51 protein-coding genes and 1 pseudogene (1 of these 52 only partly in view) are annotated in these 57,012 nt (G+C 71.4%); 25 read left to right on the top strand and 27 right to left on the bottom strand.

Annotation, left to right across the window (positions count from 1 at the left end; translation table 11 throughout):
- The 5 genes and pseudogenes from FNV62_RS10165 to FNV62_RS55595 form a co-directional block, all read right to left on the bottom strand.
- On the bottom strand, positions 1-1,259 hold the start of the coding sequence (locus FNV62_RS10165; protein WP_144315136.1) for a hypothetical protein. Its footprint begins 3,631 nt before the window's first position; only the first 1,259 of its 4,890 coding nucleotides appear in the window; it begins with the start codon at positions 1,257-1,259; its stop codon lies off the left edge, out of view.
- Entirely contained in the window at positions 1,256-2,137 is an 882-nt protein-coding gene (locus FNV62_RS10160) for a DUF4132 domain-containing protein (protein WP_143612724.1), read from the bottom strand. Before FNV62_RS10160 ends, FNV62_RS10165 begins: the two co-directional genes overlap by 4 nt.
- 106 nt (positions 2,138-2,243) lie before the next feature.
- Positions 2,244-4,271 carry a HEAT repeat domain-containing protein gene (locus tag FNV62_RS10155; protein ID WP_143612723.1) on the bottom strand — a complete coding sequence of 676 codons (2,028 nt, stop codon included), beginning with the start codon at positions 4,269-4,271 and terminating at the stop codon, positions 2,244-2,246.
- A 177-nt stretch (positions 4,272-4,448) separates the two neighbouring features.
- Positions 4,449-5,024, bottom strand: a complete 576-nt coding sequence (locus FNV62_RS10150; protein ID WP_054228841.1) for a TerD family protein — start codon at positions 5,022-5,024, stop codon at positions 4,449-4,451.
- A 123-nt stretch (positions 5,025-5,147) separates the two neighbouring features.
- Positions 5,148-5,434 (bottom strand): annotated as a pseudogene (locus tag FNV62_RS55595) (response regulator transcription factor); the annotation flags it as partial.
- A 59-nt stretch (positions 5,435-5,493) separates the two neighbouring features.
- Here FNV62_RS55595 and FNV62_RS10140 point away from each other — a divergent pair.
- The gene (locus FNV62_RS10140) at positions 5,494-5,637 is read left to right on the top strand and encodes a hypothetical protein (RefSeq protein WP_164331385.1); all 144 of its coding nucleotides are present in this window, start codon (positions 5,494-5,496) and stop codon (positions 5,635-5,637) included.
- Positions 5,638-5,801: 164 nt separating this feature from the next.
- Positions 5,802-6,080, top strand: coding sequence for a Sec-independent protein translocase subunit TatA (gene tatA, locus FNV62_RS10135; RefSeq protein ID WP_143600775.1), 279 nt, complete (start codon positions 5,802-5,804; stop codon positions 6,078-6,080).
- Positions 6,081-6,143: 63 nt separating this feature from the next.
- Here the strand turns inward: tatA and FNV62_RS10130 are convergent, their stop codons facing one another.
- Positions 6,144-7,202, bottom strand: coding sequence for a sporulation protein (locus tag FNV62_RS10130; protein WP_143612722.1), 1,059 nt, complete (start codon positions 7,200-7,202; stop codon positions 6,144-6,146).
- Positions 7,203-7,590: 388 nt separating this feature from the next.
- Complete coding sequence (locus FNV62_RS10125) at positions 7,591-9,474, bottom strand: phosphatidylglycerol lysyltransferase domain-containing protein (RefSeq protein WP_097283639.1); 1,884 nt, start codon at positions 9,472-9,474, stop codon at positions 7,591-7,593.
- A gap of 566 nt (positions 9,475-10,040) precedes the next feature.
- On the opposite strand from FNV62_RS10125, the gene efeU reads away from it, so the two are divergent.
- Both efeU and efeB read left to right on the top strand, forming a co-directional pair.
- The gene (gene efeU, locus FNV62_RS10120) at positions 10,041-12,524 is read left to right on the top strand and encodes an iron uptake transporter permease EfeU (protein ID WP_225900218.1); all 2,484 of its coding nucleotides are present in this window, start codon (positions 10,041-10,043) and stop codon (positions 12,522-12,524) included.
- A 181-nt stretch (positions 12,525-12,705) separates the two neighbouring features.
- Complete coding sequence (efeB, locus tag FNV62_RS10115) at positions 12,706-13,989, top strand: iron uptake transporter deferrochelatase/peroxidase subunit (protein WP_144315134.1); 1,284 nt, start codon at positions 12,706-12,708, stop codon at positions 13,987-13,989.
- Here the strand turns inward: efeB and FNV62_RS10110 are convergent.
- Positions 13,920-14,627: a hypothetical protein gene (locus tag FNV62_RS10110; RefSeq protein WP_144315132.1), complete on the bottom strand. Its 708-nt coding sequence runs from the start codon at positions 14,625-14,627 to the stop codon at positions 13,920-13,922. The two genes, efeB and FNV62_RS10110, sit on opposite strands and share 70 nt — an antisense overlap.
- Before the next feature lie 154 nt (positions 14,628-14,781).
- Positions 14,782-15,348, bottom strand: a complete 567-nt coding sequence (locus FNV62_RS10105) for a class I SAM-dependent methyltransferase (protein ID WP_060899192.1) — start codon at positions 15,346-15,348, stop codon at positions 14,782-14,784.
- Positions 15,349-15,480: 132 nt separating this feature from the next.
- Here FNV62_RS10105 and FNV62_RS10100 point away from each other — a divergent pair, with 132 nt between their 5' ends.
- From FNV62_RS10100 to FNV62_RS10085, 4 genes are all read left to right on the top strand, one after another.
- Positions 15,481-16,791, top strand: a complete 1,311-nt coding sequence (locus tag FNV62_RS10100; RefSeq protein WP_144315130.1) for a sensor histidine kinase — start codon at positions 15,481-15,483, stop codon at positions 16,789-16,791.
- Positions 16,788-17,504, top strand: a complete 717-nt coding sequence (locus tag FNV62_RS10095; protein ID WP_144315128.1) for a response regulator — start codon at positions 16,788-16,790, stop codon at positions 17,502-17,504. The genes FNV62_RS10100 and FNV62_RS10095 overlap by 4 nt, the downstream gene beginning before the upstream one ends.
- A gap of 206 nt (positions 17,505-17,710) precedes the next feature.
- Entirely contained in the window at positions 17,711-18,715 is a 1,005-nt protein-coding gene (locus FNV62_RS10090; protein WP_144315127.1) for an alpha/beta hydrolase, read from the top strand.
- Between the two features lie 106 nt (positions 18,716-18,821).
- Complete coding sequence (locus FNV62_RS10085) at positions 18,822-19,841, top strand: helix-turn-helix domain-containing protein (RefSeq protein ID WP_144315125.1); 1,020 nt, start codon at positions 18,822-18,824, stop codon at positions 19,839-19,841.
- 55 nt (positions 19,842-19,896) lie between these two features.
- On the opposite strand, the gene FNV62_RS10080 is transcribed toward FNV62_RS10085, so the two are convergent.
- A complete protein-coding gene (locus FNV62_RS10080) occupies positions 19,897-20,982 on the bottom strand; it encodes an NADH:flavin oxidoreductase/NADH oxidase (protein WP_144315123.1) in 1,086 nt (361 codons plus the stop codon).
- Positions 20,983-21,132: 150 nt separating this feature from the next.
- On the opposite strand from FNV62_RS10080, the gene FNV62_RS10075 reads away from it, so the two are divergent.
- The gene (locus FNV62_RS10075; RefSeq protein WP_060897354.1) at positions 21,133-21,507 is read left to right on the top strand and encodes an ArsR/SmtB family transcription factor; all 375 of its coding nucleotides are present in this window, start codon (positions 21,133-21,135) and stop codon (positions 21,505-21,507) included.
- A gap of 46 nt (positions 21,508-21,553) precedes the next feature.
- Here FNV62_RS10075 and FNV62_RS10070 read toward each other — a convergent pair whose 3' ends face one another.
- From FNV62_RS10070 to FNV62_RS10060, 3 genes are all read right to left on the bottom strand, one after another.
- Positions 21,554-22,921, bottom strand: coding sequence for a nucleobase:cation symporter-2 family protein (locus tag FNV62_RS10070; RefSeq protein ID WP_144315121.1), 1,368 nt, complete (start codon positions 22,919-22,921; stop codon positions 21,554-21,556).
- Between the two features lie 162 nt (positions 22,922-23,083).
- The gene (locus FNV62_RS10065; protein ID WP_143600758.1) at positions 23,084-24,442 is read right to left on the bottom strand and encodes an FAD-dependent oxidoreductase; all 1,359 of its coding nucleotides are present in this window, start codon (positions 24,440-24,442) and stop codon (positions 23,084-23,086) included.
- A gap of 187 nt (positions 24,443-24,629) precedes the next feature.
- Positions 24,630-25,313: a DUF305 domain-containing protein gene (locus tag FNV62_RS10060; RefSeq protein WP_382160902.1), complete on the bottom strand. Its 684-nt coding sequence runs from the start codon at positions 25,311-25,313 to the stop codon at positions 24,630-24,632.
- Between the two features lie 194 nt (positions 25,314-25,507).
- On the opposite strand from FNV62_RS10060, the gene FNV62_RS10055 reads away from it, so the two are divergent.
- A complete protein-coding gene (locus FNV62_RS10055) occupies positions 25,508-27,010 on the top strand; it encodes an LVIVD repeat-containing protein (protein ID WP_144315120.1) in 1,503 nt (500 codons plus the stop codon).
- Here the strand turns inward: FNV62_RS10055 and FNV62_RS10050 are convergent.
- The gene (locus tag FNV62_RS10050; protein ID WP_143654570.1) at positions 26,998-27,717 is read right to left on the bottom strand and encodes a TetR/AcrR family transcriptional regulator; all 720 of its coding nucleotides are present in this window, start codon (positions 27,715-27,717) and stop codon (positions 26,998-27,000) included. The genes FNV62_RS10055 and FNV62_RS10050 overlap by 13 nt on opposite strands.
- Positions 27,718-27,951: 234 nt before the next feature.
- Between FNV62_RS10050 and FNV62_RS10045 the strand changes: the two genes are divergently transcribed.
- The gene (locus FNV62_RS10045; protein WP_144315118.1) at positions 27,952-28,197 is read left to right on the top strand and encodes a DUF2630 family protein; all 246 of its coding nucleotides are present in this window, start codon (positions 27,952-27,954) and stop codon (positions 28,195-28,197) included.
- A 99-nt stretch (positions 28,198-28,296) separates the two neighbouring features.
- Here the strand turns inward: FNV62_RS10045 and FNV62_RS10040 are convergent, their stop codons facing one another.
- The 4 genes from FNV62_RS10040 to FNV62_RS10025 form a co-directional block, all read right to left on the bottom strand.
- On the bottom strand, positions 28,297-28,992 hold the full coding sequence (locus FNV62_RS10040) for an HAD family hydrolase (RefSeq protein ID WP_144315117.1): 696 nt from the start codon (positions 28,990-28,992) through the stop codon (positions 28,297-28,299).
- A 73-nt stretch (positions 28,993-29,065) separates the two neighbouring features.
- Positions 29,066-29,749: a phosphatase PAP2 family protein gene (locus FNV62_RS10035; protein WP_144315115.1), complete on the bottom strand. Its 684-nt coding sequence runs from the start codon at positions 29,747-29,749 to the stop codon at positions 29,066-29,068.
- A 67-nt stretch (positions 29,750-29,816) separates the two neighbouring features.
- Positions 29,817-30,752, bottom strand: a complete 936-nt coding sequence (locus FNV62_RS10030; protein ID WP_054228825.1) for a M56 family metallopeptidase — start codon at positions 30,750-30,752, stop codon at positions 29,817-29,819.
- A 98-nt stretch (positions 30,753-30,850) separates the two neighbouring features.
- Positions 30,851-31,420 (bottom strand): DUF5134 domain-containing protein, encoded by a 570-nt coding sequence (locus FNV62_RS10025; RefSeq protein ID WP_143612711.1) that lies wholly within the window; start codon positions 31,418-31,420, stop codon positions 30,851-30,853.
- Positions 31,421-31,629: 209 nt separating this feature from the next.
- Here FNV62_RS10025 and FNV62_RS10020 point away from each other — a divergent pair, with 209 nt between their 5' ends.
- The 3 genes from FNV62_RS10020 (at position 31,630) to FNV62_RS10010 (ending at position 37,036) form a co-directional block, all read left to right on the top strand.
- Entirely contained in the window at positions 31,630-33,318 is a 1,689-nt protein-coding gene (locus FNV62_RS10020; RefSeq protein WP_144315113.1) for an FUSC family protein, read from the top strand.
- 521 nt (positions 33,319-33,839) lie between these two features.
- Positions 33,840-34,331, top strand: coding sequence for a MarR family winged helix-turn-helix transcriptional regulator (locus FNV62_RS10015; protein ID WP_060902498.1), 492 nt, complete (start codon positions 33,840-33,842; stop codon positions 34,329-34,331).
- Positions 34,332-34,438: 107 nt separating this feature from the next.
- Positions 34,439-37,036 (top strand): cellulosome protein, encoded by a 2,598-nt coding sequence (locus FNV62_RS10010; protein ID WP_144315112.1) that lies wholly within the window; start codon positions 34,439-34,441, stop codon positions 37,034-37,036.
- A 19-nt stretch (positions 37,037-37,055) separates the two neighbouring features.
- Here the strand turns inward: FNV62_RS10010 and FNV62_RS10005 are convergent, their stop codons facing one another.
- Both FNV62_RS10005 and FNV62_RS10000 read right to left on the bottom strand, forming a co-directional pair.
- Positions 37,056-37,820, bottom strand: coding sequence for a VOC family protein (locus FNV62_RS10005; RefSeq protein ID WP_143600741.1), 765 nt, complete (start codon positions 37,818-37,820; stop codon positions 37,056-37,058).
- Positions 37,821-37,909: 89 nt separating this feature from the next.
- Positions 37,910-38,302 (bottom strand): VOC family protein, encoded by a 393-nt coding sequence (locus FNV62_RS10000; RefSeq protein ID WP_060902501.1) that lies wholly within the window; start codon positions 38,300-38,302, stop codon positions 37,910-37,912.
- 84 nt (positions 38,303-38,386) lie between these two features.
- Here FNV62_RS10000 and FNV62_RS09995 point away from each other — a divergent pair, with 84 nt between their 5' ends.
- Positions 38,387-38,941, top strand: coding sequence for a GNAT family N-acetyltransferase (locus FNV62_RS09995; protein ID WP_143600737.1), 555 nt, complete (start codon positions 38,387-38,389; stop codon positions 38,939-38,941).
- 3 nt (positions 38,942-38,944) lie between these two features.
- Here the strand turns inward: FNV62_RS09995 and FNV62_RS09990 are convergent, their stop codons facing one another.
- Positions 38,945-39,628, bottom strand: coding sequence for a glycerophosphodiester phosphodiesterase (locus FNV62_RS09990; protein WP_054228817.1), 684 nt, complete (start codon positions 39,626-39,628; stop codon positions 38,945-38,947).
- 426 nt (positions 39,629-40,054) lie between these two features.
- Here FNV62_RS09990 and FNV62_RS09985 point away from each other — a divergent pair, with 426 nt between their 5' ends.
- The 4 genes from FNV62_RS09985 (at position 40,055) to FNV62_RS09970 (ending at position 43,972) form a co-directional block, all read left to right on the top strand.
- The gene (locus tag FNV62_RS09985) at positions 40,055-41,452 is read left to right on the top strand and encodes a DUF6421 family protein (protein WP_144315110.1); all 1,398 of its coding nucleotides are present in this window, start codon (positions 40,055-40,057) and stop codon (positions 41,450-41,452) included.
- 35 nt (positions 41,453-41,487) lie between these two features.
- Positions 41,488-42,246 carry an SDR family oxidoreductase gene (locus FNV62_RS09980; RefSeq protein WP_097283618.1) on the top strand — a complete coding sequence of 253 codons (759 nt, stop codon included), beginning with the start codon at positions 41,488-41,490 and terminating at the stop codon, positions 42,244-42,246.
- Positions 42,243-43,316: a threonine aldolase family protein gene (locus tag FNV62_RS09975; RefSeq protein WP_144315108.1), complete on the top strand. Its 1,074-nt coding sequence runs from the start codon at positions 42,243-42,245 to the stop codon at positions 43,314-43,316. Before FNV62_RS09980 ends, FNV62_RS09975 begins: the two co-directional genes overlap by 4 nt.
- An 83-nt stretch (positions 43,317-43,399) precedes the next feature.
- Positions 43,400-43,972, top strand: a complete 573-nt coding sequence (locus FNV62_RS09970) for a transglutaminase domain-containing protein (RefSeq protein ID WP_143600731.1) — start codon at positions 43,400-43,402, stop codon at positions 43,970-43,972.
- 123 nt (positions 43,973-44,095) lie between these two features.
- Here FNV62_RS09970 and FNV62_RS09960 read toward each other — a convergent pair whose 3' ends face one another.
- Both FNV62_RS09960 and FNV62_RS09955 read right to left on the bottom strand, forming a co-directional pair.
- Positions 44,096-44,824, bottom strand: coding sequence for a lysophospholipid acyltransferase family protein (locus FNV62_RS09960; RefSeq protein ID WP_075025534.1), 729 nt, complete (start codon positions 44,822-44,824; stop codon positions 44,096-44,098).
- 185 nt (positions 44,825-45,009) lie between these two features.
- On the bottom strand, positions 45,010-45,426 hold the full coding sequence (locus tag FNV62_RS09955; RefSeq protein WP_143600729.1) for a DUF4395 domain-containing protein: 417 nt from the start codon (positions 45,424-45,426) through the stop codon (positions 45,010-45,012).
- Positions 45,427-45,501: 75 nt separating this feature from the next.
- On the opposite strand from FNV62_RS09955, the gene FNV62_RS09950 reads away from it, so the two are divergent.
- The 4 genes from FNV62_RS09950 to FNV62_RS09935 all read left to right on the top strand — a co-directional run bounded on the left by FNV62_RS09950 (position 45,502) and on the right by FNV62_RS09935 (position 48,696).
- Positions 45,502-45,915 (top strand): TlpA family protein disulfide reductase, encoded by a 414-nt coding sequence (locus FNV62_RS09950; RefSeq protein WP_075026039.1) that lies wholly within the window; start codon positions 45,502-45,504, stop codon positions 45,913-45,915.
- A 206-nt stretch (positions 45,916-46,121) separates the two neighbouring features.
- Positions 46,122-46,652 (top strand): flavin reductase family protein, encoded by a 531-nt coding sequence (locus tag FNV62_RS09945; RefSeq protein WP_143600727.1) that lies wholly within the window; start codon positions 46,122-46,124, stop codon positions 46,650-46,652.
- Positions 46,653-46,871: 219 nt separating this feature from the next.
- Positions 46,872-47,657, top strand: coding sequence for an electron transfer flavoprotein subunit beta/FixA family protein (locus tag FNV62_RS09940; RefSeq protein ID WP_054228809.1), 786 nt, complete (start codon positions 46,872-46,874; stop codon positions 47,655-47,657).
- A gap of 76 nt (positions 47,658-47,733) precedes the next feature.
- Positions 47,734-48,696: an electron transfer flavoprotein subunit alpha/FixB family protein gene (locus FNV62_RS09935; protein WP_144315106.1), complete on the top strand. Its 963-nt coding sequence runs from the start codon at positions 47,734-47,736 to the stop codon at positions 48,694-48,696.
- Positions 48,697-48,758: 62 nt separating this feature from the next.
- Here FNV62_RS09935 and FNV62_RS09930 read toward each other — a convergent pair whose 3' ends face one another.
- Positions 48,759-49,649 carry an endonuclease/exonuclease/phosphatase family protein gene (locus FNV62_RS09930; protein ID WP_097283614.1) on the bottom strand — a complete coding sequence of 297 codons (891 nt, stop codon included), beginning with the start codon at positions 49,647-49,649 and terminating at the stop codon, positions 48,759-48,761.
- A gap of 182 nt (positions 49,650-49,831) precedes the next feature.
- Here FNV62_RS09930 and FNV62_RS09925 point away from each other — a divergent pair, with 182 nt between their 5' ends.
- Complete coding sequence (locus FNV62_RS09925; protein WP_097283613.1) at positions 49,832-51,136, top strand: DUF6986 family protein; 1,305 nt, start codon at positions 49,832-49,834, stop codon at positions 51,134-51,136.
- Between the two features lie 70 nt (positions 51,137-51,206).
- On the opposite strand, the gene FNV62_RS09920 is transcribed toward FNV62_RS09925, so the two are convergent.
- Complete coding sequence (locus FNV62_RS09920) at positions 51,207-51,953, bottom strand: hypothetical protein (RefSeq protein WP_144315104.1); 747 nt, start codon at positions 51,951-51,953, stop codon at positions 51,207-51,209.
- A 3-nt stretch (positions 51,954-51,956) separates the two neighbouring features.
- The gene (locus tag FNV62_RS09915) at positions 51,957-53,021 is read right to left on the bottom strand and encodes a LacI family DNA-binding transcriptional regulator (RefSeq protein WP_054228804.1); all 1,065 of its coding nucleotides are present in this window, start codon (positions 53,019-53,021) and stop codon (positions 51,957-51,959) included.
- A 220-nt stretch (positions 53,022-53,241) separates the two neighbouring features.
- On the opposite strand from FNV62_RS09915, the gene FNV62_RS09910 reads away from it, so the two are divergent.
- Positions 53,242-54,201: an ROK family protein gene (locus FNV62_RS09910; RefSeq protein WP_097283611.1), complete on the top strand. Its 960-nt coding sequence runs from the start codon at positions 53,242-53,244 to the stop codon at positions 54,199-54,201.
- A 527-nt stretch (positions 54,202-54,728) separates the two neighbouring features.
- On the opposite strand, the gene FNV62_RS09905 is transcribed toward FNV62_RS09910, so the two are convergent.
- Positions 54,729-56,759, bottom strand: coding sequence for an NPCBM/NEW2 domain-containing protein (locus FNV62_RS09905; protein ID WP_205523143.1), 2,031 nt, complete (start codon positions 56,757-56,759; stop codon positions 54,729-54,731).
- Positions 56,760-57,012 lie beyond the last annotated feature (253 nt).

Here is a 57,012-nt window from a genome sequence, read left to right as displayed (position 1 = left end):
CGCTCGTCGTCCGTCCAGTAGCGCAGTTCCAGCCCCTCGGTCTCAGGGGAGGGGTCGGCGACCGGCACGCCCGCCGCGAGGGCGGTGTCCAGCAGGTCGAGATCCACGTAGGAGTTCCAGCCCTGCTCGCGCAGCAGCCGCACCGGCTTGCCGTCGGCGATCAGCCGGGGCGCCAGCCGCTCCACCAGGGCGAGCTCCTCGACGAGCCGCTTGCGCTGCCGCCAGCCGCGCTGACGGTGCCGGTCCCAGGAGCTCATCCAGTCGGCCGCGTCGACCGTGCCGTCGAGCAGCAGACCGATCGCCCCGCAGGCGTCGAGCAGCGCGAGCCACGCCGCGTCGAACTCCTCGCGCTGATCACCGCCCGTGGACGGCATCAGCGTCAACAACCGCTCCCGTACCGCCGGATCCTCGTGCGCCAGCTCCGCCAGAGCGGGCAGCGCGGAGTTCCAGAAGCTCCCGGCCGCGCGGTTCATGGCCCCCGAGGGGAGGATCTCGGCGAGCAGCGCCCGCTCCTCGGCGCGCGGGTCGAGTCCCGCCCCCTTCGCCAGCCGCCGCAGATCCTCCAGCATGCCCGCGTAGGGAGCGATCCCGGCCGCGCAGCGCTGCGACGACAGCGTCCTGAACTGGTCGTACGCATCCGTGCCGGACAGTCGTGCCGCCAGGCCCTTGGCGTGCTCGCGCAGTGCCTTCCCGCTCAGCGCGCCCGCTCCGGCGAACTCCAGGAACACCTCCCGCAGCCGGTCCTCGTCCACGTCGAGGGCGTGCCGCTGCTCGGCGGCCCGGGCCTTGCCGAAGAACGACGCGGCGTGCTGGCGCGACTCAGCCCCCAAGAACAACCGGGCCACCTGCTCGTAGTACGTCGGCAGGAAGTGCGGCACCGACCGGTCCAGCCGGGCGCCGATCTCGTCGAAGCCGTCCTTGGCGTGGCCCGGCTTGCTCGACACCATCCGGGTGAGCCGCTCCATCTCCTTGACCACGGCGAGCGCATGGTGCCCGTTCACCGGGTCGTTGACCAGCGCCCAGGCGGGGAAACCCAGCGACTGCCGCCTCACCCGGCCCACCGGCGCCGCGTCGGCGGTACCGAAGCCCAGGTACTCCAGGGCGAGGTCCTCGGCGGGCCCGATCGCCTCGGGCACCAGCCGCACCACCGTGCGCCCCTCCAGTACGGGATGCCCGTACGTCCGCGCCGTCAGCACATCGCCGGCACCCTCGCCCAGCGGCAGTACCGCTCCCGACTCCAGCAGCTGATCCCCGCTCACAGCTCCCCCTCCTCGTCCTCGCCGTTCACCACACGCCCCGCGTACACCAAAGCCGCCATCCGAACCCCCTCCGACCAGGCGACCGGCCCCACCTCCCGCAATGGCAGCCGGCGGCCGCCCGCGGCCCGCCACTCCAGGCCGCCGGTGCGGGTCTCGGACTCCGGGTAGTCGGCGCCGATCCAGTAGGCCGCCTCCACCGCGACCCCGTTCTCGATCAGCGGGCACACCGCGTACCCGCCGCGCACCCGATAGCCGTACGAACCCGCCCGCGCGGTCGCGTGCCGCAGTTCCTCGAACTTCCCGCCCGCGTAGGCACTCCACTCGAAGGCGGCGCCGTCCCTCTCGTCCGGCCGGGGCCAGACCTCTCGGAACAACTGGCCCGCGCCCTGCTCGACACCGAGCTCCGCCGCGAACTCCCGCAGCTCCTCCAGGTCTTCGAGGAGCACCGGATGCGGTATCACCACCGTCCGCGCGGCGAGCCGGACCGAGTCGCCGTCCAGGTCGACCACGCCGAGGCCCTGCTCCGGATCCGCGTCCCGCAGGAATCCGGTGCGCTCCAGCGCGACCGTGCCGTCCGTGTCCACCGGCGCCACCACCAGGTCCCGCAGCGCCGCCTGCCAGGCGGCGTCGGGCCACACCCGGGCCAGCAGGTCCGTCGGCACGGGCAGGGAGCGGACGATCCAGGTGTCCACCTGGGAGCGGCACTCCCGCTCATGCCGCTCCAGCCACTCGGCCAACTGCCGCAGCCGGACGACCTCCACGTCGTCCCGCAGCTTCGCGGGCACCTGCTTCAGCATGCGTCCTGCCGCGTTGCGGCACCGCACCTGTGCGCCGTCCAATGTGACGGCGTACCCACTGGATGTCTCGATCCAACCCATGACAGGACCCCTCCCGAACCCACCTGTCGGCGATGGTGATCACAGTAGGGGAGGGGTCTGACAACGCCCCGAAGGGCTGTGCTCAAGCGGCCTTGAGCTGCGGTTTCTACGCGGCGTCCAGGGCGGCGCGGCAGGCACGCAGCAGCTGTTCGTCCTCGGCGATGTCGTGGCTGCCGTATCCGCCGGCGCGTGCCTGGTGCCGCCGCGGCGTGGCGAGTTCCGTACGGAGCAGATCGTGGGCGGGCGCGCCCGCCGGCCCCATCCGGGTCAGACAGTCGGCGAGGAGGGTGCGGGTGTGCGCGTTCTGTTCCCAGGCGGAGCGGAGCGCGGGGAGGACCGGTCCTGGATCCCCGGCGATGTCCCACAGGGCGCCCGCGGCACTCGCACGCAGCCACACCTTCCCGGAGTCGGCCATGCCGCGCAGTGCCGGCAGGGCGGGCCGGGCCGCGGGCCCCAGTCGGCCCAGTGCGTCGGCCGCGTTGCGTGCGTGGAGCGGTTCCTCCACCAATTCTCTTCGCAGCGTCGGCAGTACGGCTTCCGCGTCGCCCTCCAGCGACCAGAGCGCATCGGCCGCCGCCACCGCGCTCCCCCCGTCCAGCAGTTCGCGCAGGGCCGGTATCGCCTCCCGCGCGTCCGGGCCGAATCTGCCGAGCGCGTCGGCGATCGCCCGCACGAGCCACTCCCGGCTCCGCAGCCCCTCCGGCGCCCCATGCAGCAGCCGCAGCATCTCCGGTACCGCAGGCGCGTGTCCCAGCCTGCCGAGCGCGAACAGCAGCGGCACCGCACGGTCGTAGGTGTCGAGTGCGTCGAGGGGGACCTCGCGGAGGCGCTCGCGCAGCAGTGGAGCGAGTGTGGCCGCCGCCGGGCCCAAGTGCTGGACTTCGTAACCGGTATCGGGGGGCACGACCGGCCCGTCCAGCACCTCGGCGAGCACCGCCACCGCGCGCGGATCGCCGGCTCTGGCCAGCGCCTTGAGCGGGGCGCCGAGGGTCGGCGCCCCGCGCTCCCACTGGCGTATTCGGTGCTCGGGGCCCGTCGCCACCAGGGCGGCCAGGTGGTCGGCGGCCGGGGCGGCCAGACCGAAGAGTGTCTCCAGGACGGAGGCCGCGGCATCGCGCAGCCGCTGCTCCTCGATGACGACCTGTTCGCCGATCGACGCGACCAGCTCTTCGTACGAGCCCCGCCATTCACGCAACAGCCCCGCCGCCATCCACACGCCGTTGCACCGGTCCGCCGACTCGTCGCTGCTCAACTGCCCCTTGAGCAGGGCGATCCGGTCGGCGGTCCGGCCGCCGAGCGCGGTGTGCAGGGTCCGCAGGAGATGACCCCCCTCCTCGTCGGCGGGGCGCAGGCGGCGCAGGTGGCCGATGAGGGTGTCGGTGTCGGGCCGCTCGGGCTGCTCCGGCACCCGGGGGCGTTGTGATCTGGCCCGGAGCAGTGCGACGACCGTGGGCACGAGGTCGGCTGGAAGGCGATCGGGTGCGCAGCCGGCGAGTTGGCCGAGGGCGGCGAGCCGCAGCCCGGGGTCGTGCGGAGCGGCACCGAGTTCGACCAGGTACTCCACCGCGGGAGCGGCGGACGCGGGGTGCAGGCGCGCGAACAGCCCCAGACCCTCGGCCAGGGCCGGCCGGACCCGTTCTTCCTCTTCCTCCTCGAGTCGTCCCGTCAACAGCCCGAGGACGTGCTCCGGTTGGCCGAGGAACCGCACGAGCGCCGTCGGTGCCGCCCGGCGCACCTCCGGGTCCCGGTCCGCGAGCAGGCCGATGAAGGCCGCGGCGCCCGACCGTACCGCCGTGCGGGCCATGGCGTAGTTGCCCTCAGCTCCGTCCCCGTCCTCGAGCGGACCGTCGTCGAAGGCGTCCCCACCGCCGATGCTGACGAGCAGCTCCACGACGCCGCCCCGGTCGTGGAGTTCCGTATGCCCGACGAGTTCGAACAGGAACGGGATGCAGGCGAGCGTCGAGTCGTAGACGTCGCCCTGGTGGTGCACGGCTCCGTACATCCCGTCGAGCGCTCTCTCACGCTCCTGAGGGCACGCGGAGGCCAGTCCCCGGAGCAACTCCGGGACGTCCTCGGCGCTTCCATAGGCATGTTTCATCGAGGCCCAGCCGACCTCGTCCATCCCCGTGAACACGGCATCCTCCCCAGGCGTACGACAACTCATCGTGAGTGTGCACCAAGGCACTGACAGTCACGTGTGCCTTTTGGGGCGTGTTCCGGCGACAGAGGTGGCGGGGGCCCGCCGCCCGCGCCCAGGGGATTCGCCTCGAGGCGAGGGGCGGCGGGGACGGCGGGGAACCGGTGGGACGCGTCAGACTCCGACGCCGAAGTCGGAGGCGATCCCGGACAGACCCGAGGCGTACCCCTGGCCCACCGCGCGGAACTTCCACTCCGTGCCGTTGCGGTACAACTCGCCGAAGATCATCGCGGTTTCGGACGCGGCGTCCTCCGACAGGTCGTAGCGCGCGAGTTCGGTGCCGCCGGCCTGGTTGACGACACGGATGAACGCGTTGCGGACCTGGCCGAAGCTCTGTCCGCGCGCGTCGGCGTCGTGGATCGAGACCGGGAACACGATCTTGGCGACCTCGGCCGGTACGCCGGCCAGGTTCACCTTGATCGACTCGTCGTCGCCCTCGCCCTCACCGGTCAGGTTGTCGCCGGTGTGCTCGACCGAACCGTCCGGGCTCTTCAGGTTGTTGTAGAAGACGAAGTGCTGGTCCGAGAGGACCTTGCCCGACTCGTCGACCAGCAGCGCGGACGCGTCGAGGTCGTAGTCGGTGCCCGTCGTGGTCCGCACGTCCCAGCCCAGGCCGACCAGGACCGCGGTCAGGCCCGGTGCCTCCTTGCTGAGCGAGACATTGCCGCCTTTGGACAGGGAAACTCCCACGCTGCTCTCCTCCGTGCTGCCATCGGCCGGGCGAGTGGACGCCCGGCACTGGATGGATCGACATCAAAAAAACTACATCACTGTAGAAACAAAGCGGGAGTTGCCGGCCGGAACCCGTCGGTCCTACGTGTTCCTCGCCATGGTGCCGGGCGTGACCGGGCCCGCTTCGTACGCCGTGACGACCGCCTGGACGCGGTCGCGGAGGCCGAGTTCGGCCAGGACGCGGGCGACATGGGTCTTGACCGTCGCCTCGGCCGGGTGGAGGTGGGTGGCGAGTTCGGTGTCGCTCAGGCCCTGGGCGAGCAGACGCGGGACTTCGAGTTCGCGCGGGGTCGACGGGCCAGGTCGGGAGGGAGCGCGGTCGTCTCCGGGGACCGGCGGGCGTGGCGTTCGACCGGGCGGAGGGTGATGCCCCCGCGACCACGTCGATGCCGTACTCGACCGTCACTGTCGCCTTGGCGCCGACCGTGTGCTTCACCATGTTCGTCAACGCCTCCTGCACCACCCGGTACGCGGCCAGATCGCCCCCGACGGCTTCGCCGCCCCGGGCGCGCCGCTGTCCGCGGGCTGGGCCGCCCGGATCCGCAGTGCCGTCGCCCTGCGCACGGAATAGCAGCGGAACAGGAGCGGAACGGGAACGGAAGGGGGGCGGAAGGGGGAGCCGGGAGCCGTCCGATCCGCACCCATGGTTGTACTGTTGCGCAAAGCAGCAATCATCAAGTGGGTGGCGGCCAGTGGGGCGTGCCCTCGACCGAGGCGAAGAAAGGCGGGCGCGCGATGCTCCGCAACGGACTGGAACCCTGGCACCTGCTGATCGTGGCGATCGTGCTCATCGTGCTGTTCGGCTCGAAGAAGCTGCCGGACACCGCCCGTGCGCTGGGCAAGTCGATGCGCATCCTCAAGAGTGAGACCAAGGCGATGAAGGACGAGAACCCCGCGTCCGCCGCCACCGCCGAACAGGGCACGGCTCCGGTGACCCCCACGGCGATCATCAAGAACTCCGCCGAGCAGGCCGCCCCGCGGGCGACGACCGAGGCTCCGAGCGCCGCGCACTGAGCCCATGTGGTCCGTGTCCGGGGACGGCGCACACCGCCCCCGGACACGGACACGTCTGAGGACTCAGTCCTCTTCGCCGCCTTCGTCGTCGTCGCCCTCGAAGAAGTCGCCCACCTCGTCGACGACTTCGGCCGCGACCAGGCCGCCGACCACTCCCACCGCGAGCCCCGCCGCGCCGGCCGCGACCGCGGTACCGAGGCCGGGCCCGGAGCGGTGGCCCTCATGACCGGACCCATGGCCGGACTCATGATCGGACGCATGGCCAGACCCATGGGCCGAGTGATGCCCGTACTCGCTTCCGGCGGCATACGGATCGGCGTGGCCGTACGTGGCGTGAGAGCCGTACGACGCCCGGTGTTCGACCAACTGCCTGATCCAGCCGTCGACTTCGCTGTTCCAGTCGCGTGTGCCGACATCGTGATGGCTCACCGTGAAGCGGGTGAGGGCGTCCTGCCCGGGCTCGAAGAGCCCGCCGCGCTTGTCGGCCTCCAGGACGATCTCCATGCCGGCCGGGGTGGCGAGGAAGGTCAGCTCGATCTCGTTCACCACGTGCGCGTACTGCGGCGCGGGCGTCAGCTCGATCTCCTGGTAGAAGGGCAGCTGCTGCCCCGTACCCCCGATGTGGCCGTGTTCGAGGTCGGCGGACTTGAAGCCGAAGCCCAGCTGCCCCAGCGCCTCCAGGACCGCTTCCTGGACCGGCAGCGGACGCACCGCGAGCGGATCCAGGTCGCCCTTGTCCCTCGCGCCGGCCACCGCGAGCTCGGTGCGCACACCGAGGACGATGCCCAGCGGCTGCCCGTACAGCTCGCTGACCGGTGTCTCCCACGGCAGGGACACGCTGAACGGAACGCTGTGGCGCTCCTGCTCGGCGAGGCGGAAACCGCCGCCGACCGTGAACCGCTCGAAGACGACGGCGCCCTCGCTCTCCCCGTCCTCGTACTCGGCCTCCACCCGGGCGATCAGTTCGAGCCCGATGTGCTCGATCTCCACGTCCGCGCTGCCACCCTGGAGATGGACCTGCCCGGACAGGATCCCGCCGGGCGCCACCGCGCCGCCGTCGAGAACCGTGTCCACCGAGGGGCCGCCTGCGCCCATCGCCCCGAGCAGCCGTTTGAACACCATGTCGGTGTGGCTCCTTCACTGATCGCACTCATCGTTCCGAACCGGCTCGGAACGTGCCCCGAGCCGGTGTGATCAGAACTGACGGCATCGGTAAAGAAGTTCCCAAGTCACCTGGACGGAGGCATCTTTCACGACTTGGTGCGCCCGAAGCAGCGCTCCAGCTCGTCCGGGTGGATGTTCGCGGCCACCGGGGCCACCGGGGCCACCGGGGCCACTGAGCCGCCCCGCCAGGGTTGTCCGCATAGGTGTTGAGGGCGTCGACCCGTCCGGGGGCGGGCGCGGTGATCGGTCGCATCGGTTCCGGACGACGTGAACGTCGGACGACTGCGACATGGCGGGCGCCGGGTGCGCGTGCCCCGGCGCCCGTACCTCGAACAGGCCCGAGGAGTTACCTGGCCGACGAGGTGTCGGTCGAGGAACCGCGCTGCTGTCCGGGGACCTGCCCGCTGCCGTGCGGGGGCTGTGACCGCCCCCGCGGCGCCCGTAGCAGTGGACGTCGGCCGAGCGCGGGCAGCGCGGGCGGGGTGAGGAAGCCCTCCGCGCGGGCGGCGGCGATCCCGATGCGGGGGAGGTCGCTGCTCTTCTCGAACAGGAGGTAACGGGGCTCCCAGATGGGCCGGTACTTGGCGTTGGCCCGGTAGAGGGACTCGAGTTGCCACCAGCGGGAGAGGAACGTCAGCACCGAGCACCACAGACGCAGCACCGGTCCGGCGCCCAGCCGGGAGCCGCGCTCGAAGACGGAACGGAACATGGCGAAGTTCAGCGAGACCCGCTGCACCCCGATCTCCTCGGCGCGCAGCAGGAGTTCGATGACCATGAACTCCATGAGGCCGTTCTCGGAGTCACGGTCCCGGCGCATCAGGTCGAGCGACAGCCCCTTGTCGCCCCACGGTACGAAGCTCAGCACGGCCCGCGGTTCGTCCTGGCTGTCGCGGCACTCCAGCATCACGCACCGGCCGTCGCCCGGGTCGCCGAGCCGGCCGAGCGCCATCGAGAACCCGCGCTCGGTCTCGCCGTCCCGCCAGTGGTCCGCCTTGTCGATGAGGGTGGCCATGTCGGCCTCGGGGATGTCCTCGTGGCGGCGGATGCCGACGGTGTAACCGGCCCGGCGGATGCGGTTGTGCGCCTGGCGCACTCCGCGCATCGCGCGTCCTTCGAGGGTGAAGTCGGCACGGTCCACGATGGCTTCGTCGCCGAGTTCGAGGGCGTCGAGGCCATGCCGGGCGTAGATCGTGCCGGCCTCCTCGCCGGCGCCCATCACGGCCGGCGTCCAGGCGTGCCGCCGCGCCTCGTGCAGCCATGCCTCGATCGCGCCGGGCCAGGCCTCGGGGTCGCCGATCGGGTCGCCGGAGGCAAGGGTCACACCGCCGACCACCCGGTAGGCGATCGCCGCCTTGCCGCTCGGGGACCACATGACGGCCTTGTCGCGGCGCAGCGCGAAGTAGCCCAGTGAGTCCCGCTCACCGTGCTTGGCGAGAAGGTCGCGCAGACGTCGCTCGTCGTCCTCGCCGAGGAGTTCCCGCCCGCGCGGGGCGCGGAAGCAGGCGTAGAGCACGAGCAGGAAGGAGGCCGCGATCAGGATGTTGACGATCACGTCCACCCAGCGGGGCGCGACCACCGAGTCGAGGCGGTCGGCGAGCGGGCCGACGCTGACCCCGCGCAGCAGCGTGTACGCGATCCGGTCGGTCAGCGGCGCCCCGGACACCTTGTTGGTGGCGCTCACCAGCAGCGTTCCGAGGGTGCCGCTGACCAGGAAGCCGCCGGCACCGACGGCCAGCGCCAGCCGGGGGTTGGAGCGGTCCCCGACGGCCTGGAACTCCTTGCGCCCCACCAGCAGCGCGACGACGAAGAGCCCGGTGAACACGGTCGAGAACCAGTTGAAGCCGTGCTGTCGGTACTGCTCCTGCGTGAGGGCCAGGACGTACAGCCCGAAGAGCGGTCCCGCCAGCAGCATGTTGAAGATCCACGCGGCCCGTTTGCGGCGCCGCATCACGAGGGCCAGGAACAGCGCCAGCGCGGCCGAGACCAGCCCGGCGGTGGCCAGGTACGGGGTGAAGAACTCACCTCCGTTGTGCTCGTGGACCTCTTCCCGGAACGGCAGCGACGTGACCGCCACCAGGTTGAGCAGCGCGAGCAGCCGCAGGTACCAGACCGTGGCCGCGGCCGCCCGTGGTCGTAGCCGGTCGCCTATGGCCGGCCGTCCGGTCGGGGCCGTCCGGCGCGACTTCGAGTTCCTTTGTTCCGGGACGAGTACTGGCTGTTGTGCAGACACCGTGGAGCATCACCTTGGGGAGAGGGCGGTGGGGGAAAGCTGCGGGAGCGGGGGCGGCGAACTCTGTGTGTTCCCTGAGTGGGGCAGAGCGGGGAAACCCTACATGCTGTAAGGAAAAGGTGAGTTGTGGTCGCGGTGAGGATTGCCGCCGAGGGTCTTAACGAGTGGCGGTCAGGTGTGTTGCGGGGAAAGATTGCCTGGTCCGGGCGGTGCGGCGGGGTAAGTAACTGGTAAGAATCGAAGCACGGACGGATCGTCCGTGACGGGGGTGCGACCGCGCCGCCGGGCTGTCGCCGTCCGCCGCGCGTATGGGCGCGGACGCAGGGCCCCTTGCCTGCCGCTCTCGTGTTATCGCAGCTCAGAGGCGTGATGCCTGCCCTGTGCGGCCCCCGCGACGACATATCGGCCGATCCGCTCTCGATGCGGCCGACCCGGGCCCGGCGTGCGATCCGCGTCCGCTGTGTCGGGATTTGCACGCTCTCTTGACCGCTAGTTAGGCATGCCTACACTAAGCCCCGCCCTTGGCCGTCCGGCCTGGTATTTGCTGCATCGGAGAGAGGCCCGAGGTGTGGGACGACGCGTTTCCCAGCTTTCTGATCGGTCTGCGTGAGGGATTGGAGGCGGGACTGATCGTCTCGGTTCTGGTCGCCACGCTCGTACGGTCCGACCAGCGCGGCCGACTGCCCCATGTGTGGACGGGAGTTGCCGCCGCCATCGGGTTGTCGATGAGCTTCGGCGCGGTCCTCACGTTCACGGCGGCGAACCTGCCCGGGAAGTCGCAGGAGGCGTTCGGGGGCACGCTGAGTCTGGTCGCGGTCGTGTTCGTCACCGCCATGGTGTTCTGGATGCGGCGCTCGGCCCGTACCTTCTCCGGCGAGATCAAGCAGAAGGTCACCGCCGCGCTGGGCATGGGCGCGGGCGTACTGATCGCCACGTCGTTCCTCGCCGTCGGCCGTGAGGGCCTGGAGACCGCGCTGTTCCTGTGGACCACCGCGCAGGCCGCGGGGAGTTCGTCGGGTCCGCTGGCCGGAGCGGCGGTCGGACTGCTGCTCGCCGCGGCGCTGTGCTGGGGCCTGTACTGGCGCGTCCTGCACATCAACCTCACGCGGTTCTTCAGCATCACCGGTGCCGTGCTCATCGTCATCGCCGCGGGCGTCCTCGGCTACGGCATGCGCGACCTCCAGGAAGCCACGGTGATCCCGGGCGGCACGTCATACGCCTTCGATCTGTCGGCGCATCTCGACCCGGCCTCCTGGTACGTCACCGCCGTCCAGGGCACGCTCAACCTCACCCCGCAGATGACCTGGCTTCAGGTCGGTGTCTACGGCTCGTACCTGGCGATCGTGATGACGCTGTTCGTGCGCGGCGTCCGCGGGGCGGCCCCGGCGAAGCCGGTGCCCGCGGCGTCCGGCGCCGCGGTGGCCGCCGAGCCGACGGCCGGGGCGTCCGCACCCGCCGGGGGCGCGAAGCCCGCGGTGCTCGCCGCGACGGACGTCGCGGGGGCAGCCGAGCGCGTGTCCGTGCCGCTCGACTCCGCCGAGGCGGAGCAGCCCGCGACGCCCGCCGCCACGCGGGCCGGGAGTCCCGCCGACCCCGACTCCGATCCGGGCGCCGGGAGTGCCGTCGCGTCGACCGCCGTCGAGGCCGAGCGGTCCGCCGCGCCCGCTCCGGCCGGCGGTGAGGCCGGCTCTGTTTCCGCCGACGCCGACAAGGCCGCCACGTCGGCCGCGATCGAGGCCGGCCCGTCCGTGACGTCCGCCGCCGAAGGCGAGCACACCTCCGAAGGAGAGCCCGCCGCCGAGCCTGCTTCGTCCAGCCCCGAGAAGGCGTCCGCTCCCGCCGACGACGCCGAGCCCCCGGTGGCCACGCCGTCCACCCCCCGTCGCTTCCCCCGCTGGACGGTGCCCGCCGCTCTCGTCGCCGTGCCCGCGCTCATCGCGGGGATCACCATCGCCGCCAGCGGCGGAAAGCCCGCGTCCGGGACGCCCGTCGTCGAGGTGTCCGCGGCCGACTGCGGCAAGGGCTTCAGCGCGCCCAAGCCGGGTCGGCAGACCTTCCAGGTGCGCAACAGCGGCTCCCGTACCTCCGAGATCTATCTGATCGACCCGGTCAGCAACGCCGTCTACGGCGAGGTCGAGGGCATCGCCCCCGGCACCACCCGCGCGCTGATCGCCACCGTCGGGACGGGCTCGTACGCCTGGCGCTGTGTGCCCAACGGCGGGAAGGCCGTCACCTCGGCCGCCGTGCGCGTCAGCGCGGGCGGCGGCTCCGTCCAGGCCGTACTGCCGGTCTCCGAGAAGGACCTCGCCGCACCGCTGGCCGCCTACCGGGCGTACGTCGACCAGGGTCTGGCCGACCTGCAGACGAAGACGCGCACCCTCCAGAGCGACCTCGACGCCGACAAGCTCGACCAGGCCCGCAAGGACTGGCTGCCCGCGCACACGCGGTACGCCTCGCTCGGCGCCGCCTATGGAACGTTCGCCGACTTCGACGCGAAGATCAACGGCCGTACGGCCGGACTCGCGGGCGGGGTCGACGACCCGGCCTTCACCGGCTTCCACCGCATCGAGTACGGCCTGTGGCACGGCCAGTCCGCCGCCACCCTCGCGCCGTACGCCAAGCAGCTCGCCGCCGATGTGGACGCCCTGCGCAAGGACTTCCCGAAGCAGGACTTCGACCCGGCCGACCTCCCGCTGCGCAGCCACGAGATCCTCGAGAACACCCTGCACCGCGAACTGAGCGGCAACGCCGACTACGGCAGCGGCACCGAGCTGGCCACCACCGAGGCCAACCTCGACGGCACCCGAGAACTGCTCACCCTGCTCCGACCGCTGATCGACAAGCGCAACGCCAAGGTGATCCCGGCCGTCGACACGTGGATGCGGCGCACCGAGCAACTGGTGCTCGCCCAGCGGGCCGAGGACGGCACCTGGACGCCGCTGGACAAGCTGTCCGACACCGACCGGCAGCGCCTCGACGGCGCGGTCGGCCAGTTGCTGGAAGAGCTCGCCCCGATCCCGGACCTCCTGGAGATCCGCAAGGCCGCGTGAGCGGCCCAACGCCAGCTTGAGCGACCGCAGTGCCTGCTTGAGCGACGCCAAGGCCGCGTGAGCAGCCCCAAGGTCGCGTCGGCAGGCCGGCGGCGCCGACCCCGGACCGTCGGCCCACTCGCACCGAACCACCGCCCCCGCAGTACCGGGACCATGTGCCCACAGGAGAGGACCTCCCCCGATGACGACCCCGAGCCAGGACGACCAGGCCGCGCAGGGCGGCTGCCCCTTCGGCCGCCGTACGTTCACCAAGACCGCCCTCGGCGTCGGCGCGGCCGGAGCCGCCCTGGCGGGCGCCGGGCTCGTCGGGGCCCAGGTGGCCGCGGGCAGCACTCCCGCCGCGGCGGCCGACTCGGGCAGCGGCAAAGTGTCCTTCCACGGCGTCCACCAGGCCGGCATCACCACCCCCGCGCCCACGGCCGCCGTCTTCGTCTCCTTCGACGTCATCGCCGAGGACCGCGCCCAACTGGCCGCCCTGCTGCGCACGATCACCGAACGGGCCCGCTTCCTGACCACCGGTGGCACCCCGGTCGACCTCGGCGTGGGCGCACCGCCCTCCGACAGCGGTCTGCTGGGACCGGACCTGCCCGCGGACGACCTCACCGTCACCGTGGGCGTCGGCGCCTCGCTCTTCGACGACCGCTACGGCCTCGCCGACCGCATGCCGCGCCACCTCAAGCCGATGCGCACCTTCCCCAACGACAACCTCGACGCCGCCGAGTGCCACGGCGACCTGTCGTTGCAGCTGTGCGCCGCCAACTCCGACACGGTGCTGCACGCCCTGCGCGACATCACCCGGCACACCCGCGGCGCGATGCAGATCAAGTGGCGCATCGACGGCTTCCAGAACCCGTCCCGTCCCACCGGCGCGCAGCGCAACTTCCTCGGGTTCAAGGACGGCATCGCCAACCCCGACACGACCTCGTCCCGCGAGATGGACAAGCTCGTCTGGGTCACCGCGGCCGACGGCGAACCGTCCTGGGCGGTCGGCGGCAGCTACCAGGTCATCCGGATCATCCGCATGCTGGTCGAGTTCTGGGACCGGGTCTCGCTCACCGAGCAGGAGAAGATGATAGGCCGCCGCCGTGACACCGGCGCACCGCTGGACGGCGCCCAGGAGGCCGACCTCCCGCGCTACACCAAGGACCCCAAGGGCGAGGCGATCCCGCTGGACGCCCACATACGGCTCGCCAACCCCCGTACGGCGAAGACCGACACCACCCGGATCCTGCGCCGCGGATACAACTACGACCGGGGCGTCGACAAGGCGGGCAACCTCGACATGGGCCTGGCCTTCTGCTCCTACCAGCAGGACGTGGTCCGTCAGTTCGAGGCGACCCAGACGCGTCTGATCGACGAGCCGCTCGTCGACTACATCAGCCCCACCGGGGGCGGCTACTTCTTCGCGCTGCCCGGGGTGAAGGACAAGTCCGACTGGCTGGGCCGCTCCCTCGTGGAGGGCTGAAGCGAAGGGTGAACAGGGGGTTGGGCCGGAGCCGGCAGCGGGGCCGGGCAGGAGGCCGCCCCGTCCAGCGTACCGAGCAGAAACGGCATCACTCCCCGCTCCAGCAGGGCCAGTTGCCACTCCTCATGAGCACGCCTCACCTCGGTATCGCGGTCCTCCGAGGTGGGGCGGTCGCGCGTCGCCAGTGACCAGAGGAGGTCGCCCAGCGCCGCGCCCGCCGTCACCGCGGCCAGGATCACCACCACCATGATCAGCCCGTCGTTCAGATGCGGGCGTACGTCGAGGGCGTGCAGGTCGAACCCGCTCAGGACGTACACACCCGCGGCGACGACACCGAGACTCGGCACGAGCAGGGCCGAGACGGACACGGAGCCGTCCCCGACACGTACGGCGGCCTTCGAGGGTCCCTCATGTCGCCCGGACGCCCGCAGTCGGAGGTACCGGTCGTACTCGACCGAGGCGGTCAGGGAGAGCGAGGGGCGCGCCTGAAGAGCTTCGGCGCGCAGGCGCTCGCGCGTGTCCGCCACGCCGACGCGTTCCACGGCTGCCATGATCTCGGGAGAGTGGAGGGCCCGCTCCAGGATCCGCTCGAAAGTGCCGTCGCTCGGCGCCGCCGGACCGTCGTCACGTTCCTTCATTTGGGGGTCCCCCGAGACGTAAGAGGCTCACGATGAGGCAAACCCTACAGTATGTAGGGTTTCCGCTCGTCAACCGCTTCCGTGTCGGGTCTCCATCGGGTCGTGGGATCTTCGCGGACGCTTCGGCATGGGATACGTCGACCTGCGCCGGGCGTCACGGCCTCCTGGTGGCCCGGTGCACGAAGGCGGGTGGGAGGTTCGGCCACACCACGGGCGAGCGTTCCAACCGGTCGAAGCGGTACGCCAGTTCGGCGGTGAAGTCGCGGGCGGGCGGAGTCCAGGCCGCGTGCAGATACGCGAAGGTGGTGAACCGGCCGCCGGGCGCCAGGACTCCGCTCACGGCGTCCAGGATGTGCCCACGCCGCTCCCGCGACATGACCGTCCACGGCAGCCCGGACACCACCGCGTCGACCGGTCCGCTCACCGCGGCGGGCAGCTCGGCGGCCGATCCCCGCACCACGGTCAGCCGTTCGTCGTGCCGTGCGGCCGACAGTTGTGCCGCGAGCACCGGATTGAGCTCGACCGCGACGAGCCGCGCCTCGGGCGCCAGCCGGGCGAGGATCGCGTCGGTGAACACCCCGGTCCCCGGACCCAGTTCGACGACGAGCCGGGCTCGCTCTATACCGATGCCCTCGGTCATCGCGTGGGCCAGCCGACGTGAACTGGCCGCCACGGCACCGGTCATGAGGGGCCGTCTGAGGAACTCGGTGGTGATCGACATGGCCGCCATGCTGGAAGCGCGCCGGGTGGCCGCACGTCGTATCCCCGGCCGGTGCGCGTACGACCGCGGGAGGACCCCGTGACGCCCCGCAGGACGATGCGGCGGAGCGGGCCCCGGTCATAGCGTGAGGCGGTGCATCGGCTGATCGAGACCCTGTCCCGCCGGCGGCGCGGCCACCCGTGGCTGACGGACGTCCTTCTGGTCGTGCTGGTGGCCGTGCCCCCGGTCATCCGCCCGGAGCCGGGCTGGCGGCCGGTCTGGATACAGGCGGGCGTGTACGTCGCCCTGGTGCTGCCCCTGCTGTGGCGCCGCCGTCGGCCGGTGCTCGTCGCGGCCCTGGTGACGGCGGCCTTCTGGGCGCAGTACCTCGGACACGTGTGGGGACAGGAGCCGGGGCGCGGCGCCGTCGCCCTGGCCGCGGTCCTGGCCACCCTCACCGTGCGCGGTCTGCGCCGGGCCGCCGCGCTGACGGTGGTGTGTGCCGCCGTCTGCGTACTGCTGTGGATTCCCGCGTGGCAGCGGGAGTACGTGGGTCCGGGTGCCCGAGGTGCCTGGCTCACCCCGCTCGCGGTGGGGCTGCTGCTGGCCGGGGCCTGGGTGTTCGGCGAGTACGTCCGTGCCCGGCGCGCCTACCTCGCCGAGTTCGAGCGCCGGGCCGTACTCGTCGAGTCGGAGCGCCTCGCCCTGGCCCGGGTCGCCGTCGCCGAGGAACGGGCGCGCATCGCCCGCGAGATCCACGACGTCCTCGCGCACAGCGTCAGCGTGATGGTGGTGAACGCCGAGGGCGGCAGGCTGATGCGGCATGTCGACCCCGCCGTCGTCGACCGCACCCTCGGCGTCATCAGTGCGACCGGCCGCGAGGCCCTCGGTGAACTGCGCCGGCTGCTGGAGGTGCTGCGTACGCCCGACGCGGACGTCTCGGCCGATCCCGACCACAACCCCGACCACAACGCCGACTCCGACCGCGACCGCGGCCCCGGTGCGGCTCCCGAGCCCCTCTCGGCCGATCTGCGCCGGATGATCGGACGCCTCAACACCAGCGGCACGCGTGCCCGGCTGGACGTGCGCGGCGAGCAGCGCGGTCTTCCGGCGGACCTCACCGCGCAGGCGTACCGCATCGTGCAGGAGGCGCTCACGAACATCGTCAAGCACGCGCCGCAGGACGCCACGATCCACGTACGGGTCGACACGGGCACTCAGGGGCCCGGGCGGCTGGTCCGCGTGCGGGTGGAGAACTCAGCCGGAGCCGGAGCAGCCGCAGGGGGCGCCGTCGCCGAGCGCCCCGCCCCGCTGCCCTCGTCCGGTCGCGGTCTCACCGGCATGCGTGAACGCACCGCCCTGTACGGCGGGAGCGTCGACGCCGGGCCCACACCCGACGGCGGCTACCAGGTCGTCGCCACCCTGCGCGTCGCCGAGCCCGAGCCCACCGGGGCGGCCCCATGACCGGCCCGATCCCGATCCCGGCCTCGACCCCACCCCCCACGTCGTCCCCGTCCCGCGTGCTGATCTGCGACGACCAGGAGCTGATCCGGATGGGGCTGCGCATGGTCGTCGACAGCCAGCCCGACCTGACCGTGGTGGGCGAGGCCGCCGACGGCGACGCGGCGATCGCGGGCGCGGCCGCCCTGGAGCCGGACCTCGTCCTGATGGACGTACGCATGCCCGGTCTGGACGGACTCGCCGCCACCGAGCACCTCTGCGCGCAGCCCCACGGGCCCCGGATCCTCGTCGTCACCACCTTCGACCTCGACGAGTACGCCTACGCCGCCCTGCGGGCCGGCGCCAACGGCTTCCTCGTCAAGGACGCCCCGGCCGAGGAGATCCTGGTGACCGTACGGGCGGTCCTGCGGGGCGAGGTGATGGTGGCGCCCTCGCTCACCCGGCGCCTGGTCGAACGCTTCGTCCTGCACGGGCCCGCGTCCGCGTCCACGCCCGCCCAGCGCCGCCGCCTCGCCGCCCTCACCGAGCGGGAGCGGGAAGTCCTCGCCCTGGTCGCCGGGGGACTGGCCAACGGGGACATCGCGGGCCGCCTCTTCGTCGGCGAGACGACCGTCAAGACCCACCTCGGCCGCATCCTGACCAAGCTCGGCCTCCGGGACCGTATCCACGCGGTGATCTTCGCCTACGAGAGCGGGCTGGTACGGGTCGGGGACTGACGCCGAAAGGGGTGAGCGCCGAAAGGGGTGAGCGCCGACAGGGATGAACGGCGACAGGGGTGAGCGGCGACGGGGATCGAGCGGCGACGGGCATCCCGCCGTCCGGCGGGACTTCTCCGCCGTCCGGCGCTGCCGTGGGACCGCGGGCGCGCGGCACGATGACAGTCAGTGGTCACAGGGACGTGGCCCGGACGCAGGGAGAGCCGATGACCACCAATCCGTCCGCCGAGGCACAGGGCTCCCGGGTCGGGCCGCCCCCGCCGTTCGACCCGGAGCTCGCCGCCGCCCTCGAGATCATCCGCGAACAGCTGCCGTCCTCGTTCAGCGTCGAGATGATCCCGGCGCTGCGCGAGGGCATCGCACTGTCCGAAGGGGCGGACCTGGACCTGACCCGGGACGGCGCCTTCGAGGTGGAGGAGCGCACGGTGCCCGGGCCGCAGGGCGCACCGGACATCTCCCTGCTCATCTGCCGGCCGACCCGGGCCGCCGCGGCCGTGCCCGTCGTCTACAACGTGCACGGCGGCGGCATGGTGATCGGCGACAACCGCACCGGTGTCGGGGAAATGCTCGACTGGGCCGAGGAGCTGGGCACGGCCGTGGTGTCGGTGGAGTACCGCCTCGCGCCCGAACACCCGCATCCGGCCCTCGTCGAGGACTGCTACGCCGGATTGAAGTGGACGGCCGAGCACGCCGGGGAACTGGGGTTCGACCGCGAGCGGATCATCGTCGCGGGCGCGAGCGCCGGGGGCGGTCTGACCGCGGCGGTCGCCCTGCTCGCCCGGGACCGCGGCACACCGGCGCTCCTGGGGCAGGTGCTGCTGTGCCCGATGCTCGACGACCGCAACGACACCCCCTCCAGCCATCAGATGGCCGGTCTCGGAGTGTGGGACCGCGCGGCGAACCACATGGGGTGGACGGCCCTGCTCGGTGACGCCCGCGGCGGCCCGGACGTCTCTCCCTACGCCGCCCCGGCCCGCGCCGACGACCTCTCCGGGCTGCCCCCGGCCTTCATCGACGTCGGCTCGGCCGAGACCTTCCGGGACGAGGCCGTCGCCTACGCGAGCGGCCTGTGGCGGGCGGGCGGCCGGGCCGAACTCCACGTGTGGCCCGGTGGCTTCCACGGATACGACCTGATGGCGCCGCAGGCCGCCCTGTCCCAGGACACCAAGGCCGCACGTCTGCGCTGGCTGCGCCGGCTCCTGGAGAACTGACCCCGTCCACCGGGCCTCCTGCCGGTGACGGCTTGGCACCGGGCGCCGGAGGACGGAGCATGAGGGGCGACGCTTTCCGGTGGCCCGTGCGAGGTGAGTGAGTTCGGTGAAGGAGCTGGCGGGCAGGCTCGCGGCGCTCGACCCCGACGCGGGTGCCGCACTCCAGGTGATCGCCTACTTCGACCGGCTGATCGAGGGCCGGGCGGGTCTGGAGGCGTTGGTGCGGGGCGCGGCCGTGCTGTCCGGCTGCCCGGCCCGGCTGGTCGACGAGGAACGCGGGGTCCGTGTCCGGGTCGAGGCCGACGGGACGCGCCGGGACGACGGCGGCCCGCTCGACCCGGCCTGGCCCTCCGCCCCCTTGACGCCGGACGGACCGCCTGCCGTCTGGCTGGAGCGCACAGGAGTCTCCGACGGGGTCCACGCGATGGTCCTCGAGCGCGCCGCGGCCGCCGCCCGGGTGGTGCTGGACAGGACCCGCGGGCGGGCTCCGGTGGAGGCCCGCCAGGCCGACCCCGCCTCGGTCGAGGTGCTCCTGGACGCCGCCGCCACCGAGCACGCCCGGCGTCAGGCGGCCGTCCGGCTCGGCCTGCGGGACGTGGCCGCCGCCCGTGTGGTGGCGACCGCCGAGGGCGGCCCGCTCGTCGAAGCGGTGCCCGCCACCGGCGACAGCACGCCCACCACCGGTGGCCGTCGCGCGGGCATCGGCCCCGCGGTGCCCGTACGGGACCTTCCGGCGTCGTGGGCCGCCGCCCGTATCGCCCTGCGGTTCACCGCGGAGGGCACCGACCAGGACCCCGGCCCCCGCACGGTGTACGCGGACGAGCTGGGCGGCCTCGCGCTGCTCGCGGACACGGTCGGCCCGACCACGGAACCCGTCCCCGACGTCCGCGCCCTCGAACACGCCGTCGCGACGGCCCCCTGGGCGGCGAGCACGCTGAACGCGGTCGCCTTCAGTACGAGTCTGCGCGCCGCCGCGGCGGAGCTGAACGTGCACCACTCCACACTCCAGGACCGCCTCGTCCAGGCCGAGCACTGGCTCGACTGGCCGGTCCACGACCCGCACGGCCGGCTCCGCCTCCAACTGGCGCTGGTCCTACGACGGTTGCACCGGAACGCGGCACGCTAGGGCGCGCTCCCGGGACGGCCGCGCGGGGTGGTGGTACCGCGGGGTGGCGGTACCGCTACACGGAGCGGTGGTACTGGTCCGGGACGTGGACCTGGACCTCCGCGCCCAGTTCACGGGCCGCCAGGCGTGCGAACGAGGGGTTGCGCAACAGCTCGCGTCCCAGCAGCACGGCGTCGGCCTCGTCGTTGGCGAGGATCTTCGCGGCCTGCTCGGCGTCGGTGATGAGACCGACGGCGGCGACGGGCAGCGAGGTCTCCGCCTTGACCCGGGCGGCGAAGGGGACTTGGTAACCCGGCCCGACCGGAATGCGTACGCCCGAGACGTTGCCGCCGGTGGAGACGTCGAGCAGGTCGATGCCGTGTGCGCGCAGTTCGCCCGCGAAGCGGACGGTGTCGTCGGCGCTCCAGCCGCCCTCCTCCAGCCAGTCGGTGGCGGAGATCCGGAAGAACAGCGGCTTGTCGTCGGGCCACACCTCCCGTACGGCGTCCACGACCTCGAGGGCGAAGCGGACACGGTTCTCGTACGAGCCGCCGTACGCGTCGGTGCGGCGGTTGGAGTGCGGGGAGAGGAACTCGTTGACGAGGTATCCGTGGGCGCCGTGGATCTCGGCGATCTCGAAACCGGCGTCCAGGGCGCGCCGCGCCGCGTCCGCGAACTGGCCCACGATCTCCCGGATCCCGGCCACGGTCAGCTCGGTCGGCACCGGGTGCCGCTCGTCGAAGGCCCGCGCGCTCGGAGCGAGCGGCTGCCAGCCGTACGCGTCCTCGCCGACCGGCGCGCCGCCCTTCCAGGGACGGTCGGTGGAGGCCTTGCGCCCGCTGTGCGCGAGCTGGATCGCGGGCACGGTGCCCTGGCTCCGGAGGAAGCGCGTGATCCTGCGGAAGGACTCGACCTGGGTGTCGTTCCAGACGCCCAGGTCGTAGGGGCTGATCCGGCCCTCGGGGGAGACGGCGGTGGCCTCGACGACGATCAGCCCCGTGCCGCCGGTGGCGCGGGCGGCGTAGTGGGCGAAGTGCCAGTCGTTCGGCGCGCCCGTCGAGGGTCCCTCCGGCGCGGCCGAGTACTGGCACATCGGGGGCATCCACACCCGGTTCGGGATGGTCACCTCGCGCAGGGTCAAGGGCTCGAAGAGCGTGCTCACGGCGGACTCCGTTCGTCGAGGGTGCCGAGCTGCTCCTCGTACGATAGGCGTCGTAGTACGGCATGTGTCAAACTATGAGAGATGTCGAACAATCCTCGTAGACTGAGGTTCCTGGACGAAGATGAGGTTCCTGGACGAAGTGGAGCCACCGTGACCACCGCCGACCCCGCCGGCAGCAGCCGTGACCTGCCGCACCCCGTGCGTGCGGAGATCCGCCTGGAGTCGGTGCTGCACGCGCTCTCCGATCCCATGCGGCTTCGGATCGTGCGCGAGCTCGCCGCCGTCGGCGACGAGCTCTCCTGTTCGCACTTCGACCTGCCGGTCACCAAGTCCACCACCACGCACCACTTCCGGGTGCTCCGTGAGAGCGGGGTGATCCGGCAGGTCTACCGGGGAACGGCCAAGATGAACGCCCTGCGCGGAGCCGACCTGGACGCGCTGTTCCCCGGGTTCCTCGACAGCGTCCTCGCCGCGATCGAGCGGCAGGGCGAGCGGCTCGGTGAACCTCGGCGAACGGCTGGGTGACCGGCTGGGTGACCGGCCGGGCCACCGGTGGGGCTACCGGTGGGGATCAGACCGAGGCGGCCTTCGGTTCGGCGGCGGCCCCGGCCGAACCCGCCTTCCCCGGGAGGTGGTTGAAGAGCAGGTTCAGGACGATCGCCGTCAGGCACCCGGCGCTGATCCCGCTGTTCATCACCGTCTGGAACCAGTCGGGGAACTTCGCGTAGATCGTCGGCACGCCGACGGGGAGCATGCCCACGGCGACCGAGACGGCCACCACCGTCAGGTTGTTGTTGCCCTTGAAGTCCACCTCGGCCAGTGTCCGCAGCCCGCTCGCGGCGACCGTCCCGAACATCACCAGACCCGCGCCGCCAAGGACCGGCGCCGGCACCGCCGCGACCACCGCGCCCAGCTTGGGCAGCAGACCGAGCAGGACGAGGATGCCGCCCGCGGTCGCCACCACCCAGCGGCTGCGCACCCGGGTCATGCCGACCAGACCCACGTTCTGCGCGAACGCCGTGTAGGGGAAGGTGTTGAACACACCGCCGAGCACCGTGGAGAGACCGTCGGCGCGCAGACCGTCGGCCAGCGTGCGCGGCTCGACCTTCCGGTCGGTCATCTCGCCGACCGCGATGAGGTCACCGGTCGTCTCCGTCATCGTCACCAGCGCCACGACCAGCATCGACACGATCGCGGAGGCGTGGAACGTGGGAGTGCCGAAGTGGAACGGCGTGCTGATCCCGACCCAGTCGGCGTCCCCGACCCCGCCGAAGTCCGTGAACCCGAACGGCACCGCCACGGCGAGGCCCACCGCGATGCCGACCAGCACGGCGATCCGGCCCAGGAAGGGCGGCGCGAACCGTTGCACAGCCAGCACCACGGCCAGGACGAAGCCCGCGAGCGCCAGGTTCTTCGGTTCCCCGAAGTCCTTCGCGCCCACTCCGCCCGCCGCCCAGTTGCCCGCGACCGGCAGCAGCGAGACCCCGATGATCAGGATGACGGTGCCCGTGACCAGTGGCGGGAAGAAGCGCAGCAGCCTGCCGAAGACCGGCGCCAGCAACACGATCGCGAGCCCCGCGACGATCACCGATCCGTAGATCGCGGGCAGTCCGCCGCCCGTCGTCCCGATCAGGACCATCGGCGAGACCGCCGCGAAGGTGCAGCCCTGCATGATCGGCAGTCGTACACCGAACCGCCAGAAGCCCACGCACTGGATGAGGGTCGCGATACCGCACACCAGCAGGTCCGCGGTGATCAGATACGCGAGGTCGGCGGGCGAGAGCTTCATCGCCCCGCCCACGATCAGCGGCACGGCCACCGCGCCCGCGTACATCGCGAGCACGTGCTGGAGCCCGAAGGCGGCCAGGTGGCGTACGGGTGGGACCTCGTCGACGGGATGCACGGGATGCACGGGATGCGCGGGTGCGGTGGTCGCCATGGGCACTCCAGGAGCGGCGGGTGGGGACGGGGACGGCCGGACGGCGCGAGCAACGTCCGAACAGCACGAGACGGTAAGGGGCTTGAACAGTTTGTTGATTTCCGGCCCGTTGCCGCTATGTGTCATGCCCACCGAGTCGCGCCCGACCCCGCCGGGGACGCTTCAGTGCGAAGTCGCCGTCCGCGCCGCCGCCAGCAGCGACGTCCAGTCGGGCAGCTTGACCACGCCCCGTCCGAGCGAGGCCCCGAGCTCCGCCTCCGCCCGCTCGATCGCCTCCCATCCGGCCCACGGAACCGGTGTCGCCCCGGCCGCCCGCAGCGCCGCGAGGGGATCCTCGGCCAGCTCCCGTCGCATGAGTTCGGGAGCGTCCTCGACGAGCGAGGTCACCGTCTCCTTGGCGCACGGCCGGTTGGTGCCGATGACACCGGTCGGCCCCCGCTTGATCCAGCCCGCCACGTACTCGCCCGGCGCGACCACGCCGTCCCGCAGTACCCGGCCCGCGCGGTGCGGCACCGTGCCGTGGTCCGTGTCGAAGGGCAGTCCTTCGAGCGGGACGCCCCGATAGCCGACCGAGCGCAGCACCAACTGCGCCTCGATGTCCTCGTACCGTCCCGTGCCCGTCACCCCGCCGTGCCCGTCGGGCGCCGTGCGCTCGAAGCGCACCGCGCCCACCCGGGTGCCGTCGCCCTCGTCGGGAAGCAGCTCGACCGGGCGCAGGAAGAAGCGCAGCCGGATCCGGCGGGCCCGGTCCTGCGCCGGCGCGGCGGCCCACCCCCGCAGCACCTCCACATTGCGGCGCTGCGCGGGGGGCAGGTCCGACGGGTCGGCGTACTGCGGATCGAGCGCCAACTCCTCGGGATCCACCACGACTTCGGTGTCCGGCAGCGAGCCGAGCTCGCGCAGTTCCTTGGTGGTGAACCGGGCCTGCGAGGGACCGCGCCGCCCGATCATGCTGATCTCGGTCACCTTGCTCGCGGCCAGCGCGCTCAGCGCCGCCTGCGGCACGTCCGTGGGGCTCAGCTCGGACGCGCCGCGGGCCAGCATCCGGGTCACGTCCACGGCGACGTTCCCGACGCCGACGACCACCGCCGAGCGCGCGCCGAGCACGAAGCCGTCGGTGGCGGAGTCGGGGTGCGCGCTGTACCAGGACACGAACTCGGTCGCCGACCAACTGCCCGACAGCTCCTCGCCCGGCACTCCGAGATGGCGGTCGGTGGCGGCGCCCACGCAGTAGACCACCGCGTGGTACAGCTCCCGCAGCCGGGTCACGGGCACCCCGCCCGGGCCGACCTGGACACCGCCCAGGAACCGCACCCGCTCGTCCTCCAGGACCGCCCGCAGATTGTTCTGCAGCGACTTGATCTTCTCGTGGTCCGGCGCCACGCCGTAGCGCACCAGGCCGTACGGGCATGGCAGCCGGTCCAGGACGTCCACCCGGACCTCGGACAGCCCGCTCTGGACGAGGCTCTGGGCGGTGTAGACCCCGCTGGGCCCCGAGCCGACGACGGCGACATACAGCACGGCGGAACTCCCAATCCGAAACCCGAACAGCTCGAGGAGATCGCTGATGGCTCCAGCATCGCACCACCGACGCTCCGCTGACAGGGTGCGGCGCGCGACATACGCGTACGGGTTCATCCGCACGGAAAGTCATGACATGAATACATGTGGTGATCGTTCCGGCGGCCGTCGGAGGTGTCTCCGAGCCTCACCGCAACGCGCGCATCCTGCTGATCTCGCTCGTCTGCTGGGCGATCACGTCGTCGGCCATCTCCTCGACCTGGATGTTGTTGCCCTGGGCCTTCACCTCCGTGGCCATGGCGATCGCCCCGTCGTGATGTGTGATCATCAGCTTCAGGAAGAGCGCGTCGAAGGCCTTGCCCCGCGCCGCGCGCAACTCCCTCAGCTGTGCCTCGGTCGCCATGCCGGGCATCGCCTCGTGCCGGTGCTCCGTTGCCCGCTTGTCGCCGTCGTGGGCGGTGAGCCAGCCCTTCATCGCGGTGATCTCCGGCCCCTGCGCGGCCGAGATCCGCGCCGCGAGCCGCTTCACCTGACCCGACGCTGCCTGCTTGGGGGCGAGTGCGGTCATCTCCAGGGCCTGGGTGTGATGTTCGATCATCATCCGGGCGTAGGCGAAGTCCGCCGTGTTGGGGGAGTCGTCCTCGTTGCGCTGCTTCGCGGCGTCCGCGGCGGAGAGTGTCTCGGCCGCCTCGCCCGGCTTGCCGGGGGCGATCACCGAAGGCCCGCTCGTCGCGGCGGACTTGGGTGCGGAAGCCGAGCCGGAGTCGCAGCCCCCGAGCACGAGCACGGCGACCGCCAGCGAGGCCGCTCCCAGGAGCGCACGGCGTGTGCGGGGCGTACGGGACGCGCGGGACGTACGACGGAGCAACACATCGACCTCCAGGGGCACATGAATCGCCGGACACCTCACGGGTGTTTCATGACCGTCCTAGCACGCCGGTGAACGTTACTGATCGAAAACCTTCATTACGAGTGCGTTGCCATCTGTTGATCAGTGCATGGGTCGGACGATACTTCTGGGGTCCGTGAACCGTTCAACTGCGAACGGCTACAAGGGAGGACGCAGTGACCCTGTTGATCGATCCCCGAACGCGGCGCAGACGCCTGGGAGTTGCCGCAGCCGCGGCCGGACTCCTGGCCGCGCTGCTCACGGCCGGCCCGGCGGCCGCGACCCCCGATCCCGGGGACGGCCCCGCCGTTCCGGAGAAGGTGTCCCGCAGTGACGCCATCGAGACCAGAACGGCGATCGCGAACGGCGAGATACCCGGGCAGGACGAGATCGTCCACTCCGACAACATCGAACACCTCACCAACATCCCCAAGGACGCGCTGCCCGGCACCAATTCCGACCTCGCCTTCCAGGGCGAGTACGCCTTCGCCGGCAACTACGACGGCTTCCGCATCTTCGACATCAGCAACCCGAAGGCGCCCAGGACGGTGGCGCAGGTGCTCTGCCCGGGCTCGCAGAACGACGTCTCCGTCTCCGGCAACCTGCTCTTCCTGTCCACCGACTCCTCGCGCAGCGACAACTCCTGCAACAGCACCACGCAGCCCGCGACCGAGAAGTCCTCGTGGGAGGGCATGAAGGTCTTCGACATCACCGACAAGGCGAACCCGAAGTACGTCGCCGCCGTGGAGACCGCCTGCGGCTCGCACACCCACACGCTGGTGCCCGAGCGCAAGAACGTCTACATCTACGTCGCCTCGTACTCGCCGAGCGCCACCTTCCCCGACTGCCAGCCCCCGCACGACGGCATCTCGGTCATCAAGGTGCCGCGCAATGCCCCTGAGAAGGCCGCCGTGGTGAACTTCCCGGTGCTGTTCCCGGGCGAGGGACCGGACGGCGGCGGCAACCCGGGTGCGCCCACCAACCCGGGCGTCTCCAAGACCACCGGCTGCCACGACATCACGGTCCTGCCCTCCAAGGACCTGGCCGCCGGTGCCTGCATGGGCGACGGCATCCTGTTCTCCATCAAGGACCCGGAGCACCCGAAGGTCATCGACCAGGTCGAGGACAACGTCAACTTCGCGTTCTGGCACTCGGCGACCTTCAACCAGAAGGCGAACAAGGTCGTGTTCACCGACGAGTTGGGCGGTGGTGGGGCGGCCACCTGCAACGCGGCCATCGGTCCGAACCGCGGCGCCGACGGCATCTACGACATCGTCGGCAAGGGCGACAAGCGCAAGCTCGTCTTCAAGAACTACTTCAAGATCCCCCGCCACCAGGCCGACACCGAGAACTGCGTGGCCCACAACGGCTCGCTGATCCCCGTCAAGGGCAAGGACCTCATGGTCCAGGCCTGGTACCAGGGCGGTGTCTCCGTCTGGGACTTCACCGACTCCTCGAACCCGAAGGAGATCGCCTACTTCGAGCGCGGACCGCTGACCACCGACAAGCTCGCGGTCGGCGGCTCCTGGTCGGCGTACTACTACAACGGCTACATCTACTCGAACGACATCGCCAAGGGCTTCGACGTCCTCAAGCTCAGCGACCGGCGCACCGATCCGGCCAAGCGGGTCCACCTGCGCGAGCTCAACGTCCAGACACAGCCGGACTACTTCGACTGATCGCCGGGCGACTGATTGCCGGAGGGCTGATCGGCAGACGGCTGCTCGTCCGGTCGTCGGCCGGTCGTGAAGAACCGTGACAGATCGCTCTCGCACGTCCCGCCGGGCACCTCGGTGCCCGGCGGGACACCCATCTCCCAGTCGAGGTGGTAGCGCTCGAACAGCTCGGCCCGCAGCCTCGGGACCGGCATCGGCACACCCGGCACCAGGGCCGCGTACACCGCGCCCATGAGGACCGCCCGCAGCATCGGGTAGTCGGTGTCGGCGTCCTGGGAGCCGTACTCGGCGACGGTCTCCCGCAGGAGCTGCGCGAGGCGCTGCTGCTCCGGACACTGCACGAACCCCTCGCCCAGCAATATGCCCGCCATGTGCTGACGCATCAGCACGGGCCGGTCCCGCGCCAGGCCCAGAATCGCGTCGATGGCCCGCGCCAGCCGCTCCCGGCCGTCCTCGGTACGCGGCTCGCGCTCCAGCCCCTCCTCCAGCGTGCGGTGCATCATCCGGTGCACGGCGGACTGCAGGAGCTGGCGTTTGCCGGGGAAGTAGTACGACACCAGTCCGCGCGCCGATCCCGCGCGATCCGCGATGTCCCCGAGCGTCGTCGCCTCGTAGCCGCGCTCGTTCACCAGCTCCACCGCGGCCTGCAACAGCCGCTCACGGGAACGCCGGCGCAACTCTTCATTGACCGACGGGCTGCGCGGGGACATGCTGGAACTCCTGTGTTGACTGGCTGCCAGCCAACTATACTCAGAGCGTCCGGGCCATGACTCACCGCGGGGGAGGCTTCGGGCTGCCGTCCGCCTGGGGCGACGCGGGGGATCGTCTCAGGCGGACGGGCACAGGGCGAGCGGAAATTCCCGGCCGGGCAGGATTCCCGAGCGAGTCGCACAGCCGCCGTGGCCTCCTTAGAGTGGGCGAAAGTGCCGAGGAGGCGGGTGGAGATGGATCAAGAGCAGATCCTGGCCAAGATCACGGCGATGGTGGACGACGAGCGCCAGCTGCGCGACGCCGTCGCGTCAGGGCAGATCGACAGCGCCACGGAACACGAACGGCTCGGACAACTGGAGCGCGAACTCGACCAGTGCTGGGACCTGCTGCGCCAGCGGCGCGCGAAGTCCGAGTTCGGGGAGAACCCGGACGAGGCGCGCGTACGACCGTCTTCGCAGGTCGAGGGCTATCAGAGCTGATCGTGAGGGGCCGCCCCCGGACCTCCGGGCCGCTCCCAGGTCTCCGGGTCGACATCGACGGCCCTCGGGTCCATGGGCGCTCCCGGGAAGGTGCGCGGGTCAGCCGACCAGGTCCAGCACCGGCCGCAGTCCCTCCGGGCGCCGCGCCGCGGGCAGGTGGTCCACGAAGTGCACCGCGCAGCCCAGAGCCGCCGCGCCCCCGTCGGCGCGGCGGTCGTCCCCGACCATCAGCGTGTCCTCGGGGGCGATGCCCAGCGCGTCGCAGGCGGTCGCGAACAGCCGGGGGTCCGGCTTCTGGATGCCGTGCTCGTACGACAGCACGTACGCGCCCACGTACCGGTCGAGGCCGTGCTCACGGAAGACGGGCCGCAGATCCCAGCCGATGTTGCTGACCACCCCGACCGCGACCCCGCGCTCGCACAGGGCGTCGAGCACCTCGGCCGTGTCGGGATAGGGCCCCCACGCAGCCGGGAGCATGTGACGCTCGTACAGCGCGTCGTGCAGCCGGGCATCGGGCAGCCGCACCTGGCGGGAGATCGCGGTGTACATGGCCCGGTGCCCCTCGGCGCTCTGGTCCCGCCTGCGCCACAAGTCCTCCGAGCCCTCCGGCAGTCGGGGCGCGACGCCACCGCCGGGCAGCGCGCCCACCGCCTCCAGGGCGTCCGCCGCCTCGGTCAACTCCCCTTCCGGCAGGGTGAGATCGGCGTCCCTGAGCACCGCGCGCAGCCAGGACTCGGTCGGTTCGGCAAGGAACAGGGTTCCGGAGAAGTCGAAGAGCACGCCTTTGATCGTCATGAGGGGAATCCTTCGGGGCGTGCTCCGCGCCGGTCAAGCACGCTCCGGGCGGGTCGAGCACACTTCGCGCCGGTCACGTACGTTCCGAGCCGAAGAGGCGCTCGTGGGTCATCACCGCCAGGGCGACCACCAGCGCGCCGAGCAGCCAGCCGCCCAGGACGTCCGAGGGCCAGTGGACGCCCAGCCAGACCCGGGTCAGTCCGACACCCACGACGCTGACCACGGCCAGCGCCAGTGCCGTACGCCGCAGCGCGTGCCCGGCGCCGTACAGCTGGAGCAGCCACAGCAGCAGCCCGCACACCACCGTCGCGGTCATGGCGTGGCCCGAGGGGAAGGCCGCGTAGTGCGCGGAGTCCACGGGGTCGGGCCAGACGGGGCGCGCCCGGCCCACCGCCGCCTTCAGCGACTGCTGCACCACCGTGCCCAGCACACAGGCGGCCGTCACCCACAGCGCCGGCCACCACGCCGAACGTCGCCAGACCAGCAGGAGCACGACCAGCGCACCCAGCGCGCGCATCGTCCACGGGTCCCACACCCAGTCCGTCAGAACGCGGAACACCTGGGTGGCACCCGGTTCGTCGACCGCCCAGCGGTGCGTGGTGCGCGCGATGTCGCCGTCGAGGACCAGCAGCGGTCGCCAGGAGAACGCGACCAGCAGGAGGAGCAGCACGGACGGAACGGTGAGCACCGCCGCGGTGAGTGCCGGGGTCCGTGGGGTCGCAGTGCGAAGCGGTGGGTCGAGGGGCGGGGACTGCATACGGTGATCCTCCCCGAAGTACGGGGCCGGTGGCCAACCGCGGGGCCCCGAACCGCCGCTGTCGCGGCTAGCCGAGCGCCCGCAGGCCCGGTACGAACGCCACCAGCAGAGGGATCACCGGCACCAGCGTGGCCGCCGCCGTCAGCCGCAGCCGCCGCGACGGCGTCAGCCGGTCCGGAGGAGCGAGCAGGCGGTGCACCCGCAGTGGGACATGGGCCTGCGGAGTCGGACAGGGGCCGAACACGCCCCGGTCCTCGTTCAGTTCCACCAACGCGAGGGCGATCGTGAGGCGGCCGAAACGGCGGGAGGCCATGTCGTCGGCGGCGAGTTCGACCAGGCGATGCATCTCGTCGCGGAACGCGGCGAAGACGGGCACCTGCGGAAAACCGACGGCGAGCGCGGCCGAGCAGTGCAGCAGCCAGTCGTGCCGGGCCCGCGCGTGCCCCTGCTCATGGGCGAGCACGGCGTCCAGCTGACGCCCTTTGAGACGGCGCAACGCGGCTGTGGTGACGACCAGTTGGGGAGCGGCCCCGGGCAGCCACCAGGCGTCAGGACGCTCACCCTCCAGCACCACCAGCCGGTCACTGCCCGGCTCCTCACCGGGCAACAGCGGTGCGCGTACGTGGAGTTCGTCACGGCTCTGCCGACGCTGGGACCGGGCCCGCAGCACCTCGCGGACCAGCATCGCCGCGGTCCAGGCACCGCCGCAGGCGAGCGCCACGGCGGTCGCCGCGGCCCACGGGCTCCCCTTGCTCAACGCGTAGGCGTCCACGACGGAGTGCGGAGCGGGGGCGAAGACATGGCCGCGCACCGCCACCCACGCGGCGGCCGCGCTGAGCGTCATCGACAGGACGCAGCACAGCAGAACGGCCGCCACCACGCACTGCCACGCCCACAGGGCGACCACGGGTTCATGGTCCGGCCAGTTGGCCCGGGCGAGCAGTCGTGGAGCGACCACGGCGGCCAGGGCGCCGAGCAGCAACAGTGCCGCGGGGACCATCATGAGGTGAAGCCTATGAGCGGAGCGTCGCCGGGGGATACGGCCCGCGACGACAAAGTGACGTACGCCACGGTTTCACATGGCCGGGGCCGGAGGGGCGCTCAGAGCGTGACCAGCATGGCCAGCATCGCGATCCCCATGGACAGCCGGCACGCCTGTGACAGCTCGGGGCGGTCGCCCCAGCCGAGGGGCCGGGGGGTGCCGCCGAGCGTCCCCGAGCCGCCGACCACCGCCGCCACCGGCAACAGCCGGGCCCCGGAGCGCAGCACGTACCCGACGAAGTAGATCAGGAGCGCCCCCGTGACCAGAGGAATCCCGGAGCCGCCGCCGTGCCCGTGGTGCCCGGGGGAGGCGGCCATCGCGGCGGCCATGTAGACCATGGCGCAGGCCCCGACGAGATGGTGCAGATGGTGCGGGCTGCTGCGGACCGACCACAGGGCGCGCAGGGCGGCGGCACCGAACACCGCGGTGTACGCGAACCAGGCCCAGCGCGGCGGGGTGGCCGCCGCCGCGGGCACCGCCATCGCGGCCATGCCGAATCCCATGAGCGCCTCGGCGCCCGCGGTGCGGCGCTGCTCCTCGACGGGGCTGCGCATCCGCAACAGACAGTAGGCCCCGCTCGCCGCGCACAGCGCTACGAGCAGCCAGCCGGGTGACGCCGGTCCGTGCACCGCGTACCTCCCCGCTCGACGGAGTCGGACAGTCGTTGATGTCGGACAGTCGGTCAGGGCATGCCCGGGCCGGGCGGTGCGCAAGCGAGCGCACAGGTGTACACGGGGGAGCGTGCGGGAGTGCGTCGCAGGTGGGCGCGGGTGGGCGGTGACGGGCGGTGACCGGGGGTATATATTTCACGAGTAAAACACCTGCTAAGCTTGAAGGTATGAGCAGCGCGACCCCGCAGACCCCCCGTGTACGCCGCCGTCCCCATGGACGTCACCGCTCTCATGGACGTCGTCTCCCGCTGGCCGGTGTGCTGCGGCTCGGCCGCCCCGCCGACATCTGGTTCAAGCCCGCGCTGAGTGTGGTCGCCTCGGTCGCCCCGCCGAATCTGACGCTTCTCGCGCTCGGTCGGCTGGACCTGGCGATGTACACCATGGCCGGGTCGCTCTGCGCGCTCTACGCCCACAACCGTCCGTACGCCGCCCGCGCCCGCGCGCTCGCCTGGGTCGTCCTCGGCATGCTCGGCGGCCTCGCCGTCGCGCTGACCGCGGCCTCGCTCACGACGAACGCCGTCGTGCTGGTCACCGTCGGCGCGCTGCTGGCCGCCGTGCAGAAGGCGCTGTGCGACGCCACGCGCATCGGGCCGCCCGGTCACGTGGTCCTCGCCTTCATCAGTTCCGCGTCCCTGTTCGTGCCGCAGACGCTCGGCCAGGTTCCCGGCCATCTCGCGCTGGGCGCCGCAGCGGGCGCCTGGGCGTGGATCGTCGGCATGGTACCCGGACTCGTCCGCCCACACGGGCCCGAGCGCCGCGCGACGGCGCACGCGCTGAACGCCGCGGCCGCCTACGCCGAGAAGGCGGGCACCGGTGACGGGGCCGCCCGGGCCCGCGCCGCCGCGGCCGCCGCCGTGCACGGGGCCTGGCAGTCGCTGCTCTCCACCGGCGCCCGCAGTGCGCCCCGGCGCGCCCTGGAACGGCTCGTCGTGCGCGCCGAGGTGGCGATCGCCGCGCCCGCCGACACGGAGCCCGAGCGGCTGCGGGCGTGGGCGCGCGAGGTGCGGGGCGCCGGGCCCGTACCTCGTCCGGACGACCTCGGGGAAGCCGCCGACGAACTCCTGGGCGTGGAAGTCGAACTCGCCGTCCCCCCGACCCCCTTGTTCCGCCGCCTGGGCCCACTGGCTCCGATCGCCCTGCGCACCGCGCTCGGCTGTGCCCTCGCCGGATACGCGTCGCTCGCGCTCGGCGTCGGCCGCCCCTACTGGGCGCTGGTCACCGCCGCGTCGCTCTACCAGGCCAACGTCACCCTGACCTGGAGCCGGGGAGTTCAGCGCGTCGTCGGCAACCTGATCGGCGTCCTCTGCTTCGCCGTGCTCGCTCCGCTGGCCCATCTCAGCCAGGCGTTCCTCGTCCTGCTGTGCCTCGCCCTGAACTTCGGCGCCGAGGCCCTGATCGGCCGCAACTACTGGCTCGGCAGCATCTGCGTGACCCCCATGGCGCTGCTCATCACCGAGTTCGCCCGCGTCCAGCAGCCCGGTGAGCTGATGACCGACCGGGTCGCGGACACCCTGGTGGGTGCGGTGGTCGGCTTCGCCGCGGCGGTCGCGGTCACCAACCGGCGGGCCGGCGACCGTATCGAGGGCGCCCTCGACGCCGTCGAGCGGGCCCGCGAACGTGCCGTGGGCCTGCTCGACGCCGAGCGTCCCGATCCCGGCGCCCTGGAGTCCGCCCGCCGCGCGCTGTCCGGTGCCGTCGTCGAGCTGCGCGCCACCGCCGACGCCGCCGCCGGCGAATGGTGGCAACGCGCCCTGCCGGAGGAGCGGGTGATGCGGGCCGAGCAGTCCGGACACCGTACGCTCGCGGCGACGGTACGACGGCAGGGACTGCACTCCTTGGAGGGCGCACAGGCATGACGGCAGCGGATGGGCGTGCGACGGACGCGGCACTCGGCCAGAGCGGCACTGCGACCCCGGCGACACCTCGGCGGGCGGCGCCGCACGGGCAGCCGAGTCGGATGAGCGAGCCCCCGGCCGGGCGGTCGGGTTCGGCGGGCGTGGTGGTCGGTGGTGGTGCCGGCGCGGACAGGCCGGCGGCCCGGGGCTCGGCGTCGGCGGACGCGCGCGCCGGTGGGCGCGGCCCGTCGGGCGACTCGGCAGGACGGGGGCTCTCGGCGAGTGCTCCCCTCGGAGGCGTGGCGTCGACGGACAACGGGACCGGAGCAACGGCCGGCGCGGGTACCCCGGCCGCCTCAGGCACTCCGGTTCCCTCGGGCACTCCGGCTGCTTCGGGTACCCAGGTTCCCTCGGGGAGCCCGGATGCCCCGGCAGCCTCGGGCACCCCGGTCCCCTCAGGCGGCCCAGCCCCCTCAGGTGCTCGGACCCCCTCAGGTACCCCCACCACCGCACCCCCCGGCACCCCCTCACCGGTCGACACCATGGCTGCCGTGGTGCGGCAGTGGCAGGCCGTGCATCCCGGGATCGACACCGGGCCGATGGAGATCATCGGCCGGATCAACCGCTCGGCCGCGCTGCTTCAGCAGGCCGAGGACGCCCCGTTGCGCCGGGCCGGGCTCACCCGTCCCGAGTTCGACGTCCTCGGGACCCTGCGCCGCACCGGTCACGAGCTGACCCCCAGTGAGATCGCCCGCGAGACGTTCTCCTCCGGTGCCGCCGTCACCAAGCGCCTGAAGCAGCTGACCGAGCGCGGTCTGGTCGAGCGCCGCGGTGACACCCGCGACCGCCGGGTCGCGCACGTCCGGCTCACCGACGCGGGCCGCGACCTCGTCGACGGCATCCTGCCCCAGCAGCTCGCCTACGAGACGACGGCCCTGTCCGGGATCGACCTCGCCCGCCAACGCGAACTCGCCGATCTGCTCGGTGAGTTGCTCGGTCAGCTCGAAGGCCGTCTCGGGGCGCCACGCGTCTGAGGCCGGCCGGGGGCCCACCCGCTTCGTGGTCACTCGCCGTTGACACGAGCCGCGCACCGCTCCTACGTTCAGGCTCGCCCGGTTCGGAGTCCCGGCTGATGTACGGGATGTCGAACAAGCAGCGTGACCGCGGAGGCGCAGTGGCAGCAGACACCGAGACGCTCACCATCGATCTCGGCACCGAGACCGGCGCCTTTCACGGCGGGGCGAGCGGCACGCTCTACGGCCTGTACGGCGACGGAGTGCCCAGCCGCAACGTGGTCGAGGGCATGCATGTGCGCACGGTGTCGACCAAGGCCCAGGACGGCACCCAGCACCCCGGCGCCGACGCCCTCGACATCCTGCCCTCCTTCGTGGACTGCGGCGGCAGGGACGTCTACCTCTACATGACCGACATCTACCGCGGCTTCCCCTACCAGTGGCCCGGCGCCACCGGCGAGGAACGCCTCGCCGACTACCGGGCCAGGGTGGAGAAGCAGGTCAGGCAGGTCCTGACGACGGGACCCCTCAAGTCCCACATCGTCTACGTACCGTTCAACGAGCCCGAAGGCAACATGTTCGGCACGGGGGAGTGGAGCTACGACAGGACCTCCTGGCACTCCGACCCGCGGCACTACTTCGCCGCCTGGAAGGACCTCCACCACCTCATCAAGGGCCTCGACCCGCACGCGCGCATCGCGGGCCCCAACACCTGCGTCCTGTACGACGAGGTGCGGGGCTTCCTGGAGTTCGCCAAGGCCCATGACGTCCTCCCGGACGTGGTGACCTGGCACGAGCTGTCGACACCCGCCGCGATCCGTACGAACGTCGCCAAGTACCGCGACATGGAACGGGAGTTGGGGATCGGCCCCCTCCCCGTCAACATCAACGAGTACGCGCACAACTATCACCTGTCCGTGCCCGGGCAGATGATCCAGTGGATCTCCGCCATCGAGGAGTCGAAGATCGACGCCGACATGGCGTACTGGAACATCGACGGCAACCTCAACGACTCGGCGGTCGAGGCGAACAAGGGCAACGGCCAGTGGTGGCTGTTCCACACCTACGGCCGGATGACCGGCCGCACGGTCCAGGTACGAGCGCCGCACCCCAATGTCCAGTACACCCTCCAGGGCGTCGCCACGCTCGACCGGGACAAGCGCCAGGCCCGCGCCCTGTTCGGCGGCAGCGGCGGCGCCGCGGATCTCGTCTTCGCGAACGTCCCCGCCGAGATCTTCGGCGGCACGGTCCACGCCAGGCTCCACGAGATCCCGTGGACCGGCCAAGTCGGCGCCTCGGCACAGCCCTTGCGCATCAAGGACCTCGAACTTCCGGTCGACGAAGGCAGGGTGGTCCTTCCTCTCGCCGACCTCGACGCGATGTCCGCCTACGAGGTGATCCTCTCGCCCGGCGGCGACCGGGTCCTCGCGCCGCCCTCCATCGGCTGGCGCCGGTCGTACCACGCGGAGCACGCGACCTGCACGGGCGAGGGGCACGCGAGGAACGGGCCCGAGGGATCGCCCTCCGACGTCGACAGGTTCGCCACCTCGGGCACCTACCACGTCGGCGGACTGCGCACCGGCTCCGACCTCGCCGTCGCCTTCTCCGTCGAGGTCCCGCAGGACGGGACGTACGACCTGAGCGTCCTCGCCAACTCCCACAACCTCCACGAACTCGTGCGGGAGCAGGGCCCCACCAACGTCTTCCTGCGTGTCGACGGAGCGGACCCCCAGGAACTGCGCCTCCCCCTCGGCTACAAGCCGGTCGTCTGGGGGCACACCGACACCCGGGTGGAGCTGACGGCGGGCACACGCACGCTCACCCTGTCCGCGCGGGACCCCGACCTCGGCGCCACCAAGGGCGACGCGACCATCGACCGGATCGACCTCGTCCTGCGGGACGCGCACGTGACCGCGCCCGCGCTGTACGAGGCCGCGTACGCGGGACTCGGTGCCGGCGCCCGAGTGACGTACGAGCACGGCGGCGCCCGCGGGCCGGGTGCCGTACTGCTGCCGCCAGGAGGGACCGCCACGTTCTGGGTGCACGCGGCCGCCGACGGCGAGGCGCTCGTGACGGTCGATCACATCGGTCCGGGAGAAGGGCTGTTGACGGTCAACGGGGTGGAGGTGGGAGGTCTCGACCGGGACGGGATCCCACTGTTCCTGGCCGGCGGCATCAACAAGCTGACGGTGACCGGCACTTCGGAGCGCCTCGTCCTCGACCGGCTGCGCGTGGGTCCGGGCACCGGACGCCTCGAGACCACCGTGTACCCCGCCGAGGAGGGCACGGTGACCGGCGAGGCCAAGGTGACGGGCGCCCACACCTTCGCCACCGGTGGGAAGGCGGTCGAGGGAATCGGCAGGGGGCCGGACAACGCCCTCACCCTGACCGTCACGGCGGCGCGCACCGGACGTCATGCCGTGACCGTCCGCTACTCCAACGGCGAGCAGCCCCCGGCCACCCACTACAACCCCGATCCCGTCTGCCGCCACGCGGACCTGTCCGTGAACGGGGCGCCGGCGCGCCGGATCCTCTTCCCCACCACCTTCCACTTCAACAACTTCTGGGACCTCGCCGTCCCCGTCACCCTCAACGAGGGCACCAACACCCTCACCTTCACCGCCGACGAACGGCCCGACTTCGACGGCGACACCACCAATGCCCATCAGCAGCGCTCCGCGTACGCGCCGGTCATCGACCAGGTGGCGGTGACACCCCTGGCATGAGTTCCGGGCGAGCGTCCGGTCAGCCCTCCTCGCCCGCCACATGAACCCCGAAGAACGCTCCCTGCGGGTCCCGCAGGACGGCGATCCGGGGGCCCTGCGGCACGGACGTGGGCTCCATGAGAATGCTGCCGCCCGCCCCGACGGTGGCGTTCGCGGTGGCGTCCACGTCCTCGACGGCGAAGTACGGCAGCCAGTGCGGCGGCACCGCGTGCGGGAAGTTGTCGTCCATCGCCACCATGCCGCCGAAGTCGGCTCCCTCGATGCCCCACTGCGTGTAGTGCTCGGAGGCGTTCACGGTCCAGCCGAACACCGTGGTGTAGAACTCGACGGCCCGGTCCGGGGCGCGCGTCAGCAGTTCCACCCAGCCGAGCGCGCCCGGCGCGTTGAACAGCCCCGCGCCCGGGAAGGCCCGCGCCTGCCACAGCTGGAAGGCCGCGCCGGTCGGGTCGAACGCCACCGCGAAACGCCCGACGTCGAACACGTCCATCGGGCCGAGGACGACCGTGCCGCCTGCGGCCTGCACCGCGTCCACGGCGGTGTCCGCGTCGGCCACCGCGAAGGACACGTTCCAGGCGACGGGCTGTGACTCCTGGTACAGCGGGGAGATCGCCGCGACCGGCGCGTCGCCGAGGTGCGCGACCGTGTAGCCGCCCGCCTCCTGGCGTGGGTCGGTCTCCGGGCGCCAGCCGAACAGATCGGCGTAGAAGCGCTTGGCCGCCTCCAGATCACTGGTCCCGAGCTCGGTCCAGCACGGACCGCCGGGCACCGGCTTGTCGAGCTTCATGACGTTCCTCCGCCCTTCCGCCAGAAGGCCTCTCCAGCACGCTATGCCCGTGCCCGGGCCGTGGCCATCCGACGCAGGGCGTCGTGCGCTCAGATTCCGGGGCGGTAGCGCAGTGGATGATCCGCCGGGATTTCCACGAGCACGATCTCGACACCGTCCGGATCCGCGATCCACATCTCGATCAGCCCCCACGGCTCCTTCACCGGCGGGCGCACGATGTCGACCCCGGCCGCCGACAGCTCCTCGTACGCCGCGTCGGCGTCGGCCACCTGGAGCCACAGCCTGAGCGCGGGCGAGGGCGGGGTCTCGGAGCGGCCCGAGACCTCCAGGAAGCCGCCGCCGAGGAAGTAGACCGTGCCGCGCTCGGGTCCCGTCCCGAACTCCCGGTGGACGGCGAGCCCCAGCCGCTCGCCGTAGAAGGCGCGGGAGCGCTCCGGGTCGGTGGGCCGCAGAAGGATCCGACTGCTCAGTACATGCACCATGCACCCGGAGCCTAGGGCCTCATGGGCGGGGGCGTTACGCTCAGCGGTGCCCGCGCCGCGCCAGAGATTTCGGAGAACTGTTCCATGGACACCGCCGCCGCCACCGGACTGACCTACCGCGATGCCACCGACGCCGATGTGGACGCCCTCGTCGCGCTGATCGAGTCGGCCTACCGCGGGGACTCCAGCCGGACCGGCTGGACCACGGAGGCGGACATCCTCGAAGGTCAGCGGACCGACCCGGAGGGCGTGCTCGCCGTCATCAAGGCGCCGGGCAGCCGCGTCCTGACCGTGGAGCGGGACGGCGCCGTCGTCGCCTGCTGTCAGCTCGAACACCGCGGCGACCACGCCTACTTCGGCATGTTCGCGGTCAGCCCCGCACTCCAGGGCGGCGGACTCGGCAAGGTGATCATCGCCGAGGCGGAGCGGCACGCCCACGAGACCTGGGGTGTCGCGGAGATGCACATGACCGTGATCTCCGCACGCGAGGACCTCATCGCCTGGTACGAGCGGCGCGGCTACCGCCGTACGGGAAAGATGACGCCCTTCCCGTACGGCGACGAGCGCTTCGGCATTCCGCAGCGCGACGACCTGCAGTTCGAGCTGCTGGTCAAGCCCCTGGCGCAGCCGGCGCAGTGATCCTCAGGCCGTGAAGCGGCCGGTGCGTTTGATCTGGGGGTAGTCGGTGGTCGCGCCGTCCAGCTCCAGGGCCCGCACCAGCCGCAGGTGGTCCTGGGTGTTCACCACCCAGCCGATGATCCGCAGATCCGCCTTGCGGGCGTGCTCGACGACCTCCAGGGTCAGCCGGCGGATGTTGAGGCAGACGGTGGCGGCGCCGACCTCCACGGCGCGGTCCACGACATCGACGCCGTAGCGGCTCGCGATGAGCGCCGTGCGGACGCCCGGCACGAGCCGCGTGATCTCGGCGATCGCCTCGTCGTGGAACGACGACACCTCGACCCGCCCCACCAGATCGCGCCGGTGCATCACCTCGGCGAGCGCCCGTGCCGCCGCCGTGTCCTTGATCTCGGCCTGCAGCGGCGCCCTGACGACGTCCAGGACCTCTTCGAAGACGGGCACGCGCTCACCGTGCCCGGCGTCCAGGGCGCGCAGTTCGGCGAGGGTCATCTCGGCGATCGGCCCCGAGCCGTCGGTCGTACGGTCCACGTCCGCGTCGTGCATGACGACCAGCGCGCCGTCCTTGCTCAGATGCAGATCGAGTTCGATCAGGTCGAGGCCCGCGTGCTGGGCGGCGATGAAGGAACGGAGGGTGTTCTCGGGTTCGACACCCATCACTCCGCGATGACCGATGGTGAGGAAGTTCAAGATTCGACTCGCTTCCGTCGACGGCGGCTCGGCTCGCGCGTGGTCTCGGCGGCACCCACGCGGCAAGCCCGCAGCCTAATCGTCCCGCCGCGCGATGTACCCGCTCGTACGCCAGGCGGGGCGTGTCTGTCGCAAGGGGAGGGCGGGCCGTTGCCGCCGTGGCGCGTCACCCGGGTGTGGGCGAGTCTTTCGGCGGTTGACCCCGAGCGCCCCGGAGCCGTTGCTCCTGCCACTTCCCGGCGCTTCCCGCGGATGTCCGTCTGTCCGGCGCCGTATAGGGGAAGTAACCGCCTCCACGGTATCCGGCAGGAAAAAGAGCGGTGAAGGTGGGGTGGTGCAGGATAATCTATCGAGTCTCCCCTTGCGGGAAGGAACCTCGTTTACATACGGTGTGCATACGCGAGGTTCTCCCGTGGAGGGTGAGAGATGACGGAAATTCTTGTGCCAGTGGGTGTGGAGGAGCGGGTTCCTCCCGTGGGCAGGGTGGTGGAGCACCCGGCTTGGCCTGTGCTCAAGGATGCCGTGGAGCAGATCCGGCCCTGGCAGTCCAAGGACGGGTCGATCGACTTCGAGGCCGAGGGCGCCCCGGACACGGCCGATGCCGATCTGGCCGTACGCCGTGCCGTGGACGCCATCGAGCAGCTCGCCCCGCTGCTGCCGCACGACGCCGAGTACCACGAGGCGCTCGTGAAGGACCTGCGCCGCTGGGCCGACGGCGGCTTCCAGGTGCCCGACTTCCTGGACTCGCTGCTGGCCTTCCAGCCCGCCGCGCACCGCGAGGACGGCCTCCAGCACCTGGTCGTCTTCCCGATGTACACGCAGAACGGCAACCCGGACCGCAACTTCGAGGCGGTCGTGCTGCGGATGGTCTGGCCGGACTGGCTGGCGGAGCTGGAGCGCACCCGCTACGACAACCCGCTGTTCTGCGGCATCACCTTCGAGGACTTCACGGCGGGCTACGACACCAACTCGGCCGTTCTCTTCCCGGAGACGATCGCCGTGCGCGAGGCGCCGGAACGATTCTCCTGGGGCGGCATCTTCTGCGACCGCGAGGCCGCCCGCTTCCGCGCCGTCACCGACGCCGCCGTGGACGTCCTGGGCCTTCGGCTGCCCGAGGACATCGCCGCGATGGTCCACGACCAGGACCGCTGCGAGCAGGCCTTCGTGCTGTGGGACATGGTCCACGACCGCACCCACAGCCACGGCGACCTGCCGTTCGACCCGTTCATGATCAAGCAGCGCCAGCCGTTCTGGATGTACGGCCTCGAGGAGCTGCGCTGCGACCTCACCGCCTTCAAGGAGGCCGTGAAGCTGGAGGCCGAGGGCCACCAGCACGGCCGTGACGTGCAGTACGCGGTGCTCTTCGACCGGATGTTCCGCTTCCCGGTCACCGGCGACCGGGTCCGCAACTATGACGGTCTCGGCGGCCAGCTCCTGTTCGCCTACCTGCACCAGCACGACGTCGTCCGCTGGACCGACAACAAGCTGGACATCGACTGGCAGCGTGCCCCGCAGGTCACCAACCAGCTGTGCGCCGAGATCGAGGACCTCTACCGGGCCGGCATCGACCGCCCCAAGCTCGTCCACTGGTTCAAGGCGTACGAGCTCGTCTCCACCTACCTCGCCCCGCACCCCGGCTCCCGCTGGGCCAAGGGCCCGGACGCCCTCGATCTGTCCCAGCCGCCCCGTAAGCTCGTCGACGACGTGCTTCCGGACGAGTTTCCGCTGAGCATGTTCTATGAGGCGCTCTCCAAGAAACTGAAGAACGTGATCGCCTCCACCAAGGGCATCACCGCGACGAGCGCCGAGCGGGCCGCCGCGTGAGCGCTCGTACCGGGGATGTTCAGGAGGCGAAGGCGATGGCACAGGGAAACGGCAACGGACCTCTCAGCGGCGCGGTGATCGCGGTCGCCGGAGCGGGTGGACCCGCCGGGCGCGCGACGCTGGCCCGGCTCGCCGACGCGGGCGCGACCGTCATCGGATCGGACAACGATCCCGAGCGGCTCGCGGAGGCCGTGGACGCGGCCCGCTACGGGCACGGCGGCGCCACCGTCGTGGGCGACACGGTCGACCTGCTCGATCTCGAGTCGACCCGCGACTGGGCCGTCCGCATCGAGAAGGACTTCGGCCACGTCGACGGCCTGGTCCACCTGGTCGGCGGCTGGCGGGGCAGCGAGACCTTCACCAGGACCAGCCTCGACGACTGGGACTTCCTGGAGCTGCTGCTCATCCGCACGGTGCAGAACACGTCCCTCGCGTTCCACGAGGCGTTGCAGCGCAGCGACCGCGGCCGCTACCTCCTGATCAGCGCCGCCGGCGCGAGCAAGCCCACCGCGGGCAACGCCGCCTACTCCGCCGCCAAGGCCGCCGCCGAGGCGTGGACGCTGGCCATGGCCGACTACTTCCGCAAGGCAGGGGGCGAGCAGGGCGCGACGTCCGCGGCTGCCATCCTGGTGGTCAAGGCACTGGTGCACGACGCGATGCGCGCCGAGCGCCCGAACGCGAAGTTCGCGGGCTTCACGGACGTCGAGGATCTGGCCGAGGCCATCGCCGGCGTCTGGTCGCGGCCCGCCGGTGAAGTGAACGGAAACCGTCTGTGGCTGACCGAGAAGCCGTGAACCCTCCGAAGACCGACGCCCGGCGTCACCACGACCCGGCCGTCCGCGGCTTCGCCAGCGACAACTACGCGGGGGCCCACCCCGAGGTGCTCGCCGCCGTGGCCCTGGCCAACGGCGGGCACCAGGTCGCGTACGGCGAGGACGACTACACGGCGAACCTCCAGCAGATCATCCGCAGCCACTTCGGCGCCACCGCCGAGGCCTTCCCGGTCTTCAACGGGACCGGCGCGAACGTGGTCGCGCTCCAGGCGGTCACCGACCGCTGGGGCGCGGTGATCTGCGCGGAGAGCGCGCACATCAACGTCGACGAGGGCGGCGCCCCCGAGCGCATGGGCGGCCTCAAGCTGCTCACCCTGCCCACGCCCGACGGCAAGCTCACGCCCGAGCTGATCGACCGTCAGGCCTACGGCTGGGACGACGAGCACCGTGCGATGCCGCAGGTCGTCTCGATCACCCAGAGCACCGAACTGGGCACCCTCTACACGCCCGACGAGATCCGCGCGATCTGCGACCACGCCCACGCGCACGGTATGAAGGTGCACCTGGACGGGTCCCGGATAGCCAACGCGGCCGCCTCGCTGGACGTCCCCATGCGGACGTTCACCAACGCGGTCGGCGTCGACCTCCTGAGCCTCGGCGGGACGAAGAACGGCGCGTTGTACGGCGAGGCCGTCGTCGTCCTCAACCAGGACGCGGTCAGTCACATGAAGCACCTGCGCAAGCTGTCCATGCAGCTCGCCTCCAAGATGCGCTTCGTCTCCGTGCAGTTGGAGGCGCTGCTCGCCAAGGACCTGTGGCTGCGCAACGCCCGCCACTCCAACCAGATGGCCCAGCGGCTGGCCGAGGGCGTGCGCGCGGTGCACGGCGTGGAGATCCTCCACCCGGTCCAGGCCAACGCCGTCTTCGCGCGTCTCCCGCACGACGTGAGCGAGCGGCTCCAGAAGCGCTACCGCTTCTATTTCTGGGACGAGGCGGCGGGCGACGTCCGCTGGATGTGCTCCTTCGACACCACCGAGGACGACGTCGACGGTTTCGTGGCGGCGCTCAAGGAGGAGATGGCTCACTCGTAGCCCAGCACCAGCGCATGCATAGATATGCGGTAACCCGAAAAGTCATTGACTCTCGGGTGACCGCATTCCTATGCTCTCCGGGCATGGAGCTGATCCAGAACACCGCCGACCTGTCCGCCTACTTGGCCGCCGACGACGTCATTGACCATCATCATCCGCTCGTGCGGGAGACGGCCGCGCGGCTGGCCAAAGATGTCGTCGACTCGTATGCCTATGCGCGGGCGGCCTTCGAATTCGTGCGCGACGTCATTCCGCACTCGCAGGACTCCGGCGATCTTCGGGTCACCTGGCGTGCCTCCGACGTGCTGGAGCGGCGCACCGGCATCTGCTACGCGAAGGCCCACGCCCTGGCCGCGCTGCTGCGGGCCGAGGACATCCCGACGGCGTTCTGCTACCAGAAGTTCGACGAGGTGCACGGGCTCGTCGCCGTGCGGTTCGACGGCGCCTGGCACCGGCAGGACCCCCGAGGCAACAAGCCGGGCGTGGACGCCCAGTTCTCCCTGGACGGCGAGCGGCTGGCCTTCACGCCCGACCCCGAGTTCGATGAGCTCGACTATCCGGTCCTGTACGCCGAACCTCACCCGGTCGTGCTGAGCGTCCTCAAGGCCGCCCCCGACCGGCCGCACCTCTGGAAGACGCTTCCCGCCGCACTCTGAGACCGGCCGCCCAACACCCGGACACGGGCGGGGTGGTGCGGTGCGACGGGGCCGAACTCGCGGCGCTGCCGGAGAAGTTCAGCCCCGGGGCGCGGATCGCCGTCCACGCCCCGGCGTGACGATTCAGCGGGCCTCGGCCGCCTTGACCTCTTCGGGGGTCGGCGCCGTGCCGCCGAGGTGCGCGGGCATCCACCAGGTGTCGTCCGGGCCCTTGGGGCGGACCGGATAGGCGCGCTGCGCGGCCTCCAGCAGCTCCTGGACGCGCTCGCGCAGCCGCCGGGTGATGGCGCCTGCGTACTGGTCCTGCGGCGCCTCCACCGGTTCGCCGACCCGGATGGTGATCGGCGTGTGGCTGCGCTTGAAGTTGCGCGGGTGGCCCTTGGTCCACAGCCGCTGGGTGCCCCACAGGGCCATCGGGATCAGCGGCACGCCGGCCTCCTGGGCCATGCGCGCGGCACCCGACTTGAAGCTCTTCAGGGTGAAGGACTGGGAGATGGTCGCTTCGGGGAAGACGCCCACGATCTCGCCGGACCGCAGTGAATCCAGCGCGTGCTGATACGCCGTCTCGCCCTGCTTGCGGTCCACCGGGATGTGCTTCATGCCCCGCATCAGCGGACCGGAGATCTTGTGCCGGAAGACCGACTCCTTCGCCATGAAACGCACCAGGCGCTTCTGCGGCAGGGTGGCCAGACCGTCGAAGATGAAGTCCAGATAACTGATGTGGTTGCTGACCAGCACGGCGCCGCCCGAGCGCGGAATGTTCTCCGATCCCTTGCAGTCGATCTTGAGGTCCCAGGCCTTGAACAACACTTGGGCGAGACCGACGACGGGACGGTAGACAAGCTCTGCCATGGACGGGGTGGACCCTTTCTCTCTGCTCGGGAAGGGGTCTCCCGGCGGGAAAGTTACGCAGCCGTAGGTTTACGGCATTGCGCAGATCGTGCCCCAAGAACGGACGAGTGGCCAGTCCCAGTGCCGCGATGCGGCGAGATCCTCGTCACGTGTCCCCTGATCGACCTCGGACTTCTCACTCACCGTCACTGGGCGCGTACCGTCATCCGACGTACGAGCAGGTACATCTCGCAGCCCAGGCAGTACCCGAACGCCGAGTTGAGGAACGCGGCCGCCAGCGCGCAGCCGGTCGCGGCGAACCCCAGCCAGTCGGGCCCCGCCGTGAAACCGATCAGCCCCACCACGGCGAACACGAGCCCGACGGCCTGCGCGAACTGCGGCGGCTGCGGCGACTCGAACTGTGCGGGCGGCCCGAGTCGGGGGCGTACGACCTTCCGGAACAGCCAGCCGTACGGAGAGCGCGCCACGCCGCCCGAGGCGCCCAGCGCGAACGCCAGTACCTGCCAGGCCAACAGCCAGGTGCTGCTGGTGATCAGAACGGCCGCCAGTACGACGGTCGTCACGGCCGCACCGAACCGCGGTCCTCTTGCGTCAATGTCCATGAATCAAGCATTCCGTATGAACGGCGGTCCGTGGACCCGGGAATCTTTGCGGTCTCGTGAATGCTTGTGCTGAAGATGACCGGACTTGTGGTGTGCGTGGTGGTGCTCGCGGCGGCGAGCGCGTTCGGAGTGCTGCAACGGCGGCGGAACGGGAGGGTGAGAGTGCGCGGGCGTGACGGTGGAAAGCGGCTCGGCGCGGCGGAGTTGGGGGAGGGGCTCGGTGAACGGGCCACGCTCGTCCAGTTCTCCAGCGCTTTCTGTGCTCCGTGCCGGGCCACCCGGCGGGTGCTCACCGAGGTGGCCGGGATGGTCCCGGGCGTGCACCACGTGGAGATCGACGCCGAGGACCGCCTCGAACTCGTCCGCGAGCTCGAGATCCTCAAGACCCCGACCGTGCTCGTCCTCGACGCCGACGGACGGATCGTGCGGCGCGCGACCGGACAGCCGCGCAAGGCGGATGTGATCGCGGCGCTGGGAGAGGCCGTCTGACTCGTGGCGATCATGGTGAGGCATCTCGCAGATGACCGGACGTACTTGACTGCACGCACCACCTATCGTCAACCTGACCGTATGCCCCCGGAACTCCTTCTCTTCGAGCGCGTCCACGTGGACCTGGCCCGCACCGCGAGTGCGCGCTGTCCGGTCTGTTGAGCACCGACGGATCTGCTCTTCACCACTCGCAGAAGGACGACTCCATGACGGCCACGCCCGACCTGGACACTTTTCGGCTCGCCTCTCCCGATGCGCAACCCGCCTCACCCGACCTCCTGCGCTCCGTCTTCCGGCAGCACGCGGCCGGTGTCGCCGTGATCACGGCGCAGGGCCACTCGGGTCCTGTGGGCTTCACCGCCACCTCGCTCAGCTCGGTCTCCGCCGAGCCCCCGATCGTCTCCTTCGGCATCGGTGTCGGCGCCTCCAGCTGGCCCGCGATCTCCGAGTCCGAGCACGTCGGCATCCACATACTCGGCGAGCACCAGCAGGAACTCGCCGCCACCTTCGCCCGCAGCGGCGCCGACCGCTTCGGCGCGCCCACCCGTTGGCGCGAGGGCCCGGAAGGTGTTCCCGTCCTCGACGGCGTACTGGCCTGGCTCGTCTGCCGGGTCGCGGCGCGGGTGCCGGCCGGGGATCATCGCATCGTGCTGGCCGAGGTCGTCCTCGGTGATCCGTCCGGCGCGGGCCGCCCGCTGCTGTACCACCAGGGACGCTTCAACGGCCTGCGCGACTGAAGCTACTCGCCGGTCCTACCGGTGAGTCCTACTCGTCGGTTACGCAGCGTTGCCAAGGTCACAGTTCAAAGCGCTTGCTTAGTGGGCAGGAACTGGGTGTACTGACGAGTAATATTTCGTTCGGAGCGCGGGCCGCCCCGACCGGGATCGGCCGCTTCAGGCGCCTATGCTGCCTGAAAGAAGGCAGCCCAGAAATGACGATGCAGTAGGAGAGCCGGCGTGAGCTTGAGGATCGTTGTCACTGTGAAGTACGTGCCCGACGCCACTGGCGACCGGCACTTCGCCGATGACCTGACCGTGGACCGTGACGACGTGGACGGTCTGCTCTCGGAGCTCGACGAATACGCGGTGGAGCAGGCGCTGCAGATCGCCGACGAAGCGGACGACGCCGAGATCACCGTGCTGACCGTCGGCCCCGAGGACGCCAAGGACGCGCTGCGCAAGGCGCTTTCCATGGGCGCGGACAAGGCCATCCACGTCGAGGACGACGACCTGCACGGCACCGACGCGATCGGTACGTCGCTGGTGCTCGCCAAGGCGATCGAGAAGGCCGGCTACGACCTGGTCATCTCCGGCATGGCCTCGACCGATGGCACCGCCGGTATCGTCCCCGCCCTGCTGGCCGAGCGCCTGGGCGTACCGCAGGTCACGCTGCTCTCCGAGGTCTCCGTCGAGGACGGTGTCGTCAAGGGCCGCCGTGACGGCGACAGCGCCTCCGAGCAGCTGGAGGCCTCCCTCCCGGCCGTCGTGTCGGTGACCGACCAGTCGGGTGAGGCGCGTTACCCCTCCTTCAAGGGCATCATGGCCGCCAAGAAGAAGCCGGTGGAGTCCTGGGACCTGGAGGACCTGGAGATCGAGGCGGACGAGGTCGGTCTCGAGGGCGCCTGGACCAAGGTCGACTCCGCGACCGAGCGCCCGGCGCGCACGGCCGGCACGATCGTCAAGGACGAGGGCGAGGGCGGCAAGCAGCTCGCCGAGTTCCTCGCGGGCCAGAAGTTCATCTAAACGCCCGTTCGAGGCTCGCTGAACCTCCACTCGCTGACCGCCCCTCATCTTTCGTAAGCAGGAGAGAAGAAGTCCCATGGCTGAAGTTCTCGTCTACGTCGACCACGTGGACGGCGCCGTCCGCAAGCCCACCCTGGAGCTGCTGACGCTGGCCCGCCGCATCGGTGAGCCCGTCGCCGTCGCCCTCGGCTCCGGCGCCGAGGCCACCGCCCCCGCGCTCGCCGAGCACGGCGCGGTCAAGGTCCTCACGCACGACGCCGCCGAGTACGCCGACTACCTGGTCGTCCCGAAGGTGGACGCGCTCCAGGCCGCGTACGAGGCCGTTTCCCCGGCCGCCGTGCTCGTCCCGTCCTCCGCCGAGGGCAAGGAGATCGCGGCGCGCCTCGCGGTCCGCATCGGCTCCGGCATCATCACGGACGCGACCGACCTGGAGGCCGACGACGAGGGCCCGGTGGCCACGCAGTCCGCGTTCGCCGCCTCCTTCACCACCAAGTCCCGTGTCGCCAAGGGCACCCCGGTCATCACGGTCAAGCCGAACTCGGCCCCCGTGGAGGCCGCCCCGGCCGCGGGCGCCGTCGAGGCCCTCGCGGTCTCCTTCTCCGAGAAGGCCACCGGCACCAAGGTCACCGCGCGTACGCCGCGCGAGTCGACCGGCCGCCCCGAGCTGACCGAGGCCGCGATCGTGGTCTCCGGCGGCCGTGGTGTCAACGGCGCGGAGAACTTCTCGATCATCGAGAACCTCGCCGACTCGCTCGGTGCCGCCGTGGGTGCCTCGCGTGCCGCGGTCGACGCTGGCTGGTACCCGCACACCAACCAGGTCGGCCAGACCGGCAAGTCCGTCTCGCCGCAGCTGTACATCGCCTCCGGCATCTCCGGCGCGATCCAGCACCGCGCCGGTATGCAGACGTCGAAGACGATCGTGGCGATCAACAAGGACGCCGAGGCGCCCATCTTCGACCTGGTCGACTACGGCGTGGTCGGCGACCTCTTCGAGGTCGTCCCGCAGCTCACCGAGGAGATCAAGACCCGCAAGGGCTGATCGAGTCCGGCTCCGGCCGTACGAGGCCCCTGTGACCGCCCGCGCGGTCACGGGGGCCTCGCTCATGCCAGGCTCAGCCAGGCCTGCACGGGCAGATGGTCGCTCGGGAACTGGCCGTCCACCGAGAAGGTGTTGACGGCCGCCCGGTGCACGGTCACCCCGGGGCCCACCAGGATCCAGTCGATACGGTCGCCGTCCGGCGTCAACGGCTGGTAGCCGTGGAAGGTCCCGTAGAGCGTGCCGCGCTCGGCCGCCGTGTCCCAGGTGTCGACGAGCCCGGCGCCCAGCATCGCCTCGTACACCGGGTTCTGGTGGGCGACGGCATTGAAGTCGCCGGTCACGACGAGCGGCAGAGCGCGGTCGAAGCGTGCGATGCGTTCGGAAATCAGACTCGCGGCACGCAGGCGTGCGTACTGACTCGCGTGGTCCAGATGGGTGTTGAGCACGTAGAACTCCCGTGCGTCCCGCAGATCGCGGAAGCGGACCCAGGTGACGATGCGCGGGAAGGCGGCGCCCCAGGTGTTCGAGCCGATCAGCTCGGGGGTGTCGGAGAGCCAGAAGCTGTCGTGCTCGACCGGTGCCAGCCGACGGGTGTCGAAGAAGATCGCCACCGCCTCGTCGTGGCTGCCGCCCACGCGGCCCGTGCCGATCCAGTCGTAGTGCGGTCCGAGGTCGGAATCGATGTCACGCAGTTGCTGGTAGATGCCCTCCTGGGTGCCGATGACGTGGGGCGCCTCCCGGCGTAACAGCTCGCGCATCACCGGGCGGCGCACGGCCCAGCTGTTGGGCTCGGCGGTGCTCGCGAAGCGCAGGTTGAACGTCATGACCTCCAGACGGTGGCCGCCGCGCCGGCTGGCGGAGGCGGACGCCGTGGTGAGCAGGGGTAGGGCGACCGCGGCGGCCACCACCGTCCGCAGACCCATGCGTCGCGTCACTCTGAGGGTGTTCGACATGTGTGATCCCCTCCCCTCGGGGCCAGCATGAGGGGTGTGCCCCGCGACGCGAAAGAAGGCGTGGGGCAGGAGCGCACATGACGGACCACGCCGTGGACAGGTGTTGACCATCAGGAAGGGCCATGGATAACTTCGCTCTACGGATTGTTGATTCCGTGGAGCGGAAAACTGGAGGGTGTGGGATGGGTCAGGGCCAGCAGGAGAACGTGGCGACGAGCCTCGCGGGCGCCGTCAGCGAGGAGATCAGCGCCTCCCTCGCCCCGGTCGACGCCGAACTGGCGCGGCGTTACCCCGGAGACCCCGGCACCCGGCAGCCCGTCCACACCGTGTACGTCCCCGGCGACGTGTTCGCCGCCGACACCATCCGCTCCTGGGGCGACCGGGCCCTCGCCGCCCTCGACGAGCACGCCCCCGACGCCGCGTCCTTCGCCGCCGTCCTCGGCCTCACCGACGACCTCGCCGAGCCCGTGTACGACCGCGTACGCGCCAAGCTGGAGCGCGAGCCGATCGAGGACCTGCGGGTCGACTTCGAGGACGGCTACGGCCCGCGCCCGGACGCCGAGGAGGACGAGGCGGCGGCCCGCGCGGCCCGTCTGATCGCCGAGGCGTACGAGAACGGCACGGCCGCCCCGTACATGGGCATCCGCATGAAGTGCATGGAGGCGCCGGTACGAGACCGGGGCATCCGCACGCTCGACATCTTCCTGACGGGCCTGATGGAGTCGGGGGGCCTGCCCTCGGGGCTCGTGCTGACGCTGCCCAAGGTGACGTACGCCGAGCAGGTCACCGCGATGGTCCGGCTCCTGGAGGAGTTCGAGAAGGCGCGCGGCCTGGAGCCCGGCCGCATCGGCTTCGAGATCCAGATCGAGACCAGCCAGTCCATCCTCGCGACCGACGGCACCGCGACCGTCGCCCGGATGATCCAGGCCGCCGAGGGCCGCGCCACCGGACTGCACTACGGCACCTTCGACTACAGCGCCTGCCTCGGCGTCAGCGCCGCCTACCAGGCCAGCGACCATCCGGCCGCCGACCACGCCAAGGCGATCATGCAGGTCGCGGCCGCCGGCACCGGCGTACGCGTATCGGACGGCTCGACCAACGTGCTGCCGATCGGTCCCACCGAGAAGGTCCACGACGCCTGGCGTCTCCACTACGGCCTCACCCGCCGCGCCCTGGCCCGCGCCTACTACCAGGGCTGGGACATGCACCCCGGCCACATCCCGACCCGCTACGCCGCCGTCTTCGCCTTCTACCGCGAGGGCTTCGAACAGGCGGCCGCCCGCCTCTCCCGCTACGCCAACCACACCGACGGCGACGTCATGGACGAGCCCGCCACCGCCAAGGCCCTCAGCGGCTACCTCCTGCGCGGCCTGGACTGCGGTGCCCTCGACATCGCGGAGGTGGCGCGGGTGACGGGCCTGACGAGGGCCGACCTGGAGGGTTTCGCGGTGCCGAGGCGCGGTGACCTGACCATCTCGGCGAAGTAGAGCGCCCCGAAAGGGGCGCGGGGAACTGCGCGAGCAGCCACATCAGGCCCGCACTGTGACGACGGATCGTCTACGCGTACCTCTCAAGCCCGGAAGTAATGGTGAGCCCCTCCGAGGCGAACAGCCGGGTCCCCAGTGCGCAGAGCGCGGCGTCGCCGCGAGCCCGCGCGCAGAACTCCTCCGGCGTCTCCCCGAACAGCTCCCGCAGCCGCGCCGACCCGGCGAGGAGCGAGGCGAGCAGCGGGCGCTCGCCGGGGTGCGGGCGAGGTGTCCCGGAGCCGTTGTGGAGAACCCCGCGGCGGTTGACGTACACATGGGCACCCGGCAGGAGCTCACCGGAGTCCAACTCGATCCGCACGTCGGAGGCGGGCAGCCACGCCCGGCCGTACGCCCCCTCGGCCACCGGAACGCCCTCACTCGCGTCCACCACCGCGAGCTGCGCCGCGTCCAGCCACGTCAGGAACACCTCGCCGACGGCGCCCGGCGCGTGGAAGGGCGACGCGGACACGTACCCCATCACACTGACATGGGCCGAGACGCCGACCCCGAGGCCGAGGACCCGCGTCCTCACCATCGGGATCGTGCCCGACACCCCGGACTGCGCCATCTTGTGCCGGAGTTGGGCCGGGCAGGCGTTGGAGCCGACCGCGAGGACCGGGACGCGGTCCTCGTACACCCTGCGTGTGAGCGGCAACAGCCGGTCCCCGTCGAGGAGTACGGACTCCTCGGGCCGGGCGCCCGGGTAGCTCAGCGGGTGCTCGCGGGGTGCCTCGGCGAGGCCGAGCGCTTCGAGGGTGCGCGGGTCCGGCTCGGCCACGGCTCAGTCCGCGGGCGGCAGTTCGCCCGAGCCGCGGGTGATCAGACGGGTCGGGAGTTCGATGCGCTCCGGGGTGATGAGGCTGCCCTCCAGCTGGCGGAAGAGGCGTTCGGCGGCGGTACGGCCGAGGGTGGCGGCGTCCTGGGCGACGACGGTGACGCCGGGCTCGAGGAGGTCGGCGAGCTCGATGTCGTCGAAGCCGACGAGGGCGACGGGCCTGCCGCGCTCGGCGATGACACGGACGACCGTGACGGTGACGCGGTTGTTGCCGGCGAAGACCGCCGTGACGGGGGAGGGACCGGACAGCATGTCCTCGGCCGCCTTGCGCACCCGCTGCGGGTCGGTGACGCCCAGGGACATCCAGTCGTCCTCGACGGGTATGCCCGCCTCCTCCATGGCCGCCCGGTAGCCGCGCAGCCGCTCGGCGGCGGTGTGGATGCGCGGCATGTCGCCGATGAAGCCGATCCGGCGGTGGCCGTGGGCGATCAGGTGGGCGACGCCGTCGCGGGCCCCGCCGAAGCTGTCGGACAGCACCACGTCGGCGTCGATCTGTCCCGCCGGGCGGTCCACGAACACCGTGGCGACGCCCGCCTTGATCTCGGGCTCCAGATAGCGGTGGTCGTCACCGGCCGGGATGATCACCAGCCCGTCCACGCGGCGTGCGCACAGGGCGAGAACCAGCTCCTGTTCGCGGTCCGGGTCCTCGGCGCTGGAGCCGTTGATGAGCAGCGCGCCGTGGGCGCGGGCCACCTCCTCGACCGCGCGGCTGAGGGGACCGTAGAAGGGGTCGGCGAGGTCCTCCAGGACGAGGCCGATGCTCGCGGTGCGGCCCTTGCGCAGCACCCGGGCGCTGTCGTTGCGGCGGAAGCCCAGCGCGTCGATGGCCTCCTGGACGCGGCGCTCGGTGTCCGGAGTGACTCCGGGCTCACCGTTGACGACACGCGAGACCGTCTTGAGGCCCACCCCGGCTCGTGCCGCCACGTCCTTCATGGTCGGACGGTTGCCGTAGCGGTTCTCGGATCGGCGGGCGGTCTCTGCCACGATGCGCTGTCCTGTCCTGTCGTCCACGGTTCCCGTCGTCCACGCGGCGGTCCCTGTCGGCCACGGGTCCTGTTGTCCACGGGGGTGCGTCGGTCCATGGGGTTGTATGAGGATGTGGCGTCGAGCATAGAGCCTGGACAACGTTGTCAGATGCGGGAGACACTGTCCACCGCATTCTCCGGCCTGCGCCCCCCATCGCGAGACCGGTCTGCCCCTTTCACCAGGTTCACCGGGAGAACTGACACTGATGCACACCGACCTCGTGGCTGCGCTCGACATCGGCGGCACCAAGATCGCCGGAGCGCTGGTGGACGGCCGCGGCCGCATTCTTCTGCGCGCGCAGCGCGCGACGCCCGCGCAGGAGGACGGCGACACCGTGATGGGGGCCGTCGAGGAGGTGCTCGGCGAGCTGACCGGGTCACCGCTGTGGAGTCGGGCGGGGACCGTCGGCATCGGCAGCGCGGGGCCGGTGGACGCCTCCGCGGGCACGGTGAGTCCGGTGAACGTGGCGGGCTGGCGCGACTACCCGCTCGTCGAGCGGGTCCGCGCGGCGACCGGGGGCCTGCCGGTCGAGCTGATCGGCGACGGGGTGGCCATCACGGCCGCCGAGCACTGGCAGGGTGCGGCGCGCGGCCATGACAACGCCCTGTGCATGGTGGTCTCGACGGGGGTCGGGGGCGGGCTGGTCCTGAACGGTCAGCTCCACCCCGGTCCCACGGGCAACGCGGGCCACATCGGGCACATCAGCGTGGACCTCGACGGTGACCCCTGCCCGTGCGGTTCGCGCGGCTGTGTGGAGCGCATCGCGAGCGGTCCGAACATCGCGCGGCGGGCGCTGGACGGCGGCTGGCGGCCGGGGCCCGACGGTGACACCTCGGCCGCCGCGGTGGCCGCCGCCGCGCGCGAGGGCGACCCGGTGGCGGTGGCCTCGTTCGCACGCGCGGCGAAGGCGCTGGCGGCGGGCATCGCGGCGACCGCGACCCTCGTCGAGATCGACATCGCCGTCATCGGCGGGGGAGTGGGCAAGGCCGGGGACGTGCTCTTCGAGCCGCTCCGCAAGGCGCTGGCCGACTACGCCACCCTGTCCTTCGTGCGGCGGCTGACCGTGGCGCCCGCGCTGATGGGCACGGACGCCGGTCTGGTCGGCGCGGCGGCGGCCGCGCTCAGCAGGCAGCCGAGCACGACCGCGGAGCGGGTCGCGGGCTGAGCGCCGCCCCGAGCCGCGGCTGATCGGCCGGGGCCTGGGTCGGCCCGCCGGGTCGGGGGCCGATGGCCCGAGCCGGTCGGCTGAGCGGGCGTGCTCCGCGGTTCGCGTGTCCGGGCCGGGCGTGCTGACCGGAGGTGCGGGTGATGCGTCAGGGGTGCCGACCGAGGCGCGGGTGACGCGTCGGGCGTGCCGACCGGAGGTGCGGGTGATGCGCCGGGTGTGCCGACCGGAGGTGCGGGTGATCCGCCGGGGGTGAGGGAGCGCGGTCGCGGCCCGAGCCGTGACCGGGCCTGCGGTCCGGGACCGACGCCCCCTGCGGGGAACCTGCTTGGGCCAAGTCCTACAGGCGCGGTCGGCTCGGCCCCGGTCGTGCCGAGCACTTCGGCTGCCGGCGGAGTGTCCTGGGCGGAGTGTCCGGGCGGGGTACCGGTGTGGGGCGCCCCGGCGACCGGCAAGGGGCCGATCGGCCGGGTTTCCCCCGCTGCCGAGCCGGAGGAGATCCCCGGCTCGGCGCTCCGGTCAGCAGGTCAGCAGGTCAGTCGGGCGTCCGCCCAGTCCGCGTGGTCCGAGTCGACGCCGTCGCCGCCGTCGGTGACGACGAGGCGAACCACCTGGGCGCCGGTCACGTCGGCCGAGACCGGCTGGGCCGGCATCGCGTTGGTGAGGACCCCGGTCGAGGCGACCTTCGTGCCATCCGCCCAGATCTCGAACGCGACGGTGCCCTTGGCGCCCTTCTCGTCGTCGACGCCGACATCCGCGGTGACGGTCCGGCACCGCTTGCCGGTGTAGTACTCGATGGCACTCGGGGCGTGCGCACCGAGCCCCTTGGCGTAGACGACTCCGCCGAGAGTGATCGGATGACCGTCGCCCGCGGCGCTCTCCCCGTTGCTGGTGTTGCGCTCAACCGGGCCGAATCCATTGGTCGTCGACAGCCATGGCAGGTCGCCGAGGTAGGAGACGCCCGAAGGGGGAGCCACGACGACCGACACCGTGAGCGGGAGCACGCTGTCGGCGCGTATGCCGCTCGGTGAGCGGTACGCGGCCCTGAGCGTCAGGTCGTACGATCCCGCGGCCGTGCCCTCGGGCGGGGTGACCCGCCACTTCGTACGCAGGGAGTGTCCCGTGCGTACCGTGCCCGCCGTGGTCGGTGAGGCGGCCGCGACCTTCCAGCCCGTCGGGCCGCTCAGCGCCACCGAGACGCGCCGCGCGGGCGTACGGCCGAGGTCGGTCACCGCCGACGTCAGGGAGACCGGCTTGCCCGCCTCCATCAACTGGCTTCCGTCCAGGCCCACTTCGACGGCGGGCGGGTTCTTGGCCCAGTGGCGGTCGGCCGAGACGCGGAGGAGGACCGTGCCGTGCGCGGGGACGGTCGCGGAGACGGCTCCGGCGGTGTTGTAGCTCCGGTGCTGCCACAGGTCGCGCAGGGTGTAGCCGTGGGCGGCCGGCAGCCCCACGGCCGCCGTGGTCGTGGCGATGTGCTGGGCGCGGCCGGTCTCGTTGAACAGCGCCACCGTCCGGCTGCCGTCCTTCATCTCCTTGGCGACGACCCAGCGTCCGCCCTCGGAGGAGAGCACGGTGCCCTGCTTGCCCAGGGGGTCCTGGTCGACCGCGATGACTTCCTTGTTGTCGAGGATGTCGAAGGTGGCGGGCGACGCCTTGCGCAGATCCGAGCCGATGAGCAGCGGAGCCGCCATGACCGACCACATCGAGAAGTGGGAGCGGTACTCGGTGTCGGTCATGCCGCCGTTGCCGACCTCCAGCATGTCCGGGTCGTTCCAGTGACCGGGACCCGCGTGCGGGGCGAGGGGCAGGTTCTGCTTGAGGATCGACAGCATCGAGCCCCAGTTGGCGCTGATGTCACCGGTCGTGCGCCACAGATGTCCGACGTCCGAGGCCCACTCCCAGGGCTTGTTCTGGCCCCATTCACAGAGGCTGTAGACGATGGGCCGCCCGGTCGCCTTCAGCGCGTCCCGCATGGTCGTGTAGCGCAGCTTGGCGTCCACGCCCTGGTTGTTGCAGTTGTCGTACTTGAGGTAGTCGACGCCCCAGTCCGCGAACTGCTGGGCGTCGCTGTACTCGTGGCCGAGGGCGCCCGGGAATCCCACGCTGTCGCACGTCTTCGTGCCCGCGCTCGTGTAGATGCCGAGCTTGAGCCCCTTGGCGTGCACGTAGTCGGCGACCGCCTTGATCCCGTTCGGGAAGCGCACCGGGTCGGGTACCAGCTTGCCGTCGCCGTTCCGTGACGGCAGGGCCCAGCAGTCGTCCAGATTGACGTACTGGTACCCGGCGTCCTTGAGCCCCTTCTCCACGAAGAGGTCCGCGATCCCCTTGACCATGGTCTCGTTGAACTCGGCCCGGCAGTGTGTGGAGTTCCAGTTGTTGAAGCCCATCGGAGGGGTGAGCGCGAGGCCGTCGGCCAGGGCGGGGGACGCGGGGGCTTGGGTGGGGGCGGGGGCGGCCAGGGCCTCCGGGGCGGTCAGGCCGGTCGTACACAACAGGGCCGTCGCGAGTGCTCCGACCACTCTTCGGCGGGTTGTGCGGGTGGGAAGGTGACGCATCGTTACGTTCCTCCGAACTCGCGAAAGATAGGATGACTGCATGTCCGCGACAATGGTGCGCGCTTACGGTAGGACCTGTCCAACTCTGTTGGAAGAGAAGTGGTAACGGTTGTTCGATATCTCGTCTGAACCCTTGACGACACTCCGACATGGGAGTGAGATCCAAGCCTCGCGTTCGGTTGTGTTGGGTGGCACCCCGAGGAGGGGGACATGGCACAGTCATCGTTGAAGGGGATTGTCGTGCCCGAAGGCA

The sequence above is a fragment of the Streptomyces sp. RLB3-17 genome (assembly GCF_007113425.2).
Taxonomy (GTDB): Bacteria; Actinomycetota; Actinomycetes; order Streptomycetales; family Streptomycetaceae; genus Streptomyces; species Streptomyces mirabilis_D.
The sequence above is the reverse complement of the archived record's forward strand: the minus strand, read 5'-3'. Positions and strand labels throughout refer to the sequence as shown.

Bases quoted from the DNA above. Each gene is read 5' to 3' on its own strand.
- FNV62_RS10070 (WP_144315121.1), bottom strand. From the start codon at position 22,921: ATGGCGACCACCGCACCCGCGCATCCCGTGCATCCCGTGCATCCCGTC.
- FNV62_RS09970 (WP_143600731.1), top strand. From the start codon at position 43,400: ATGGAGCTGATCCAGAACACCGCCGACCTGTCCGCCTACTTGGCCGCC.
- FNV62_RS09925 (WP_097283613.1), top strand. From the start codon at position 49,832: ATGGGTCAGGGCCAGCAGGAGAACGTGGCGACGAGCCTCGCGGGCGCC.
- FNV62_RS10130 (WP_143612722.1), bottom strand. From the start codon at position 7,202: ATGGTGTTCAAACGGCTGCTCGGGGCGATGGGCGCAGGCGGCCCCTCG.
- FNV62_RS10105 (WP_060899192.1), bottom strand. From the start codon at position 15,348: ATGTCGATCACCACCGAGTTCCTCAGACGGCCCCTCATGACCGGTGCC.
- FNV62_RS10095 (WP_144315128.1), top strand. From the start codon at position 16,788: ATGACCGGCCCGATCCCGATCCCGGCCTCGACCCCACCCCCCACGTCG.
- FNV62_RS10035 (WP_144315115.1), bottom strand. From the start codon at position 29,749: ATGCAGTCCCCGCCCCTCGACCCACCGCTTCGCACTGCGACCCCACGG.
- FNV62_RS09950 (WP_075026039.1), top strand. From the start codon at position 45,502: ATGACCGGACTTGTGGTGTGCGTGGTGGTGCTCGCGGCGGCGAGCGCG.
- FNV62_RS09995 (WP_143600737.1), top strand. From the start codon at position 38,387: ATGGACACCGCCGCCGCCACCGGACTGACCTACCGCGATGCCACCGAC.
- tatA (WP_143600775.1), top strand. From the start codon at position 5,802: ATGCTCCGCAACGGACTGGAACCCTGGCACCTGCTGATCGTGGCGATC.
- FNV62_RS09935 (WP_144315106.1), top strand. From the start codon at position 47,734: ATGGCTGAAGTTCTCGTCTACGTCGACCACGTGGACGGCGCCGTCCGC.
- FNV62_RS10050 (WP_143654570.1), bottom strand. From the start codon at position 27,717: ATGTCCCCGCGCAGCCCGTCGGTCAATGAAGAGTTGCGCCGGCGTTCC.
- FNV62_RS10000 (WP_060902501.1), bottom strand. From the start codon at position 38,302: ATGGTGCATGTACTGAGCAGTCGGATCCTTCTGCGGCCCACCGACCCG.
- FNV62_RS10015 (WP_060902498.1), top strand. From the start codon at position 33,840: ATGGCTGCCGTGGTGCGGCAGTGGCAGGCCGTGCATCCCGGGATCGAC.
- FNV62_RS09985 (WP_144315110.1), top strand. From the start codon at position 40,055: ATGACGGAAATTCTTGTGCCAGTGGGTGTGGAGGAGCGGGTTCCTCCC.
- FNV62_RS09955 (WP_143600729.1), bottom strand. From the start codon at position 45,426: ATGGACATTGACGCAAGAGGACCGCGGTTCGGTGCGGCCGTGACGACC.
- FNV62_RS10010 (WP_144315112.1), top strand. From the start codon at position 34,439: ATGTCGAACAAGCAGCGTGACCGCGGAGGCGCAGTGGCAGCAGACACC.
- FNV62_RS10030 (WP_054228825.1), bottom strand. From the start codon at position 30,752: ATGATGGTCCCCGCGGCACTGTTGCTGCTCGGCGCCCTGGCCGCCGTG.
- FNV62_RS10020 (WP_144315113.1), top strand. From the start codon at position 31,630: ATGAGCAGCGCGACCCCGCAGACCCCCCGTGTACGCCGCCGTCCCCAT.
- FNV62_RS10090 (WP_144315127.1), top strand. From the start codon at position 17,711: ATGACCACCAATCCGTCCGCCGAGGCACAGGGCTCCCGGGTCGGGCCG.
- FNV62_RS09960 (WP_075025534.1), bottom strand. From the start codon at position 44,824: ATGGCAGAGCTTGTCTACCGTCCCGTCGTCGGTCTCGCCCAAGTGTTG.
- FNV62_RS10160 (WP_143612724.1), bottom strand. From the start codon at position 2,137: ATGGGTTGGATCGAGACATCCAGTGGGTACGCCGTCACATTGGACGGC.
- FNV62_RS09945 (WP_143600727.1), top strand. From the start codon at position 46,122: ATGACGGCCACGCCCGACCTGGACACTTTTCGGCTCGCCTCTCCCGAT.
- FNV62_RS09910 (WP_097283611.1), top strand. From the start codon at position 53,242: ATGCACACCGACCTCGTGGCTGCGCTCGACATCGGCGGCACCAAGATC.
- FNV62_RS09930 (WP_097283614.1), bottom strand. From the start codon at position 49,649: ATGTCGAACACCCTCAGAGTGACGCGACGCATGGGTCTGCGGACGGTG.
- efeB (WP_144315134.1), top strand. From the start codon at position 12,706: ATGACGACCCCGAGCCAGGACGACCAGGCCGCGCAGGGCGGCTGCCCC.
- FNV62_RS10005 (WP_143600741.1), bottom strand. From the start codon at position 37,820: ATGAAGCTCGACAAGCCGGTGCCCGGCGGTCCGTGCTGGACCGAGCTC.
- FNV62_RS10045 (WP_144315118.1), top strand. From the start codon at position 27,952: ATGGATCAAGAGCAGATCCTGGCCAAGATCACGGCGATGGTGGACGAC.
- FNV62_RS10040 (WP_144315117.1), bottom strand. From the start codon at position 28,992: ATGACGATCAAAGGCGTGCTCTTCGACTTCTCCGGAACCCTGTTCCTT.
- FNV62_RS10110 (WP_144315132.1), bottom strand. From the start codon at position 14,627: ATGAAGGAACGTGACGACGGTCCGGCGGCGCCGAGCGACGGCACTTTC.
- FNV62_RS09980 (WP_097283618.1), top strand. From the start codon at position 41,488: ATGGCACAGGGAAACGGCAACGGACCTCTCAGCGGCGCGGTGATCGCG.
- FNV62_RS09905 (WP_205523143.1), bottom strand. From the start codon at position 56,759: ATGCGTCACCTTCCCACCCGCACAACCCGCCGAAGAGTGGTCGGAGCA.